We start from the raw sequence: 56,831 nt of genomic DNA, 5'->3' as shown, positions 1-56,831 counted from the left end.
AGGCCCTGCCCGTCCACCTCACCGCGCCGACCAGCCGGGTCGCGTTCGCCGCCGCCCACGTAGTAGCCGATCCCTACGGCGACAACGCCCCCGGCGACCCGGCCGCCGTCGACTGGGACGCCACGCTCGCCTTCCGCCACCACCTGTGGGAGCTGGGTCTCGGCGTCGCCGATGCCATGGACACCGCCCAACGCGGCATGGGCCTGGACTGGTCCGCCACCCGCGAACTGATCAGCCGCTCCGGCGTCGAGGCCCGCGCCGTCGGCGGCCGGCTCGCCTGCGGAGTCGGCACCGACCAACTCCACACTCCTGCCGCGACGTTGCCGGACATCCTGGCGGCGTACGAGGAACAGCTCACCGTCGTCGAAGAGGCGGGTGCCCAGCCGATCCTCATGGCCAGCCGCGCGCTCGCCGCCACCGCGGAAGGGCCCGGGGACTACCTCCACGTCTACGGCAGGCTCGTCAGCCAGTCCCGGCGGCCGGTGATCCTGCACTGGCTGGGCCAGATGTTCGACCCGGCGCTGGCCGGCTACTGGGGCTCCGCCGACCTGGACCGGGCGACCGACACAGTGCTCGTCCTGATCAAGGAGCACGCCGACCGGATCGACGGCATCAAGGTCTCCCTGCTGGACGCCGACCGGGAGATCGCCCTCCGGCGCGCGCTGCCCGAAGGTGTCCGCCTCTACACCGGCGACGACTTCAACTACCCGCAGCTGATCCGCGGGGACGAGGTCGGCCACAGCGACGCCCTGCTCGGCGTCTTCGACCCGATCGCCGTCAAAGCCGCAGCCGCCCTGCACGCCCTGGACGCCGGCGACCTCGACCGGTACGACGCGCTGCTTGCGCCCACCCTGCCACTGGCCCGGCACCTGTTCGCCGCACCGACGTACCACTACAAGACCGGCATCGTCTTCCTCGCCTGGCTGGCCGGCCACCAGAACCATTTCACCATGGTTGCCGGCGCCCAGAGCGGGCGCTCCGTCCCGCACCTCGTCGAGCTCTTCCGCCTCGCCGACGCCGCAGGGGTCCTGCCCGACCCGGAGCGGGCAGCCCACCGGATGCGCCAGTTCCTCGCCGTCGCGGGGGTGGACGCACCATGAGCGAGCGCAGCGAGCGACGCACGAGCCCGGCCGGGCTGTCGCTCAACCAGATCACCACCAGGAACTGGAGCCTTCCCGAGGCCGTCCAGGGCTGCGTGGACGCCGGTATCCAGGCGATCGGACTGTGGCGGGACAAGGTTGCCGAGACCGGCATCGACCGGGCGGCGAAGGTGGTCCGCGAGGCCGGCCTGACCGTCAGCAGTCTGTGCCGGGGCGGTTTCCTCACCGCCTCCGTCCCCGAAGCCCGCCGTGCCGCGCTCGCCGACAACCTGCGCGCCATCGAGGAGGCGGCCGCCCTCGGCACCGACACGCTGGTGATGGTTGTCGGCGGCCTGCCCGAGGGCAGTCACGACCTGAACGGGGCTCGGACTCGAGTCGCCGAGATGCTCGCCGAACTCGCCCCGCGTGCGGGAGACTTCGGGGTGAGGCTGGCGATCGAACCACTGCACCCGATGTTCTGCGCCGACCGAGCCGTGGTCTCCACCCTGGGACAGGCGCTCGACCTCGCCGAGCAGTTCCCGGCCGAGCAGGTCGGCGTCGTGGTGGACAGCTACCACGTCTGGTGGGATCCGCAGCTGGCCGGTCAGATCGCCCGTGCGGGAAACCGGATCGCCGCGTACCAGGTCTGTGACTGGACCCTGCCACTGCCCTCCGACGCCCTGCTCGGCCGAGGCCATGTCGGCGACGGTCACATCGACTTCCGGACGATGACCGATCTGGTCACGGCCGCCGGATACACCGGCTGGATCGAGGTCGAGATCTTCAACCAGCAGATCTGGGACACTCCGGGCGAACAGACCCTGGCCACCATGATCGAACGTCACCTCTCCCATGTGATCGGCTCATGAAGGTCGTCATCGCCCCGGATTCCTTCAAGGGAACGGTCACGGCCCCCGACGCCGCCAGGTCACTGGCCGAGGGATGGCGGTCGGTCAGACCGTGGGACGAGCTCGTCCTGCGTCCGATGGCCGACGGCGGCGAGGGCACCCTCGCCGCCGTGGTGGCCGCGCACCGAAGCGCCACCGTGCACGACGTCCCCGGTTGCACGGGCCCGGACCGCCGCCCGGTCACCGGCCGGTTCGCGCTTCTGCCGGACGGAGCGACCCTGGTCGAACTCGCGGTCGCCAGCGGTCTGCCCTTGATGGCCGAACCCGCCGCACGCACCGCGACGACGCGCGGCACCGGCGAGACCATCGCCGCCGCCCTCAGCCAGGGCTGCAAGCGACTGATCGTCACCCTCGGCGGTTCCGCATCCACCGACGGCGGCACCGGCCTGCTCGGCGCACTCGGACTGCACCTGTTCGACGGCAACGGTCACCGGCTCGCCGACGGCGGCGCTGCGCTCTCCCACGCCGTATGCGCCGACCTCAGCGCGCTCCGGCCCCCGCCGCCCGGCGGCGTCGTGCTGCTCACCGACGTCACGAACCCGTTGCTCGGCCCGAACGGTGCCGCCGTCGTCTACGGACCTCAGAAGGGCGCGTCCGCCGAGGATGTCCTGCTCCTCGAACGCGGCCTGACCCGGCTCGCCACCCTGCTCGGCGGGGACCCGGCCGCCACGGGCGCCGGGGCGGCCGGTGGCACCGCGTACGGCCTGATGGCCGCCTGGGGCGCCACGGTGACCCCGGGCGCAGCCGCCGTCGCCGACCTGCTAGGACTCGACGAGGCCCTCGCCGGGGCCGACCTGGCCATCACCGGCGAGGGCCGCTTCGACGCCACCAGTCTGCTCGGCAAAGCGGTCGGTGAGGTACTCTCCCGCGCCGCCTCGGCAGGTGTTCCGGCCAAGGTTGTCGCCGGCGAGTCCGCCCAACCGCAGGCCCTGGCACTCGCCGACCTCTCGGGAAGCCCCTGCGCAGCCCGCGCGGACGCCGCGGGCTGGCTCCGCCACGCGGGCGCCCACCTCGCCCGTTCGGCTGGTCAGCTCCCGTATGCGGGGAGCGAGTAGGACGGAACGGTCAGCCCCGAGCAGGCATCGGTGGCGGGACTGCCCGGTGTGGCGTTCAGGATGATGCCGGCCGGCGCGCTGATCGGGACGGTCTGACCGGTGTCGCTGAAGGTGTTGGAGGTGTAGACGGTGAACGCGTCTGCCTCGCTCTGGCGCAGCGTGGCCGGGGACAGCTGTCCGAGGGTGACTCCGGTCGAGTGGGTCGAGTCGATGAAGGTGTTGCCGTAGTAGTTGATGTTGCTGATGCCGTTCGGGGTGACGTTCTCGTAGTAGGCGATGCCCTCGTGGGCGAGGTCGGTATAGGTGGTGACGTTCAGCGTGTTGGAACAGGCGTCGATGTTCTGCAGATCCTGGGGGTAGGTGGGGTCGCTGTAGACGTACAGCAGGACCGGGGTTTCGTTGAGGTAGTTCGCGCCGACGGTCACCGGTCCGTCGGTGTTGCGGAGCTTGATCCCGCCGTACGCCGAGTCCGGCCAGCCCTGCACCCAGTTCTGGGTGTACCGTCCGCTGACGCCCTTGAGATAGGCCGCGTGGTCGCGCAGCGAGGGGGTGCCGGGGTCCGCGTAGATCACGTTGGAATCGACCGTCAGGTTCGCGTCGAAGCCGGTGTACAGGCCGCTGCGGTACTGGCCCTGGGAGTTGTCCAGGACCAGCTCGGTCTGCAGGGTGCCGAGCTTGGTGGCGAGGGCGACGGAGGCCGGGCTGGGGTTCATGGCCGCGTTGGTGGACTGGTTGGTCCAGTCCGGATTGCCGGGCCACTGGTCCAGCCAGGACAGCTTGGGCAGGTACAGGCCGATGATGTTCTGCTGGAGGGTGAGGTTGCTGGTCCGGTAGAGGCTGATCGGGACTGCGTCGGTGCTCTGGCTGCCGTGCAGGAAGACGGCGTCCTTCACCGTGTTGGTGCCGACGATGTGGTTGAGGATCAGCTGCTCGGTCGCCGGGCTGTTGAGCTGGCTGATGTAGCCGTGCGAGTCGCTGAAGACGTCGCGCTGAAGGACGGCACTGCTCCGGGTGCCGTTGACGCCGACCTGGATGCTGTCGAAGAACAGGTCCTGGATGGTGATCGTGCCCGTGCGGGTGGTGTTGGTGCCGGCCGGGGTCTCACCGAACACCAACTCCGGCGCGGTCGCCTCGATGACGGTCGGCGTGGCGCTGTCCGACTCGCCCGCCACCGTCAGCGCGTTCGGCAGCGAGATGGACGCGGCGATCTCGTATCTGCCGGTCGGAAACCACACGTTGCTGCCGCTGCTGACGGCGCACTGCACGGCCGCGGTGTCGTCCGCCCTGCCATTCCCGGCCGCGCCGTAGGCTTTGACGCTGACGAAGCCGGCCGGTGCCCAGTAGCCGGAGTGCTGAACGCAGCTGCTGGCGGCAGCCACGCTCTGTCCGGGCAGTGCGAGCCCCAGCAGGGCTGCTCCCGCGAGAAGTGCCGTGAACGGGCGTAGTGCTCTGCGTTCTCTTCGCATGACTTCCTCCTCGGACCATCGCTGTCATCCGGACAGTGGCGGTTGGCCGAGCAAGCTAGGGCTGCCGGGAGAGAGCATTCAAGGCGTAATCACCGGCCCTCGGATCCAGGGATTCCGCTTCTGGGCCTTACCGGTTGAGGTTGTAGACGCGGGCCGCGTTCCGTCGAAAGACGGCGTCCTTCTCACTGGGACTCAGCGCATCCGTGAGCTGCTCGGTGAGACGGACGATGCCGCCGTAGTCGGTCTCCAACGTCGACACGGGCCAGTCGGATCCGAAGAGCAGGCGCTGAGGGCCGAAGGCGTCCAGGACGGTGTCGGCGTACGGCTGGAGATCCTTGACACTCCAGGCACCGGGTCTGGCCTCGGTGACCATGCCGGAGAGCTTGCACACGGTGTTGGGCAGGGCGGCCAACTGCCGTATACGGTCCGACCATGGGGTGAGTTCCTGCGTGGCGATGGGCGGCTTGCCCAGGTGGTCGAGGACGAAGACGAGGCCGGGAAGCCCGGATGCGGCGGCGATGGCGGCGGGCAGCTGGTGCGGCGTGATGACCAGGTCGTAGGCCAGCCCGGCCTCGGCCACTGCGTTCAGGCCGCGCCGGACGTCCGGGCGCAGCAGCCAGTTGGGGTCGGGCTCCTCCTGTACCTGATGCCGGATGCCGACCAGGCCGGCCCCGCCCGGGCCGTCCCTGAGACCGGCGAGCGTGTCGGCGATGTCGGGCGCGGTGAGATCGGCCCAGCCGACCACTCCGGCGACCAGTCCCCCGCAGGCGGAAAGGGCCAGCAGTTCCGGGGTCTCCTTCGGTCCGCAGACGGTTTGCACCACCACGCCGGCGGTCACCCCGGCTGCTCGCGCCTCGGGTTCCAGGTCGCTGACGGAGAAGGAACGGTTCAGTGGGCCGAGCCGCTCCCCGGTGATCCAGCTCTGCGGCCGAACTTTCAGGTCCCAGACGTGGTGGTGGGCGTCGATGATCTGATGGCTGGTCACGATTGCTCCGGATTGACGATGATGACGTCCAGAGTGCGCGGGCCGTGGACGCCTTCGACTCGGTCGAGTTCGATGTCGCTGGTGGCGGAGGGGCCGGAGATGAAGGTCAGTGGGCGTGCCGGATCGAGGTGCGCGAGTGCGTCGGGGACGTCGTCGTGGATCTGCTCGGCGCGGATGACACACACGTGGTAGTCGGGGACCAGGGTGAGGGCGCGCCGTCCCTGGCCGGGGCCGGTGTCGAGCACGATCGTGCCGGTGACGGCGATGCCGGCGGCGGCGAGGGTGAGGGCGCCGTCGAGCAGGTCCAGGGCCGGGACGTCCAGCGGCGGATCGTCGTACTGCCACTGCCATGGCCCCTCGGGCAGTGCGTCGGCGCGAAAGCCGGGCGGCAGTCCGATGCGGCGGATACCGCGGGTGGTCAGCACCTCGGCGATGGCGCGAGGCAGCCCGGCCGGAGTCGTGCAGGTGACGGCCGCCCGGTAGTCGGTGAGGCGATCGGCGAACAGAGCCCCGATCTCCTGTCCTGGATCGACATGGCTGGACCGGTAGGTGCGGCGGAGCTCGACGTCGTCAGCAGTCTCCTCTGCAGGGACGTCGACGAGCGCGGCGCGGATGCGCTGCAGAATGGTCTCACGGCTGCTCACTGGTCGGCTCCGTCCCGGTTTCTGCGCCACCAGGCGCGAAATGACTCGTTCGGGGGTGCGGGGGTGTCCCGGGTGTCGGACCAGCCGTGCAGCGGGCCGGGTAGCCGTCCGATGCTGCCGTCCCGGGCGAGCGCACGGCCGCCGAGCGCAGCGGCCTTCTGGGCGGCGGCGAGCAGGAGCGGGGAGTCGAGGACGGTGGCGGCAGCCTTCATCGCCAGCGCCTCGGCGGTCGGCAGGCGTCTCGAACGCCGCTCGGACTCGACGGCCCTGGCCCTCAGGTGGGTCAGCAGCTGGGGGATGTCGATCTTCACGGGGCAGGCGTCGTAGCAGGCTCCGCACAGGGTGGAGGCGAACGGCAGGGAGGCAGCCTGCTCGACCCCGACCAGTTGCGGGGTCAGGACGGCTCCGATCGGCCCGGGATAGACGGAGCCGTAGGCGTGGCCGCCGGTGCGCTCGAAGACCGGGCAGACGTTCAGGCAGGCGGAGCAGCGGATGCAGGCGAGGGCCTGACGGCCGACGGGGTCGGCGAGGGTGTCGGTGCGGCCGTTGTCGAGCAGCACCAGGTGGAACTCCGACGGGCCGTCCCCGTCGGTGGTGCCGGTCCAGGTGGAGGTGTAGGGGTTCATCCGCTCGCCGGTGGCGGAGCGGGGCAGCAACTGCAGGAACGCTTCCAGGTCCTGCCAGGTGGGGATCACCTTCTCGATGCCCATGACGGTGATCAGGGTCTGCGGCAGGGTGAGGCACATCCGGCCGTTGCCCTCGGACTCCACCACGACGATCGTGCCGGTGTCGGCGACGGCGAAGTTGGCGCCGGAGACCGCGACCTTGGCGGTGAGGAACTTGCGCCGCAGGTGACGGCGGGCCGCCTCGGCGAGTTCGACGGGTTCGTCGCCGAGGCCCTCGGGGGCGGGCTGACCCCAGTGGTGCATCTGGCTGGTGAACAGGTCGCGGATCTCGGTGCGGCCCAGGTGGATGGCCGGAACCAGGATGTGGGAGGGGCGGTCGTCGGCGAGCTGGACGATGAGTTCGGCCAGGTCGGTCTCGTAGGCGGTGATCCCGGCTGCGGCAAGGGCCTCGTTGAGGCCGATCTCCTGGGTCGCCATGGACTTGACCTTCACGACCTCCCGCTCGCCGGTGGCCCGCACCAGTCCGGTGACGATGCGGTTGGCCTCGGCCGCGTCGGAGGCCCAGTGCACGGTGCCGCCCGCCGCGGTGACCGACTGCTCCAACTGCTCAAGGTACTGGTCGAGATGGCGTGCCGTACTTTTCTTGATCGCGGCGGCGGATTCCCGCAGCGCCTCCCAGTCGTCCAGTTCGGAGGCGACGGCGAGCCGCTTGTCGCGGATCGTGGTGGTGGCCCGCTTCAGGTTGGCGCGCAGCCGGGTGTTCTTCAGCGCGCTGCGGGCGGCGTCGGGGAAGGACGGGGAGCCGAGCCAGACGACGCCGCGATCACCGGGGTTGCTCATCGCGCTGCTCCTTCGGTGGCGGCGAGGATCTCCGCCAGGTGCATGGTCCGCACCGTACTGTCCTGCCGGGTCAGGCCGCCGCCGATATGCAGGAGGCAGGAGTTGTCGGCGGCGCACAGCACGTCGGCACCGGTGGCCAGGACTCCGGCGGCCTTGTCTGCGAGCATCACGCCGGAGGTCTCGGCGTTCTTGACCGCGAAGGTGCCACCGAAGCCGCAGCAGGAGTCGGCGGCGGGCAGGTCCACCAGGTCGATGTCCCTGACCGCGCGCAGCAGTCGCAGCGGCCGGTCCCCGAGGCGCAGTCCGCGCAGCGAGTGGCAGGTGGGGTGGTAGGTGACGCGATACGGGAAAGAGGCGCCGACGTCCGTGACACCGAGGATGTCGGTGAGGAACTCGGTGAACTCGTGGACGCGTGGCACCAGTTCCGCCACCTGTTCCTGGAGCGGGGCCTGCCCGTACTCTCCGGCGAGCACCGGGTGGTTCTCCCGGATCATGCCGGCGCAGGAGGCGGACGGCGTGACCACGGCGTCGTAGTCGGCAAAGGTCCGTGCGAAGCGGGCCACCAGCGGGACGGAGTCAGCTCGGTAGCCGGTGTTGAAGTGCAGCTGACCGCAGCATGTCTGCTCCTGCGGGAACTCGACGGTGTGGCCGAGCCGTTCGAGCACGGTCACCACCGCTCGGCCGGTGCCGGGAAACAGGGTGTCATTGAAGCAGGTGATGAACAGGGCTACACGCATGGTGGCCGGCTCCGGTGCGGGAGGGGGAGGTGGTCGGGCAGCAGGTGTTCGGCCAGGAGGTCCTCCCAGAGCGCGTCCGGGATGTCCAGGTCGAGCAGCCGCGCCGCGTCGGTGACCTCCTCGGCCGAACGGGCTCCGATCAGCACGCCTGCCACGGGCTGCGGAGCGAGGGCGAAGCGGACCGCGGCGGCGCGGAGCGGTACGCCGTGACGCTCGCAGACGCTCTGCATCCGCAGGGCGCGGTCGACCAGCTCCGTCGGCGCCGTGGCGTAGTCGAAGGTGGCTCCGGGCTTGGGGGCGGCCAGCACACCGGAGTTGAAGACGCCGCCCACGATGACCGACACGCCGCGCCGGGCCGCCTCGGGCAGCAGCTCCGTCATCGCGCCCTGGTCGAGCAGGGTGTACCGCCCGGCCAGCAGCACCACGTCGATGTCGGTGTCGCGGACGAAGCGAGTCAGCATCTCGCACTGGTTCATACCGACGCCGATCGCGCCCACCATGCCTTCGGCGCGCAGCTGCGCCAGGGCCGGGTAGGCCTGGCCGATGGCCTCGGCGAAGTGGTCGTCGGGATCGTGCAAGTGGACGATGTCCACCCGGTCCAGTCCCAGCCGTTCCAGGCTGGCCTCCAGGCTGCGCCGGACGCCGTCGGCACTGAAGTCCCAGACCCGGCGGTGGGTCGCCGGTACGGCGAAGCCGTGGGCGAGGTCGTCGCCGTCCGCGCCGGGAACGGGTTCGAGCAGTCTGCCGACCTTGGTGGCGACGGTGTACTTTGCCCGGGGGCGCCCGCGCAGGGCCGCGCCCAGGCGGCGCTCGGAGAGGCCGAGCCCGTAGTGGGGTGCGGTGTCGAAGGAGCGGATGCCGGCCGCCCAGGCCGCCTCGACCGCCTCGGCGGCGGCCTCGTCCGTGACCGGTGTGAACAGGTTGCCGATCCCGGCGGCGCCGAAGGACAGCCGGGTGACAGTGGTGGAGCTGCGGCCGAGCTTGGTCTGTTGCATCGCGGTGGTCCTCATCGGGCGGCCGGGCGCAGTCGCAGGCCGGCCATGCCACCGTCCACCGCGAGCGCGGTGCCGGTGACCGAGGCGGCGGCGGGCGAGGCCAGGTAGGCGATGGCGGCGGCCACCTCTTCGACGTCGACCAGACGGCCTTGGGGCTGGCGTGCGGCCAGTGCGGCGCGTTCGGCCTCCGGGTCCTCGGCAGCGTCGAGCAGGCGTCCGACCCACGGGGTGTCCACCGTGCCTGGATTGACGCAGTTGACCCGGATGCCCTCACGGACATGGTCGGCGGCCATGGCCAGGGTCAGCGACAGCACGGCGCCCTTGCTCGCCGAGTACAGCGCGCGCTGCGGCAGGCCGGCGGTGGCAGCGATCGAGCAGGTGTTCACCACCGAGGCCCGGGCGGAACGGCGCAGGTACGGCAGGGCGGCCCGGGTGGTACGGACGACGCCCAGGACGTTCACGTCGAGGACCTGGTGCCACTGCTCGTCCCGGTTGTCCTCCACCGTCCCGGCAGCGCCGATGCCCGCGTTGTTGACCAGGATGTCCAGCCCGCCAAGGGCTTCGGCGGCGGACTCGACCGCCGCCCGTACGGAACGGTCGTCGCTGACGTCGGCGGCGAAGCCCAGGAGCGGATCGCTCAACTTGTCCGGTGCGAGGTCGAGGACGGCGACCCGCGCGCCCCGCCGGGAGAGCAGGTCGGCGGTGGCGAGGCCGATGCCGGAGGCGCCGCCGGTGACGAGCGCGGTGAGCCCGTCGAGTTCCCTGGTCACGCCGCGGTCTCCGATTCCTGGTCGTGTGCCCGATCAGCTGCCCAGAAGGCCCCGTGCGGGTAGGTGTAGGTGTCGATCGAGCTCTGGTGCATCTCCGCGGAGAATCCGGGCACCGTGGGAGCCCGGTAGTGACCGTCGGTGATCACTACCGGGTCCAGGAAGTGCTCATGGAGATGGTCGACGAACTCGATGACGCGGTCCTCCGTGCTGCCGGAGAGCGCGACGTAGTCGAACATCGAGAGGTGCTGGACGAGTTCGCACAGGCCCACGCCGCCCGCGTGCGGGCAGACCGGCACTGCGAACTTCGCCGCGAGCAGCAGGATGGCGAGGTTCTCGTTGACCCCGCCGACCCGGGCCGAATCGAGCTGCAGGACGTCGATCGCACCGGCCTGGAGGAGCTGTTTGAAGACGATGCGGTTCTGCACGTGCTCGCCGGTGGCGACCTTGACCGGGCTGACCTCGCGCCGGATCGCTGCGTGCCCCAGCACGTCGTCGGGACTGGTGGGCTCCTCGATCCAGTACGGGTTGAACTCCGAGAGCGCCTTGGTCCATTCGACGGCCTCGGGCACGCTCCAGCGCTGGTTGGCATCGATCGCCATCCGGATGCCCGGCCCGACGGCAGCGCGGGCGGCCCGGCAACGGCGGATGTCGTCCTCCAGATCGGCACCGACCTTCAGCTTGATCTGGGTGAAACCGTCCGCCACGGCCTCGAGGGCGAGGCGGGTGAGTTTCTCGTCGGAGTAGCCGAGCCAGCCGGGCGAGGTGGTGTAGGCGGGGTAGCCGCGCCGCAGCAGCTCGGCCGCACGCTTGCCGGCACCCTCCTTGCCGCGCCGCAGCAACGCCAGAGCCTCCTCGGGCGTGAGGGCGTCGCTGATGTAGCGGAAGTCGATCTGGGCCACCAGCCACTCGGGATCCGCCTCGGCGAGCAGCTGCCACAGCGGCTTGCCCTCGCGCTTGGCTGCCAGGTCCCACACGGCGTTGACCAGGGCGCCGACGGCCATGTGCATCACGCCCTTCTCGGGGCCGAGCCAGCGCAGTTGGCTGTCGCCGACCAGGTCGCGGTACAGCGAGCCGGGGTCCTCGCAGAGCTCGGCGACCGAGCGGCCCACGACATGGTCGCGCAGCGCCTCGATGGCGGCCACCTGGACGTCGTTGCCGCGCCCGATGGTGAAGGTGAAGCCATGACCGTCGTGCTCACCGGTCGAGGTGCGCAGCACCAGGTAGGCGGCGGAGTAGTCGGGGTCGGGGTTCATCGCGTCGGAGCCGTCCAGCTCCCGCGACGTGGGGAAGCGGATGTCGTAGGTGTCGACGGCGACGATCCGCGCGGTGTCTGCGGACAATGGTCTGCCTTTCATGCGTTGTTCTTTCAGGCGTCGATGAAGGCCTGGCGCTGGGCGCCGAGGCCGTCGATGGACAGTTCCACCACGTCTCCCGCGCGCAGGTACGGCGTTCCGGGCAGACCGAGGGCCACACCGGCCGGTGTTCCGGTGTTGATGACGTCGCCGGGGCTCAGCACCATGTACTGGCTCAGGTACCGGACGAGGTACGGGACGTCGAAGATCATGTTCTTGGTGTTGCCGTCCTGCCGTGTCTCCCCGTTGACGGCCAGCCACAGGCCGAGCGACTGCGGATCGCCGACTTCGTCCGGCGTGACGAGCCACGGGCCGAGCGGGTTGAAGGTCTCGCAGGACTTGCCGAGGTCCCACTGGGCGGAGTACTCGAGCTGGAACTCCCGCTCCGAGACGTCGTTGCTGATCGCGTAGCCGGCGATGCACTCCATCGCAGCGGCCCGGTCCGCCAGGTAACGGGCCGTGCGGCCGATGACGACGGCCAGCTCGACCTCCCAGTCGGTCTTCACCGAGCCTCGCGGGATCAGCACCTGGTCATGCGCCCCGACCACCGTGGACGGATCCTTCATGAAGACCACCGGGCGCTCGGGGACAGCCGCTCCCGTCTCCTCGGCGTGGTCGCGGTAGTTGAGGCCCACGCAGACCACCTTGCCGGGGCGGGCGATCGGCGGGCCCACCCGGAGCCCGTCCCCGTCGAACACCGGCAGAGTGCCGTCTGCGAGGGCCTCGCGGACCCGGTCGATTCCGCCGGAGGCGAGGAACGGCCCGTCGATGTCCCTGGTCAGGCCCGAGAGCGCGAATGTACGGCCGTCGTCGGACCGGACGGCCGGAACCTCCTCGCCGGGTGCGCCGACACGCAACAGCTTCATGTCCTACCTTCTGTGGTTCCCGGGGCCATGTGGAAGACCTCTTCCATCTGCGTCCACCACTCCCCCTTGCGAGCGGAGGACAGCCGTATCTGGCACGGATCGGTCAGGCTCCACCACTCCTGGGTGACCGGATCCTCGGCGATCGATGCCATGTCCGCGGCGAAGTCCTCGCCGTGGTACTCGAAATACCCGAACAGCAATCCGTCGCTGTGGAAGATCGAGTAGTTCGTGATGTGGTGTGATCGGAGTGCGGCCAGTACACCCGTCCATGGCTCGGCGTGCAGCCGTTTGTACTCCTCGAGCTTCTCCGGGCGTACGCCGATCACCATGCCGAACCTGCGCACGTGGGTCACCCTCTCCGCCGGTTGTCGATCGCGTCCCGGTTCCAGTCGATGCCCAGTCTCGGGGTGTCGGGCGCGACCGCGTGGCCGTCCTCGATCCGCAACTGGCTGTGTGTGACGGCGCGGAGCTGCGGGATGTGCTCGACGTAGCGCCCGTTGGGGATTGCGGCGACCAGGCTCACATGCAGTTCCATCAGGAAGTGCGGACAGACGTCGACGTTGAAGCTCTCGGCGAGGTGCGCGACCTTCAGCCAGGGTGTGATGCCGCCGATCCGCGCCACGTCGACCTGCACGATGGCCGCCGCTTGCTGCTCGAGGTAGGCGCGGAACTGCGCCATCGAGTAGAGGGACTCACCGACCGCGACGGGAATCACCGTCGACCGCGCCAGGGCGACGTGGCCGGCCACGTCGTCGGCCGGCAACGGCTCCTCGAACCAGGCGAGACCGAGCGGCTCGAACGCTGCTGCCCGCCGCCGCGCCTCGGCGTACGTCATCGACTGGTTGGCGTCGACCATGATGTCCATGCCCGGACCCACGGCGTCGCGGATTGCGTGCAGACGCTCGACGTCCTGCTCGATGCGGTCCTTGCCGATCTTGAGCTTCACGCCGGGCCAGCCTGCGGCCTGCGAGGCGACGGCTCCGCGTACCAGCTCGTCGGTCGACAGGTGCAGCCATCCACCCTCGGTGTCGTAGAGCGGCACGCGCCGGCGGAACCCTCCTGCCAGCCGCCACAGTGGTTCGCCGGCGCGCTTGCACCGCAGATCCCACAGGGCTGTGTCGACCGCAGCCAGCGCCAGCGACGTGATCGCGCCGACCGTGGTCGCCCTCGTCGACGCGAACAGATCGGCCCAGATGCGCTCGACGAGGGCGGCGTCGGCACCGACCAGCCGTGGCAGCAAGTGCTCGCGGAGCATGGCGAGTACGGACATCCCGCCGGTTCCGATGGTGTACGAGTAGCCGGTGCCGGTGTTGCCGTCGTCCGTCGTCACTTCGACGAAGACGGTCTCCTGCCTCAGGAACGACTGGACCGCGTCCGTGCGGAGTCGTTCCACTTCGATGTCGACCAGGTAGGCGGTCGCGTCGACGATTTTGGTCATGCCTTGATCCCTGGGTTGGCTGGTGGCGGGCGGTGCGGACGGCCCGCCCGCCACCAGTCGTCGTCACGTGCTGTTACCGGGCTCCCTTGAGGCGCACTCCGATGGTTCGCAGGAGCTGCTGTTCGGCCCAGGGAATGGTGCCGTCCGGCTTGGGACCCACGTTGAGCAGGAGGTTGCTGCCACTGGCCCAGGCCCGCTCGATGATCGCGAGCAGTTCCTCCGCGGTCCGGTAAGCATGGTCGGTGGGGACGTAACACCACGTCTTGTTCATGGTCAGGCAGGTCTCCTTGGGACCGTCCAGCACCGTGGTGGTGTTGAAGCCCGCCGTGTTCTCACCGGGGAGGTCGTTCTCGAAGCCCTGGACGTCCTCACCGGGCGGCAGCGGCACCGACTTGCGGTTGTTGAGGACCACCGCGTCGGGCTGCAGACGGTGGACCATGTCGTACAGCTCCGTGTAGCCGAATTCACCGCCGGGGGCGAACCAGTCCGCTTGGTCGCGGGCCCAGCGGGAACGCGGCCAGTCGCCGTCGAACCAGACCTGGGCGAGGTCGCCGTACTGGGTGCACAGCTCCTCGACCTGGCCGTGGAGGAAGCCGACGTAGTCGTCCCAGGCGAGCTTGGACTCGTGGCGGAAGCGGAAGGCCGGGTGGTGCCAGTCGACCAGCGAGACGTAGGCCCCGAGCTTCATGTCCCGCTTCGCGCAGGCCTCGGCGAGTTCGGCGATGGGGTCCCGGCCGAAGGGGGTGTTGGTGACCTTGTAGTCGGACAGCGCGGTGTCGTACATCGAGAACCCGTCGTGGTGGCGGGTGGTGACGGTGATGTAGCGCTGTCCGGCGGCCTGTGCCAGATCGGCCCAGGTGTCGGCGTCGAAGTGCGCGGCCTCGAAACGACCGACGAGCTGCTCGTAGTCCTCCACCGACGTTCTCGCTTCGAACATGTTCCATTCGCCCTGGCCGTGCAGGGCGTACAGCCCCCAGTGGACGAACATGCCGAACTTCGCGTCGCGGTACCAGGCCAGGCCCTCGGGTGAGACCTGTCGTGCTGTCATCATCCTTCTTCTTCCGTGTCGCTCGCGGAACGGCGCTGGAGTCAGGCCGTCTTCTGGTAGAGGCGGATCAGGTACGGGAGAACGCGGTCGGTGAGGGCGGTGGCCAGAGCCGGGTCGACCTGCTTGCCGGACAGCCCGGACACCTGGTCGCGCATCGACTCCAGGAGGGCCGTCGCGCCGGCGTAGTCGCCGTGCTGCACCCGGTCGACGACGACCTGGCTGGACTGAGGAAGCGCCTGCGCCGCCCCGTCGGTGATGGTTCCGTCCTTGGCGGCGGCGACGAGGGCCTTGTGCAGCATCGCGGCGTCCGTGGGGGCGTGGGTGGACCGGCTCAGGGTGATGGTCACCGGCCCCGGGACGGTGTCGCCGTGCATGGTGAGCTGGCCCCCGTTGCCACCACCGGCGAAGGAGTACCGGGCGCCCTCGGCGCTGACCGTGAAGGGGACCCAGTCGTGCACGTGGATCGTGCGGCCCTGGATGTGGTCGACGCGCATCGCCCAGCCGCGGCCGTCGCCCAGGGTGATGCGCAGCCAGGTCCCGTCGAGCGAGCCGTCCTGCGGCAGGTCGCCGTCGACGGTGATGGTGTCGGGCTGGTCGGTCACCGGGCCTGGAGCGCCGGTGCCGGCGCTGGTGGTGGCGACGGCGTGGACGGTCAGGTCGGCCGGCGCGTCGAGGATGTACCCGCGGGTCCGCACGCTGCCGTTGCCGTAGGCGTATCCCCACTGCACGGCCCCGGTGGCCTTGTCGATGCGGGCGACGGCGACGTGGCCGCTGAAGGTGACGCCCTGGACGGTGCGGGGCTTGTCGTCGTTGCTGAGGTAGACCAGGTCGGTGAAGCTGCCGCCGTCGACGACGGCGGTGGTGGTCTGCGGGTCGCCGTCGGGCGCGGGCAGCCACTGGACGCCGTTCACCAGCGGCTGCTGGTTCTTGCGCCAGGTCTCGTACACCGCGCCGTAGAGCGTGGTCTGGTCGGGGTCGACCTGCCGCAGGCGCTGGAAGTGCCAGTTGGGGAAGTCGTCCTTCCTGGCCGCGTCCTGAAGGGTGCGCCGGTTGGTCGGGATCTTGGAGAAGATGAGCTGGTCGCCGGACTGGCCGTTGATGTAGGCGCGCACCGAGCTGCCGGTGTCCTTGCCGGTCCAGGTGAAGTTCATGTCCCGCTCGCCGTCGGCGGTCTGGGGGTCGCGCATGAGGGTGCGGTAGTCGGGCAGGCCGACGTTCCGGCCGGTGGCGGTCAGGTAGTCCTGCACGGTACCGGTGTGCGGGGTCAGGTCCGTGGACGCGGTCAGGGTGTCGCTCTCCTGCTCGGAGGCGCGCAGGAAGTCCCGGTGGGCCTGTCCGCCCTTGAGGGTGCTGAGGTCGACGGCGTACGAGCGGTTGCCGGCGAGCTGGACGAGCATGACCAGGCGGCGCTTGGTGGTGGTGCCGTTCCCTGCCGGGCCGGGGTCGCTCGCCTCGACGAACTGGACCTTGCCTCCGCTCGCCGTGCCCGGGTCGTAGCCGAGGACGGCGGCACGGGTCGGCAGGCCGCCCTGCTGGGCATAGTCGGTGTTGTCCTTGGACCAGACGAAGGGCACGTTGTGGCCGACGGCGTCCATCTGGAAGTAGCGGTAGCCGGACGGGTTGTGCGCGTAGCCGACGTCGGGCACCGCCTCGACGCCCGCTCCCCAGAGCATCATGTCGAGGTCGCCCGCGTGCTGGTGGCCGGACGCGTAGGGCGGTCCCTGCTCGATCTGCGGGGCGTTGAGGTGGATCTGGGTGGCGTCGGTGGTGTCGCCTTGGGTGAGGGCGTAGTGGCCGTAGTCGTAGAGCTCGATGTTGTGCAGGTCGGCGGCCTGGATCGGGCTGTCCGCGGTGAAGGTGGAGAGGTTGTCGGGACCGACCCAGGTGTCGTTGAGCGGCACCAGCTGCCCGTTGGGCAGGTGCATCGCCGCGTCGACCTTGTCGGCCTGGGCGATCAGCGGGTAGCGCAGTGAACCGAGGTCGGAGTGGTCCAGCTTCAGCCCGTAGGTGGAATCGGTGTAGCCGGCCGGGTCGGTGAAGTTGTCCTTCAGCATCTGGAAGGCCTGCTTGGCGAGCCCGGTGACCTGGTCCTGGTAGGAGATGGTCGCCTCCTTCCACAGGCCCGTCGCGTAGAAGGACTCGCCGGTGTACACGTGGTCCATGGCCGGGACGAAGAGCCGGATCATGTCGGGGTCGTTGAGCACGCAGGCGGTGCCCATGACTTGCGCGATGCCGTAGGGATCGATGTTGTCCGAGTCGGAGTGGTAGAGGTTGTACTGGTTGATCACCGCCTGGCGGAACCAGTCCTCGACCTCGGAGCGGACGTCGACTCCTGTGTCAGCCGCGAGGGCTGCCCACTGTCCTGAGTGGTAGAGCAGGTCGTAGGCGTAGACCGCGTCGATGGGCACCGTTTTCTGCGGTCCGAAGCCAGCTGTCCCGGGATTCGCGAAGTACGGCACGGACGGGTAGCTCTCGGTGAACTGGCGGAGGATCAGGATGGCGGCGCGGGCGTAGTGTTCGTCGCCGTTCTCCTTGTAGAGGTCGGCCAGTCGACGCGCGTCCTGTTCGATGGCCGGGTGATCGGTGAGGCCCTTCCGGGAGGCTGCGGCGGTGCGGGCGGCTGCCGTCAGATCGCTGTCGGACATGGCGAGCAGCGGTGCGACGGCTTGCTGCTTGTCGGCGTCGGACTGGTCGGCGATGCTGGTCCACTGACCACCGCCGAACATGTTCCGCGGGTTCTTGACCGGGTGCTGCACGTCGGCACTGGAGTAGCGGCCGAGCCCGGCGGTGGTGAGGCCGGTCTCCACGGTGCCGGGGGTGAACCAGGCGGTGCCGGGGCCCGAGAAGTACAGCTCGACGCGAAGGGCGTCGGTACCGGCAGGGGTGCGCAGGAAGGCGGCGTCGCCGGTGAAGGTCGTCGCGGAACTCCGCCCGGATCCGGAGGTGGTGAGGTCTGCGCCGTTGCTCTGGAGGGGAGTACCGGCGTGCAGCGGCGTCACTTTGATCGTGGCGCTGGTGCCCGTGCCACCGCCGACGATCTTCACCGTGGTCCGTACGGCGTAGTCCGCGCCCGGACGCGCGGGGAAGTCCTTCCAGAGCGAGCCCTGGCTCCCGCTCGCGGCCTGGATGCGCAGAGTGGGCCGGCCGTCCTGGGTGACGGTGGTGTCCTGAGTGAAGTCGGGAGCCTGGGCGGTGTAGGCGCGCTCCTGCCAGCCGTCGATGCTCTGGCCCAGGTCCCGCGTGGCGTCCTGGACTCCGGCGAGGTCGTCCAGATACATGGTGCCGGTGGTGCCCGGCACACCGGTCTGGGTGACACGGACGCTGGTGGTCTGCGTCCAGCCCGAGCCCGTGGGGGCGATCGGCTGCTGGGCGGCGACCTGCTTGCCGTCGAGCCAGGCGTCAAAAGTGCCCGTGGTGTTGTTCACCACGGCCTTCACCGGGTACCAGCGGCCCGAGGTGTACGTCGTGGAGCCGGGGACGCCGCCGACGGTGAGAGTGCCGGACCTGGTGAAGGTGAGGAGGTTCTGGTACAGCGTGCCGTACGTGCCCTGGCCGCTCACCAGGAACACGCTGCGGTCGTGCGTGGTGTCATCGAAGTACACCCTGGCGGTCAGTGTCAGCGTGCCGGTCCAGCTGCCGTAGCGCTGGAAGGACTCGGTGGCGGTGGTGGCGGAGGTGAACCGCAGCGCCTTCCCGGAGCCGTCGGGGTCGGCGGCGATCGCAATGGCGTCCGGGCTGGTGGCCGTGGTGTTGAAACCGCCGAGGGTGCCGTCTTCGAACGTCACGTTGAACATGGAGGTCGCGGCATGGGCCGGTGTGGCAAGCATGGGTGCCGTGATGCCCAGGGTGACGGCCGTGGACAACGCGATGCCGGCGAGGGTTCTGCGCTTCATCGGTACCTTGATTTCCGCCGCTGTCCTGCCCAGCGGCCGGGATGAGGGGAAGTTTCGACGGGCAAGGGAAGGGCTCATCGGCCTTCGGGGGACAGGCGGGCCTGGACGGGGCGGCCGTCGACGGTGTCGAACTCGATGAGGGTCGAGTCGCCGTGCGGGTACGTGTGGCATGGCTGATCGCCGTCCGAGGCCCGCCAATGGCCGGCGACGGTGATGCGCAGCCGGTGCGGACGGCTGGGACGGTTCAGCCACGGCCGGGAGAAGGCGGTGTAGTGGCCGACGTAGGTGTCGCCCTGGTACTGCTCCTGGTCGATGCCTTCGTACAGCCGCAGGTCGGGGTCGCACACCGCGACGATCAGGTCCTCGTCATCGGCCCGGACCAGCAGCAGGGAGGGGGTGTCGACCTCGCGGACCGGGCCGGTAGTCAGGTCGCGGGTGGCCTCGAAGACCGCGTAGCCGGTGATGCCGGTGGCCCGGTCGGTCACGACGTGGGCGACGGTGTCGGCGCGTGCCACGGTGCAGGGGGCCGTGTCCGGGTCGGCCATGGCCCTGGTGAAGGCGGCCATCGAGTCGGCGGTGGCGTCCACCAGCATGGCGTACTGGTAGCCGGCGCCGTCGGGTGCGGTTCCGTGCCGGATCCAGGCGGTGGCGAAGTCGCCGGTGGTCGGCTGGTCGGTGCCCTGGTCGCGAGAGGACTGGGTCGAGCGGCACAGGCCGATCCGCTGACCGGCGGGCAGGTAGTAGCCGATGCCCTTGTCGTCGAGCAGCCACCGAGGTTCGGTGAGGCGGATGTCGGGCCGCTCGTAGGGGAAGGTGGTGACGGGCACGGCTCCGTCCACGTAGGTGGGTGCCGTCCGGTCGCTCAGGTGGGTCTGGAAGAGGGTGGTCTCGGTCTCGTTCACGTGGTCGGTGTTCTCGATGCCGCTGCCGACGGCGATGATCCGGTCGTCGAAACAGAACACCGACTTCAGGGCCCGGTGCGAACCGTCGTACTTAGGGTGTTCGTGCAGTCTCATCGCGAACATCCCGTGTCGGCCGTCGATGGTGTGGCCGCCGGCGAAGGGCGAGTCGGTGAGGAGCATCTCCTCTATGGCGCCGGTGAGATCGGCCTTCAACCGAGGCAGCGGCACGTTGATGGCGGTGGTGCCGGGCCAGCGCTTCCAGTCCCAGCCGTTCTGGCTGAAGCCGCTCGCCGCGTTGGTCACCGGGTTGCCGCGGCCCAGGACCTGGATCTGCCCGTAGGTGGAGTATCTGCCGTACCAGTTGGCTCCGTCGTAGGTCTCGGTGGACCACAGATACCGATTGTGTCCGCGCACGGTCAGCAGCCAGTCGTGGCGCCGGTGCAGCGACAGCGCGGCGTAGTTGAGCGTCCAGTTGCCGTTCGGGGCGCGCTCCGCGGTGAAACCGCTGGCCTGGAGCCGCTCCAGGAGCTGCTGCCGCACCGCGGTCGGCTGGGCGGACAGCAGCCGCAGGAACGCCGCCGCGAGCTCCGGATCGATGTCGGACGAGCGGTCCGGGGTTCCGGCCAGGGCGGCCCACAGGTAGGGCGTGACCGACAGACCGGTGTCTCCGGTGGGATGGCGTCCCGCGAGGGCGAGCGGCCAGTTGGTGGTGTCCGCGTACGTGCGCATGGTCAGCAGGGCGCGCTTGAGTGATTCGTGTGCCGGCTGGGAGATCCGGAAGACACCGCCGCTGAGGACGTACACGATCGGGGTCAGACCGGTGAAGCCGTCCCGGGCGTAGTCCGGGTAGAACCCGACGTGGTGGTAGGAGCTGCCGTCCGGCTTGATGCCGTCCTGGATTCCGGCGCTGGGCAGCAGCGCCTGGTTCAGCCAGTCGCGCAGGGCGTGCAGGTAGGCCACCTGCTCGGCCTCGGTGTCCAGGAGGAGAACCGCGGCGAGCATTCCGCGCACCGTGGTGTTGAAGATGTCCATGGTGCCGCCGTGGGCCTGGCGGTCGCCCGAGTCCCGGAAGATCCGGCCGAGCCCGCAGAACCAGGTCACATCGGCGCGCACGGCCGCCAGCAGGCCCGCTTCGCGGAGCACGTCACGCATGAGGTGGACGGAGTCGTAGAGGCCGCGTCCGTCGTAGCCGAAGTGGTGGATGGTGCCCTGGCAGCTGCCGTGCTGCCATCCCTGGTCCCGCAGGTGGACGATCATGCGCAGGTACAGCTCGGCCAGCGCCGGCCGGTCGGCGGCTGCGGCGGCGCTGTATGCCTGCGCCACCTGTTTCATCAGGTCGGTGTAGGAGCGCAGGGTCGCGGCGCCGACGAAAGCCTTGAGATCGGCCGCGATCGCCGCCGGGTAGACCGCCCCCTGGTACGACACGATCGGCCGGCCCCCGCCGGTGGACCCGCGGGCCGGCACGCCCAGGGCGTCGACCTTGGCCGCCAGCACCGTCGCTGACGGCTGTGGTGGCGCCGGCTGGTTCATCACGTTGATCGGTGCGGTCAGGTAGTCGTCGTGGTAGCGGGCAACGAGTGCGCGCAGGGACTCCAGCTCGGCCGGCGACGGTGCCGGTGTGCTGAGCGAATGATCGTCCAGCAGCTGGTCGAAGAGGTAGAGCGCCTGCCAGTGCGCGTTGTCCCAGTCGTCGTTCTCCAGCGCCACGAAGGGCACCTGGACGTCCCTGGTGGGCTGATCCGGTCGCAGGTCCGTGTTGAGCACCAGCTGGTCCACGTACAAGGTGCCGGCCCGGCGCGGCGCGATCAGGCGCACTGTGTCCATGCCGGGGTGTGGGTGGCCTTCGAGGTCGTAGCCGTAGCGCACCCACGCGGTGCGCCAGCCGGCGAAGTCGAGCCGGAAGTCGAACCAGGCGTCGGCACGTCCGCCCTCGCCGAACTCGAAGCGCACCACGTCGTCGACCGGCTCCTCGTTGTACAGCCACACCGAGAACGTGTCGACGACGCCCTGCCAGCACTGGTCCGCGCCCGGTAGGTGCCCGGGGCGGTACTCATCGGGAGTGAACCCGAGATCGGCCTGGATGGTGACCGCGGATCCCGGGGTGTGGTCCCACCGCAGTGAGTGAGTTCCGCAGATCGCGGCCCGGTCGCTGATGCTCAGAGTCGACCCGCTGCCGGCCTTTACTTGGTCGGGAACATGCGTCTCGAAGAGGAAGGCGGGGGGCTGGAGGGCGAGGGCACGCTGCTCCAGGTCGGCACCATCGGGGCTTGCCGACGCGAGCGTGGCGGCTGTCGCACGGTGTCCTGGCGCCAGGGCCAGCGTTCCCGCGGCCAGCAGAGCGCCTGACAGGGCGGCGCGACGACTGAGCCGATGGGAAGTTCCCGGCATGGTGTCCTCCTCGGGCTGCGTGCATGCGATGAGAGACCCCCGGAGCCGCCGGATGTCTCGAAGTGATCGCACTCAACGCAGTACAGAGAGAAGGAATCAAGGTGTAATTCACTGTCGCGGATTTCGACTCCTCCGTTATTCCGCCGAGACTCTCATGACATCGGACCGAGACATGGCGTACAGAGCAGGCGAGAACGAGTCGGGATTCACAGGAATCCTTCTTGAATCATTTCTTTGCAACCAAGTAGACCTTCGGTTCACCGCTCACCATTGGGAGGAAACCAGCCATGAAGAGATCTCGCACGCTCCGTCTCGTCACCGCCTGCACGCTCGGTGCCATCACCCTCACGACCGCGGGCTGCAGTGGCGGCTCGGGCGGCACGGGCGGCTCGGCAGGTGCCCGGGAGCTCACCTACTGGTCGATGTGGAAGGAGGGCGAGCCGGCACAGATCGCGCTGCAGGCATCGATCGACCAGTTCACCAAGAGGACAGGAATCAAGGTCAACGTGCAGTGGCAGGGGCGCGACGTCCTCACCAAGCTGCAGCCCACGCTGACCGGTCATCCCGCCGCCGACGTGTTCGACCGCAACCTCGCGCAGGTGAAGTCGATGATGGTTCCGACCGGTACGGCCAGCGACCTGAGCGGGCTGCTGGGCAGCAAGATTCCCGGCGAGCAGGCCACGATCGCGGACGTCGTACCGCCGGCCTACCGTACCCTCGGCCAGGCGAACGGGAAGCAGGTCATCCTGCCCTACAACGTCGTGGCGACAAGCATCTGGTACAACGCCGCACGCTTCCCCAAGCTGTCCTCTGCCGCTCCCACGACGTGGTCCGCCTTCCAGAAACTCCTGGACAAGCAGAAGGCTGCCGGAAAGGCCCCCCTCGCTCTCGACGCGGACATCCCGGACTACAACGCCTACTGGTACACGAGCCTGGTGGTCAGTCGTCTCGGTGCCGGCTCCTTCCACAAGGCGGCCGGTGACAAGACCGGTGCCACCTGGGACCAGCCCGGGTACCTCCAGACCGCGCAGCAGGTGGAGAAGCTCGCCAAGGGCGGCTACTTCGCCGAGGGTTACAAGGCCAGCAAGTTCCCCGCCATCCAGCAGAAGTGGGCGGCCAACAAGGCGGACTTCATCATCATGGGGTCGTGGCTGCCCAGCGAGGCCGCTTCTTACGCAGCGAACGGTTTCAAGTACGCCAGCTTCCCCATTCCGGGCACCGGCTCGGCGCCTTCCCCGGTGCCTGCCACCTGCTACGGCTGGGTCGTGCCCAGCAAGGCGCAGCACAAGAGCGAAGCCGAGAAGTTCATCAGCTTCATGTACGGCAAGCAGCAGATGCAGGCCCTCGCCGACAAGACCAGCACCATCTCCGCCCGGCAGGACGTCGAGCCGGTGCCCGCTGTCGCCGGCGCCGCCGCCTCGCTCAAGGCCAACGGCACCTACGAGACCGCTGACGCCGTCAATGAAGACTACGCGGAGTGGTGGACGAAGGTCTTCGAGCCGCTGGACGACAAGCTGATCACCGGCGGTATCAACGCCTCGTCGTTCATCTCCCAGCTCAAGTCGCAGTCGGTCGACTACTGGAAGCGGGCGCAGTGATGGCCCTCGTCGCCTCCAAGTCCACGGCGGACCCGGTCGACACCGGTGTCCGCCGGGCCGCCGCCCCCACGGCGAACCACAGCGCGAACCCGTTCCGCAGGCAGCAGCGGCGCCTCTACCTCCCCTTCACCCTGCCCGCGCTCGCCCTGTACCTGGCCTTCCTGATCGCGCCGGTGATCGGCACGTTCTGGATCAGCCTGCACAAGTGGCCCGGCGCCGGCCCCATGGAGTGGAGGGGGCTGCGGAACTACCGGTATCTCTTCGAAGACCCGGTGTTCATGCAATCCTTCCGCAACACCCTGGTGCTGTTGTTCGGCGCGGGCGCGGTGACGTTCGCCGTGAGCTTCGGGCTCACCATGCTGTTGCGCGACATCGCCGGCAAGCGCGCGGCCCGCTCGGTGATCTTCTTCCCCAACATCGTGCCGGCACTGGTGCTGTCCATCCTGTGGGGTTTCCTCTTCCAGTCCGACGGGCTGGTGAACAAGGTGCTCGGCCTGGTCGGCGTGCACCATCCGCCGGCCTGGCTGGCCCAGAACCACCTCTACTCGATGATCCTCCTCGGTCTGGTGTGGACCAGCACCGGCTTCTACACCACGATCATCATGGCGGCAGTGGACCGCATCCCGCCCTATCTGTACGAGGACAGCACACTCGCCGGCGCGAACGCCTGGCAGCGCTTCCGTCACATCACGCTCCCGCTGTCCTGGGACGTCATAGGAATCTGCGCCGTGCTGTGGACCATCAACTCGATCAAGACCTTCGAGTTCATCCTGGCGATGGCAGGCTCCGTCGGTAGCCTGCCCCCGACCCAGACCTGGACCGTCTCCTTGTACGCGTACGCCAGCGCGTTCCACGCCAATGGCGTGCCCAACTACGGCGTCGCCGCTGCCGACTCCATCGTCACTCTGGCCCTCGTGGCCGTCCTCGTCGTCCTGATCCGTCGCCTCATGCGCCGCGACGTCATCGAGTTCTGAGGGACCCCGAACCGTGAGCACCATGACTGCCCTCCGCAAGCTGCGCCGCGGCCCAGCCACCACCGGCCCGTTCCAGCGCTTCCTCGCATCACCACTGGTCTGGCTACTCGTCGCCTTCAACGTGGGCGTCCTCGTCTGGATTCTGCTGTCCTCGACGAAGACGACCCGCGAGCTGATCGCCGCACCGTGGGCGCTGCCCCACACAATCCACTGGGACAACTACGCCCGGGCCTGGTCGGCCGGGAACTTCGGCCCGGCGGCGATAAACTCGGTGGTTCTGGTCACAGCCACGGCGGCTGCCACCATCGCGCTCGCCGCACCGGCGGGCTACGCCCTCAGCCGTCTCGGTGCCCGCAGCGCAAGTCCGATGACCTCCTTCTTCGCCATCGGACTGGGCGTTCCGGCCCAGGCGATCTTCCTGCCGCTCTACGCGGTGATGTCCCAACTCGGCCTGGTCGACAGCCTGTGGGGGCTGTGGCTGCTCTACACAGCGACGTCCATGCCGTTCGCGGTCTTCTTCCTCACCGGCTTCTTCCGGTCCCTGCCGGCAGAACTGGAGGAGGCCGCGGCCCTCGACGGCGCGACCTCCTGGTACACCTTCTGGCGGATCATGCTGCCCCTCGCCCGCTCGGGAATCATCACCCTCGTCCTGCTCAACGTCATCGGGCACTGGGGAGAGACCTTCTTCGCCCTGGTCTTCATCCAGACCCAGAGTCTCCAGACACTGCCGTTGGCCATGCTCGGGTTCATCCAGCAGATGCAGTACAGCGGCGCCGACTGGGGCGGGATGTTCGCGGGCATCGCCATCGTCGTCCTGCCGCTGGTCGCGCTCTACGTCTGGCTCGGCCGCCGGATCATCGAAGGCATGACGCTGGGCTCGGGCAAGTAACCGGAGGTACACAAGGCGCCCGCCGGGGCTGTCCGCCTCCTCCACACGTCCGTACGCGGCTGTCCCGGCGGGCCGTGAGCCGCCGTACCGAAAGGTTTCGTCTCCCTGTGTCTCCCCGTCTGACGGCGCTCCTCGCCATGAATTCTTCCGTGGCAGCGCTGGTCCTTCCTCCCGACCTCCTGGAGCGGCTGCGTGCCACAGCGGAGGTCGACGACGTCATCGTGCATGATTTCGCTGATCCAGAGGCACGACGGGCCCTCGCCCGAACCGACGTCCTGATCTCAGGCTGGGGGTGCCCGAAGGTGGACGCGACGGTGCTGGCCGACGCCCCGAGACTCAAGGCGGTGATCCATGCGGCCGGTTCGGTCAAGGGCCATCTGGCGCCCGAGGTCTGGGATCGAGGCGTCATGGTCTCCTCGGCAGCCGAGGCGAACGCCGCTCCCGTAGCACAGTACGCGCTGAGCGCCATCCATCTTGCCGGCAAGCGCGCGTTCCGCCTCGCCAGTGCCTACCGCGGCGGCGACCACCAGGACCCGACGACCGCGCCCGACATCGGAAACCACGGGCGCACCATCGGGATCGTCGGCGCCTCCCGGACCGGCCGCCTGGTCCTGCGGGGACTTGCCGGGACCGGTCGCCGACTGCTGGTCAGCGACCCCTTCATCACTGCCGACGCCGCCACGCAACTCGGCGCCGAGCCGGTCGACTTGGACACCCTGCTCCGTGAGAGCGACATCGTCTCGCTGCACGCGCCTCTGCTGCGGGAGACCCGCAGCCTTCTGAACGACCGCAGACTGTCGCTCCTCCGTGACGGTGCCGTGCTCATCAACACGGCACGCGGGGCTCTCATAGACACCGAGGCGCTGACCCGTCACTGCGCCGACGGCCGTATTGACGCGGTGCTCGACGTCACCGAGCCGGAACCGCTGCCGGCCGGTCATCCCCTGCTCAGCATGGGCAACGTGCTCGTCACTCCGCACCTTGCAGGAGCCATGGGCACCGAGATCCGGCTGCTCGGAGAATTCGCGGTCGCAGAAGTCGAGCGCCTCGCGCGCCAGGTGCCGCTCGCCGGCCATGTCGGCGCCACGGATCTGCACCGGATCGCCTGAGACTGCTTAACCCCCTGCCGCCTGGCGGTGATCTCGTACTTCACGACGTGCGAAGATCACCGCCAGACCCATGTGCAGGGTCACTCAGCCCTGCACATGGCTCACGGCTCGGACGTCTGCTCCGCCGCACGAGCGCCGGACGATCAGGCGTGGACGCAGATGCAGCTGATGGACGGGCAGCGCGTCACCGCATTCCATGCGCTGCAGGAGCGCCTGTGCGGCGAGCTGCCCCAACCGGAACTTCGGCGGGGACACCGCCGTGAGTGGCACTTCGGCGACATCGGCGAACTCGTTGTCATAGGAGATGATCGCCAGGTCGTCCGGCACCCGCACTCCTGCGCGCCTGGCCGCACCCAGCAGCAAGGACGCTTCCCGGTCTCCGAAACAGAGGACAGCTGTGACGCCGTCCTTTCTGAACGCAGACAGGGCAGTGTCCGCCTGATCCGCGTCCCAGGCCCTCATCCGGTACTCCTGGCGCATGACAGGCGGAAGCCCGAAGTCCGCAAGAGCCCGCTCATATCCGGACGCGATCGGTGCCGCCGTAGGACCGTCCGTGCGAAGCCCGAGTCCGATCCGTCGATGGCCGAGATCACGCAGATGCCGTACGGCATCCCAGGCGCCACCTTCGTGATCGGTGCACACGTGCTCGGTGTCGTCGCCAGGACCTACCTGGGCGAGCCGACGTTCGACCAGGACCACCGGTACCGGGAGCGCCTGGAGCTGAGCGGTCCGGGCCCGCGGGTCGTCCAACTCGTGCAGGGAGGGAACCAGCAGCAGGCCGTGCACGCCCGCTTGGAGCAAATGCCCGATCGCTGCGTCTTCGGCCTGCGGGTCGTAATGCGAGGAGGCCAGTACCAGCCGGGCATGCGACTCGGAAAGTGCCTGTTCAATGCCCTTCAGAACCCGCGGGTAATAGAGCGCCGTATCCGGCACGAGGACGCCGACCACCCGCTGATCCGGTCCATGGGCCGCGACCTCCTTGGTCACGAAGGTCCCGGCACCCTGGCGACGGACGACCAGGCCCTCCTCTGCCAGTTCCTCGTACGCCCGCCGCACTGTCGTCAGGGACAAGGCCATCTCGGCGGCCAGCGCCTGTTCGGTCGGCAGCTTGGCTCCTGGCGGCCAGGTGCCGTCGATGATGGACCGCCGCAGTTCCGCCGCCAGATGGCGAAATTTGAGCTCACGGGAGTTCTGGGGCCGTCGCATCGCACTCTGTGTGCCGCCCCCTGTCGCCTGCCCGTCTGGCTGTATTCCTTCCATCGGTCTCCCTCAAGTGATCCGCCCATCATCACTTCTCAAGGGAGAGGAATAAAGGATGACTACGATTACGTCTTGGCTACCATCCCCTGGCGCCGTTGCTTCGTATGGTCGGGAGCGGAGCAGGGATGACCACGATGGGTATGCGGTCGAAGACCAGGAACCTGCCGGCCCGACATCGGGGCCTCCCCCCATGATGGTGGACACGCTTCATGGTCGTGTCCCGCGTCGTGGTGTGCGCTTGGCGTCTCACCAACGCCCCTATAACAGGGGGACGCTGGACACCGTCCTGACCAGGTTGAAGACCTCTCGGGCCGCATTGGCGTGCCGGTCGCCGCCATGGTTGAGCCGACGCGAACTCCGACGGCCGGAGGAGTACTCGATGGGGCTGACTCCGCACAGGGCGGCAAAGGACGCCTCGGTATTCAGCCGCTCGGGGTTGTCTCCCATGGTGATCAGGAGAATGACGGCGCTGTCCGAGCCGATGCCCACCGGTATGAGCAGCTGCGGGGCGCGGGCTTCGACGAGCCGGGTCAGGCGCCGGTTCAGCTCATCGATCTGCCCGGTCAGCTGCTCGATACGCTGGGCCAGCAGGCTCAGGGTGATGTGGGTGGCCTGGGCCACGGCGTCCTCGTCGCCGCCTCCGTCGTGGAGGCTGAGGCGCGCGCGGGTGCGGAACAGTTCGCGGTTGCCCAGGCTGGACGGTCGTTCCCGCAGGGCCGGGTCGGCTATGACCAGGACAGCTTTGAGCTGGTTGATCGCCTGGGTGCGAGCCTTGACCGCGGAGTCTTTGGCGAGTTTGAACATCCGGGCGCTGTGCACCAGGCCATCGCTGGTTTTTACCCGAGCCCGGGTGCGACCACTGAGCAGGGCCCGCGCGGCTGCCTGCGCATCGAGCGGGTCCGACTTCCCCAGCAGACGGCGCGCTGTGCGGTCGGGCCGGTTCACTTCGTACACCTGGACACGCTGAGCCAGCAGGTAGCGGGACAGGCCCGCACCGAAGGTGCCGGTGCCCTCCACACCGGCCCGGCGCACCGTCCCCAGCTAGCGGGCCCAGACGAGCAGCCGACGGTAGCCGGACGCCGCTCCGCATCGGCCGTAGCACACGGGTCGTCACCACGTCCCTGCTTGGGGTACTCGACAGCGGCGAGGTCAAGTACAACGGAGGCCGCACAGGATGCTGCGCTGCAGGCCCTCTTGGCCACCCACACGAAGAGGCCCCGCCGGACAACCGGCGGGGCCTCTTCGTGTCACAGGCGAGTCACCAACCCCATAGACGCCCTCCCACCCAACGGTCCCAAACTGGACATAGGTGTCCGCATTGGACTGGCTGGACGCCCTAAGACGGCTTTGCCTACCTGTGCCATGTGGTACCCAGTGAGGGACCCAAGATCAGGACGGGAGCCTCTTCTGGCCCGTCAAAGCGGTCTTGCAGGGTGTTCGACGGTGTCTCACTCACGCCTCAGACCCTCTCACGTATCACGGACGCCCCTATAACGGGGACGCTGGATACCGTCCTGACCAGGTTGAAGACCTCTCGGGCGGCATATCGCTTGAGGCATCGGATGATCTCACGTCGGGTCTTGCCCTCCTGAGTGCGGCGTTCGTAGTACGCCTGAGCACTGGGGTCGAAGCGCAGGCGGGTGAACACGATGCGGTGAAGAGCGGCGTTGGCCTGCCGGTCGCCGCCATGGTTGAGCCGACGCGAGCTCCGACGGCCCGAGGAGTACTCGATGGGACTGACTCCGCACAGCGCGGCGAAGGACGCCTCGGTGCTCAGCCGCCCGGGGTTGTCTCCCATGGTGATCAGGAGAATGACGGCGCTGTCCGGGCCGATGCCCACCGGTATGAGCAGCTGCGGGGCGTGGCGTTCGACGAGCCGGGTCAGGCGCTGATTCAGCTCATCGATCTGCCCGGTGTGCTGCTCGATGCGCTGGGCCAGCAGGCTCAGGGTGATGCGGGTGGCCTGGGCCACGGCGTCCTCATCGCCCCCGCCGTCTTCGCCGCCGAGCGGGCTGAGACGCGCGCAGGTGCGGAACAGCTCGCGGTTGCCCAGGCGGGACAGTCGTTCCCGCAGAGCGGGGTCGGCGATGACCAGGACAGCCTTGAGCTGGTTGATCGCCTGGGTGCGAGTCTTGACCGCGGAGTCCTTGGCGAGTTTGAACATCCGGGCGCTGTGCACCGGACCGTCGCCGGTTTTTGCCCGGGCCCGGGCGCGACCACTGAGCACGGCCCGCGCAGCAGCCTGCGCATCGAGCGGGTCCGACTTCCCGAGCAGACGGCGGGCCGAGCGGTCGGGCCGGTTCACTTCGTACACCTGGACGTGCTGAGCCAGCAGGTAGCGGGACAGGCCCGCTCCGAAGGTGCGGTGCCCTCCACACCGGCCCGGCGCACCGTCCCCAGCTTGCGGGCCCAGACGAGCAGCCGACGGTAGCCGGCCGCCCTGGCCGGAAAGGACTCGGAGCCCAGGACCTTCCCCAGCGGGGAGACCACGGAGGCAAGGTGCTGCGCTGTCTGGTCGTCATGGTGGTTCCCCTCCCGCGTGGTGACGTGCTGGGCGGTTGGCACCGGCCGCCTGCTCGGGCGGTCTGAACCGTGATGGCGCCTGACCGTCGGCAAGGCCCCTATTGGGACACGCCCTGTGGCTCGGTACCAGCAGGCGCCATCCCGCAACGACAGTCGACAAGCCCGTGACTGGACACTTCGGTCATAGATCTCATGAGTCAAGACCCCCGTCCGGGACGGCACTGCGCCACCGTCCCATTGATCCGGGCACAACGGCATGACTCGATCACTGCCGGATGGCTTCGAACGAACCGGCGCTCAACCTGGTCTGGACGGGCTGACACTGCGTTGACTCTTCGTCCACTCGCGACCGGCAATGACGGACAGCCTTGTGGTCCGCCTTACCGGCTGTCCTTCGTCGACCACGGCACGAACGGCCTCGGACGCGGCTGGGCCACGCCTTTTCCGGGTCGCGTCGGTGCATCCTCACTGAGCCCCAGGCGGGCAAGCCGCCCGGTTCTGGTCGAAGTGACTGTCTCTGCCGCCTTGCCGCACCAGCCGGCCCATCCGGGCGGCTTCGGCTACGGGCATGAGAGTCCACCTACCGTCGCTGCGGCGCAAAGCGGCGGAGTGCCAGGGGGTCGTCCAGGCGTCGGGGGCGTCGAGGAGGCGGATGCCGAATTTCGGGGCGCCGATGGGCTGGGGATGGATGGAGAGGCGTACGGCGTGCGGGTGGTGTTCGGCGATCAGGGTGCCCCAGGCGCGGCTGCGTTGGATGACGCCGTAGGCCCGTTGGCGACATACGCGTTGGAGGGCGGAGCGGGTGCCGGTCCAGCCGGCGGTGTCCTCGACGAGGAAGCGGGTGATGCCCCGGTAGAGGGCGAGGCCTTGGTCGTCGGCGCGGGCCTCGGCGCGGAGGGCCTCCAGGGTGGGGGCGTAGCGCTCGTGGATGTGGGTGCGTTTCGTGTCGTGCGGGAGGTCGCCGAGGACATCGCGGAGATCGAAGACGGACAGTCTGTGGAGGCCCATCCGGCCCATCTGTATGCGTAGGTCGTCGGCGTAGGCGTCGATGTGGTCGTCGGGGACGCCGATGAGGTCGCCGAAGACGTGGCCGTCGGAGCAGATGATCACGCGGGCGCCGGGCGGGTAGATCTGCTCGATCTTGGTGCACAGGGTGTTCAGGAAGGTCAGGGAGAGGCGTTCGCCCTGGTCGGGGAGGTGGCCGAGGACCTTGGCCGGGTTGGGGGACTTGCAAGGGAAGCCGGGCAGCGTGAAGACAATGGGGGCGCCGTCGCGTACGAAGGCGGCGATGCGGCGCAGCTGATGCGGGAACGCTTCCGGGGGAGCGGGGGCGGGGTCGGTCGTGCGGTGGTGGGGCAGAAGCAGGTTCAGGATCTCGGTGGCGATGCTCGTGGGGAGGGCGTCCGGCGCGGTCGTCAGGGGCATGTCGTTCCTCCTGGGGTACGAGGGCGTGCGAGGGCACGTCGACATGGCGCCGTGGCGGAAGGGGAAGCCAGGCGCCTGGGGTCAGTGGGCGTGGGTCAGCTGGGGCCGGGTCGGCTGGTGTGGCCGGACCCGGTCAGCGGTACGCCGGTGTCAGAGGCGGCGTTCGTAGCCGACGGGGAGGTGGTTGGTGCCGCGGCCGAGGACGGCCGGGATCCACTCGATGTCCTCGTCTCTGATGGCCAGATGGAGGCCGGGCAGGCGGGCGAGGAGGGTGCCGAGGGCGATCTGGAGTTCGGCGCGGGCGAGGGCGGCGCCGGGGCAGAAGTGGATGCCGTGGCCGAAGGCGAGGTGGGGGTTGGGTGAGCGGTCGAGGTTCAGGGTGTCCGGGTCGGGGAAGCGGCCCGGGTCCCGGTTGGCCGCGCAAAGGGAGACGATCACGGAGTCGCCGGCCGGGACCTCGGTGCCGTGCAGGTCGCTGTCCTTGTCAAAGAAGCGCCAGGTGCTGAGCTCGAAGGCGCTGTCGTAGCGGAGGAGTTCCTCGACGGCGAGGGGCAGCAGGTCCGGGTTGTCGCGTAGGCGGGCGAGCTGGTCCGGGTTGCGGAACAGGGCGATCACGGCAGTGGTGATCTGGTTGGTGACCGGCTCCTGGCCCGCGACGAGGAGCTGGAAGATCATCGAGTCCAGCTCCTCCTGCGACAGTTCGCGGCGGTCACGGGCCACGACGAGGCGGCTGAGCAGGTCGTCGTCCCAGTGCTCTCGCTTGTGGGACACGACATCGGCGATGTAGCTCTGCAGGCCGTGCAGGCGGGTCTCGTAGAGTAGGCGTCCGGGGTCGGTGGGGCCGACCGGCTGGACGACCTTGCCCCAGTCGCGGTCGAAGCGGGCCGCGAGTTCCTGCGAGAGGCCGATGACTTCAGCGAGGACCTGGAAGGGGAAGTGGGCGGCGAATCCGGTGACCAGGTCCGCGGGGCCGTGCTCCGGCAGTGCGTCGACGAGGGCGTCGGCCAGTTCCTGGAAGCGCGGGCGCAGCTGCTCGATGCGGCGCGGGGTGAAGGCGTCCGTCACGAAGCGGCGCATCCAGGTGTGCTTGGGCGGGTCCTGGTGGAGGAGATGGACCTGGAGCTGGGAGTGCTGGGGCTCGGGCATGATCGAGGCGCGAGCGCGCCAGCGGTCGTTGCCCCGGTCGTGGTTCTTGCCGAGGCGGTTGTCGTTCAGCGCGGCGTGGGCGGCGTCGTAACCGGTGACGAGCCAGGCTTGGACGCCGCTGGGGAAGAGGACCCGGTGGACGGGCCCGGCCTCGCGCATCTGCTCATACAGGGGGTAGGGGTTGCTCTTGTACGGGCAGCCCATCAGCGGCACCGGGGCGGGGAAGGCGTCCGGGTCTGCGGCCGGCTGCTGTTCCTGGAGGGTCATAGGTAGGCTCCTCAAAGGGCGAGTTCGGGCCGGTAGTGGTCCAGCCAGAGGGAGAGGTCGACGACGCGTTCAAGGCGCAGGCGGTGGCCCCACTCCAGGCGCTCGGGCGGGGCGTCGAGGCAGGGCTTGATGCGGGTCTCGTCGGCGAGGGCACGGACCTGTTCGGTGGCGAGCGCGTCGCGGGCCAGCTGCTGCAGGCCGCGGTTGTAGTCAGGGTGGTGGGTGGCCGGGTAGTGGTTCTTGGGGCGGTACAGGACCGAGTCCGGAGCAAGGCCGGCGCCCATCGCGCGCAGCAGGCTCTTCTCCCGTCCGTCGAAGCTCTTCAGCGCCCAGGGGGTGGTGAAGGCGTACTCGACGAGCCGGTGGTCGCAGTACGGGACGCGGACCTCCAGGCCCTGGGCCATGCTGAGGCGGTCCTTGCGATGCAGGAGCTGGCGCAGCCAGCGGGTCAGGGACAGGTGCTGCATCTCGCGCTGCCGGTGCTCGGCGGGCGTCTCGCCGTCCGTGTGCGGTACGGCGGCCAGCGCGGTGCGGTAGGTGTCGTCGCGGAATTCGGCTATGCGCAGGTCGAGTTCGGGGTTCAGCGGCATGGCGGCCTCGTCACCCGTCACCAGCAGCCACGGGAAGGTTTCCGCTGCCAGGGCTTTCGGGTTGTGGAACCAGGGGTAGCCGCCGAAGACCTCGTCGGCCGCCTCGCCAGAGAGGGCCACGGTGGAGTGTTCGCGGATCTTGCCGAACAGCAGGTACAACGACGTGTCCATGTCGCCGACACCGATGGGTGAGTCGCGGGCCACGACGACGGCCTTGCGGTGCTCCGGATCGAGCAGGGCGTGCGGGTCGAGGACGACGGTGCTGTGGTCGGTGCCGATGAAGGCGCCGGCTTCGGTGGCGTAGGGCGTGTCATGGCCGGTGCGTAGGACGTCGCCGGTGAACTGTTCCGCCTGGTCGCTGTAGTCGACGGCGTAGGAGCGGATCCGGGCGTCCGGGCCTTCGTGCAGGCGGAGTTCGTCGGCGAGCAGGGCGGTCAGGACGGTGGAGTCGATGCCGCCGGAGAGCAGGCTGCACAGAGGGACATCCGCTTCGAGCTGGCTGCGGGCCGCGGCACCGACCAGGGCGCCGATCCGCTCGATGGCCGTGTCCTGGTCGTCGGTGTGGTCGGCGGCCTCCAGCTGCCAGTAGTGGAGTTCGCGGATGCCGGCCCGGTCCAGGACGAGCACGCCGCCCGGCTCGACTTCCCGGATCCCGGACCACACCGTCGGACCGGTGTTGAACAGCAGGCTGTACGCCTCCCGCAGCCCGTCCGCGTCCACCCTCGGCCGGATCTCCGGGTGGGCGAACAGCGCCTTCGGTTCGGAGGCGAAGGCGAGGCCGCCGTCGACAGTGGCCCAGAACAGGGGCTTCACCCCGAGCCGATCGCGGACCAGCAGCAGCCGCTGGGCGCGCTCGTCCCAGACGGCGAAGGCGAACATGCCCTCCAGGTGTTCGGCCACCTCCTCGCCCCACTCGGCGTACGCGCGCAGCACCACCTCGGTGTCGCTGCGCGTGTGGAAAACATGGCCCCGGCCGCGCAGTTCGGTGCGCAGTTCGTGGTGGTTGTAGACCTCGCCGCTGTAGGTGAGCACGATGGCCGACCGGTCGGGCCGGTCGGTCATCGGCTGTACGCCACCTTCGAGGTCGATGACGGCCAGTCGGCGGTGGCCGACCGCGGCCCGCTCGCCGAGCCAGACGCCTCCGGAGTCGGGGCCGCGCGGGGTGAGGGTGGCGGTCATGGCCTCGATGACTGGGGCCTGGGTGCGGGCGTCGCTGTGGAAGGACGCCCAGCCGGTGATTCCGCACATGGGGAGGACTCCTCGGTCAGGGGTGGTGGGCGGCGGGAGCCGCGTCGGTGGACATCTCTTGCACGAGCGCCGGCCTCCGTCCTCGCAGTGCGAGCAGGGGTACGGCGATACAGGCGGCGGCTGCCGCCAGGGTCAGCCCGGCCGTCACACCGTCATCGCCGCCGGCCAGGCCCCAGGCGGCGCTGGCCAGGGCCGGGCCGAGGGTGAAGCCGAGGCTGCGGGCGAGCTGTACGGATGAGCCCACGGTCGCCGTGCGTTCAGGTGGGGCGGCTCCCATGACGAGGGCCTGGGTCGGGCCGCCGTTCAGGCCCATACCGATGCCGGCCAGCGCCAGCCGCCAGGCCACGGCCGGTAGCGACCAATCGCCGCCCAGCGGAACGAGGAGGAGCAGACCGGCGGTGGTGAGGGCGGCGCCGGTGACCGCGACCGGCCGGGCACCGTACCGGTCGGCGAGACGTCCGCCGACCGGCCCGGCCAGCCCCATGCCGAGCGGGAAGGCGAGCACGGTCAGACCGGTCGTGGTGGCGCTGACGCCGTCGTCACGCTGGAGGTGCAGGGCGACGACGTAGTGCATCGCCGCGAAACCGGCCGCCAACGCCAGCACCGCCGTATGCGCCCGGAACAGACCCGGCGCCCGCAGCGCCCCGGCCACCGGACGGCCGCCCGGTCCCCGCAACCACCACCACAACGACGGTACGGCGGCAAACGCGAGCACCAGCCACCCCGGGCTTCCCGACGCCAGGGTCAGCGCCAGCAGCAGGGCAGCCACGCCCAAACCCACCAGCACGGCATCCGCTGCCGACCGGCGGTCGGGCATGCGCAGGCCCCCGTCCCTTGGCATCGCCCTCCATGCCACGACCAGGGCGAGCAGACAGAAAGGGATCTTGACCAGGAACACGGCGCGCCAGCCCAGGTGGTCCAGCAGCAGGCCGCCCACCGCCGGACCGGTCACCGCGCCCAGCGGGCCCAGCGTCGCCGGCACACTCATGGCCCGCCCGCGCAGTCCCGGCCGTACCGAACGCAGGGCGAGAACCGGCATCAGGACGAACAGCGCGGCCGCGAACGCGCCCTGCGCGAGGCGGGCGGCGATCAGCCAGGACGCCCAGGGTGCGGCGGCCGCCAGCGCGCTGCACAGACCGAAGCCCGCGGTCGCGACCAGCAGGGCGGAGCGCATCCCGACCCCGTCCAGCCACCGGCCGACAGGCAACAGCAGTGCCACCACGGGTAGTTGATAACCCAGCACCGCCCACTGAGCGGTCGCAGCGGAGACGTGCAGACCGTCGGCGATGTCCGCCAGAGCCACGTTGACGATGTTCATGTCGAGCATCGCCACGAACGACAGCAGGCCGGCCACCACAACGAGCAGCCAGCGGTCCTCGCCGCCGACGGGTATGTGGCCGGGCTGTTGGGAACCGGGACTGTGGCCTGTCACCGTTGCCGCCCCTCACGGTCGTGGGTGGGCTGCCGGACGGCAGCCTCGTCCCACAAGTCGGGAGGGATCGCACACGAGTTCCCGGGCGCGTCCAAAAATCATGGCGGGCAGGCTGAAACTGCCCGCGCCGGTCAGTCGCGGCGGCCGCCGCGTGCCGGCCTGCCCGACACGGCCGACTCCACCAGCGGGTACAGCAGCGCGCAGAGGATCAGCCCGGCGCCAGAGCCGACAGCCGCGCCGAACCCTCCGTCGACGACGGATCCCAGCCAGCCGTACCCGGCTACGAGAACGGCCACGGTGACCGCGTGCAACGGCCAGGCTCTCCCGTTGATCCGCGCCCAGCCGCGCCGGATCGTCCTGGGCTCAGGATCCCAGGGCCATGTCGCGTGGGAACCGCTGTGCACGTCGTGCCGGAGCCGCGCCATCCGACTGCCCTCCCCGACAGTGCTGAACACGCCCGCTGCCCGGTGCGTGCCGCGTAGGGTTCCTTCTCTGCCGCCGGACATCGAATCGGCATGCCTACGGCGGAACTCCGTGCTCCGCTCAGCCGACCACTGAGGCGACGGCGTCGGCCTGAACGTCCGCGTTCGGGCATCCGTACGCCACGCCAAAGTCTCCTCCGCATGCAGGAGTTGCGCTATGGACCAGAAGCAGTACAACGTCACGGGAATGAGCTGCGAGCACTGCGCGGCGAGCATCAGGGAAGAGGTCTCCGAGGTACCCGGGGTGAGCGAGGTCGTGGTCGACCTCGCCGCCAACGCCGTCACCGTGCACGGCACGGACCTTGACGACGAGCGGCTGCGCGCGGCGATCGTCGAGGCCGGGTACGGCATCGGCGACTCGATCGCCGCCTGACCCCGGCAGCCGGCCGAGCGGCCAGGACGCGACCTCGCCCTGCCCGAGCCCGTTCATCAGCCCGTTCATCCCCGGGCGCGTGTCTCCAGCGGCACGGCCGTCGGCGCCTCGTCCGCCGGCGTCTGGTGGTCGAAGGCGATGAGCGGGTCACCGGTCAGGGGATGGTCGACAACCGCAGCTCGCACCCCGAACACCTCCGCCATCAGCGCGGGCGTGAGGACTTCCCGCGGCGGGCCGGAGGCGACGACCAAGCCCTCGTGCAGGACGTGGAGGTGGTCACAGACGGAGGCCGCGGCGTTCAGGTCATGCAGCGACACCAGGGTCGTACGGCGCTGGGCCCGCAGGAGGGCGAGCAGGTCGACCTGGTGGCGGATGTCGAGGTGGTTGGTCGGTTCGTCCAGCACCAGGATGTCCGGGTTCTGTGCGAACGCCCGTGCCAGCAGGACACGTTGGCGCTCTCCGCCGGACAGGGCCGTGAAGCGGCGCCCGGCCTGTTTGGCCATGCCGACGTCGGTGAGCGCCTGCGCGACGATGTCCCGGTCGGCGGCGTCCTCCCCGGCCAAGGCCCGCTTGTAGGGCGTACGGCCCATCGCGACGACCTCGCGCACGGTCAGCTCGAAGTCGCTCCCGCGCTCCTGCGGCAGGGCGGCCACATGCCGCGCCGACTGGAGCGGGGTCATCTCGCGCAGGTCGGTGCCGGCGAGCAGCACCCGCCCGACGGTGGGCTTCAGGTGCCGGTAGACGGTGCGCAGGAGCGTGGACTTGCCGCTGCCGTTCGGGCCGACCAAGCCGGTGATCTCGCCCGCGGCGGCGACGAGACGGGCGCCCTCGACCACCGTACGGCCCGCATAGGCGACGTGCAGGTCCTCGATGTCGATCCTCAACTGCCGCTCCCCAGACGCCGGTCCAGTAGGTACAACAGGGCCGGAGCCCCGAGCATAGAGGTGACCACGCCCACCGGCAGCTCCTGCGTGTCCATCGCCGTACGGCACACGATGTCGACCACGACCAGCAGCAGAGCGCCGAACAACGCGGAGATCGGCAGGAGGCGTCGGTGGTCACCCCCCACGACCAGACGGCAGACATGCGGCACCATCAACGCGACGAACGCGATCGCGCCGGAGACCGCCACCAGGACGCCGGTCAGCACGCTAGTCACGGTGAACAGCTCACGGCGCAGCCGGGTGACGTCGATGCCGAGTCCGGCGGCCGTCTCGTCGCCCATCAGCAGGGCGTTCAGGCCCCGGGCGCGTGCCTGGAGCCACAGCAGGGCGGTGGGTACGGCGACGGCGGGCACCACGAGCAGCTGCCAGGTCGCGCCACTGAGGCTGCCCATGAGCCAGAACAGGACACTGTGGGTCTGCTGCTCGTCCCCGGCCTGCAACACCAGGTAGCTGGTGAACCCTGAGAGGAACTGGCCGATCGCGACGCCCGCCAGCACCAGCCGCAGCGGCGCGAACCCTCCACCGCGCCGGGCCACCGCCCACACCAGCGCGAACGTCGCCAGCGCGCCGGCAAAAGCCGCACCGGACAGGCCCAGGCCCAGTGCCCCGCCGGCGCCGAGGCCGAGGACGATCGCGGTGACCGCACCGAGGGAGGCGCCGTTGGAGATGCCCAGCAGGTACGGGTCGGCCAGCGGGTTGCGCACCAGCGCCTGGACGGCCGTACCGACGACACCGAGGCCGGCGCCGACGAGAGCAGCGAGCAAGGCACGAGGCAATCGCAGCTGCCAGACGATGAGGTCGTCCGTGCCGGGGCGCGGAGACTCACGGGACAGCCGGCGCCACACCACACCCCACACCTCGTCGGGCGGGATCGATGTCGAGCCCCAGGCCACAGCCGCCGTCAGCGCGGCCAGCAGTGCCACGGCCAGAACCGCCGTCAGCGGACCGGCGGGCAGGCTGCCGCGCTCCTCCGCAGCCGCGGCTTTCCGGCGCACCAGTGTGAAGGCCACGGTCAGGCGACCTTGCCCGGGTAGAGGGTCTTGGCGATGGCCTCGACCGTGTCGGCATTCTCGACTCCCGCGATGGTGGTCTGCTCGGAGCCGATGCGCAGGAAGTGGCCCTCCTTGACTGCCTTCAGGCCCTTGGTGGCCGGGTTGGACCGCAGCCACTGCTCGGCCTCGTCGAACGCCTTATTGTTCGCCGCCTCACTGCCGCGGTTGCGGACGCCGAGCTGGATCCAGTCGGGGTTCTTGGCGATGACGTCCTCCCAGCCGACCTGCTTGTAGTCGCCGTCGCAGTCCGCGAAGACGTTGCGGGCTCCGGCCAGAGTGATCACCGCGTTGGCGACCTGGCGGTTGCAGGGGACGGAGGGCTGCTTGGTACCGGCGTCGTAGTCGAAGAAGAAGTACGTGGGCCGGCTGTTCTCCGCCGTACCGCCGACCGCCTTCTGGACGGCGGCCACCTTCTCCTTCATCCCGGCGACGAGTTTCTGCGCCTGCGCACTGGTGCCGGTGACCGCGCCGAGGGAGGTGATGTCGGCCTCGACAGCGGACAGATCGGTCACTGGGCTCTTGCTCTGGGCAGCACAGGCGGTGGACTTCAGGTAGATGTGCTTGATCCCGGCGGCCTTGAACTCCTCCGCCGTCGGCGCGTCCCCCATGCCTCCGCCCCCCATGCTTCCCGTGGAGGCGAAGGTGTCGATGTAGAGGTCGGCTCCGGAGCCGAGCAGCTTCTCCTTCGGGATCACGGTCTGGCTGAGCACCTTGGCCTTCTGCGCTTGCGCGTCGAGGGTGCCGGGCAACGTGCCCTTGCCGGGCGGGAAGCCGGTGCCGATCACCTTGTCGTCGGCGCCGAGGCGGAGCAGCAGTTCCAGGCTGGAGGCGTTGCTGGTGACGATTCTCCTCGGGGCGCTGGAGAAGGTGGTCTTCGCGCCCGTGCAGTCGGTGACAGAGACCGGGTAGGCGCCGGAAGTCGCCTTCCCGGCCTGCCCCGCGTTCCCGTCCGCCGTGTCCTTCCCCCCGCCACCGCAGCCCGCCAGCAGCAGGCCGCCAAGCACGACGGCCGCGGTACCGCCCCACACACGAGAACGCATCGAACAACTCCCGGATCCACTCGGTACACGGGCGAGCCTTCGCCACCCGCTCCAGTAGTCGGAGCGAAGGTGCCCCGAGTTCCCGGCCAGTTGGCAATCCGGCTCAGGTGAACCGCTCCCGGTACTCCGGCGACGAGGGTGCCGGTGCCCTTCTTCAAGCCGGCACCGGCACCCTCCCGGAGCGTCAGGCCGCCAGCGCGGCAGGCCGGTCCGCCTCGTCCAGCAGGCCCATCAGCGTTGCGCGGGCGCGGGCCACGCGGGAGCGGACCGTGCCGATCGGGCAGTCGCTCACCTCGGCGGCCTCCGCATACGGCAGGCCGAGCAGCTGCGTGAGGGTGAACGCTTCCCGACGGTCGTCGGGCAGCGACGCCAGCAGATCGAGCAGGGCAATGCCGTCGTCGAAGCCGGGCAGGTCGCACGGCTGAGCCAGTTCGGCGGCCAGCTGCCAGTCCGGTACGTCCGACAGACGGGGGCGGGCGGCGGCGTACCGGTAGCTGTCGATCACCGCTCGGCGGGCGATGGACAGCAGCCAGGCCCGCGCCGAGGAACGCCCCTCGAAACGGTGCAGGCTGCCGAGCGCCCGCAGGAACGTGTCCTGCGCCAGATCGTCCACCGCCTGGGGATCGCCGCACAGATGGGCGACATAGCGCTGGACGTCCCGGTGCAGGGCGCCCACGAATTGCTCGACCGCGTCCGCGTCACCGCCGCGGGCGGCCAGCGCCCATGCGGTGATCGATTCGTCGAGCGCTGCCGGAGTGTTGTTCCGGGTGCGCGAGGTGGGCAGGGCAGAAGTAATCACCTGGTGTCCTTCTCGGGTCAACCGTGATCCGGACCAGGGCACGCCACAGCGCACGGTCCGGTGAAAGTGGGAGAGACGGCCCTACGGCGTCGCTGCGGCGCTACAGCGCCTGTGCAGTCGTACGGCCGTGGCCCGAGGCGCACACGGCAGCCGGGCAGCCTCGGAAAACCAGCTGTCTTCAGGCGACAGCGGTTCCCACGGGCGGACCCCGAGAAGTGATCGCGTGGACGAGAAGGAGGAGACGCGGCGCCCGGTCCGAGCGGCGACGCCGCAGGTGGACGCGCGGGCGGTCCGGGGTGGCGGGCAGGGCGAGCAGCAACCGCAGCGGTGCCGCCAGCCAACCGGCCGTCACCCGCAGGATCCGGAAGGTGGCCTTCTCGCCGTACGCCAGCCACAGGCCGCACAGCACCGCGGCGAGCAGGTGGGCAGCCAGCATGCCGAACGACGACCAACCACCGTTCATGGAGTGACCCATGTGATCCATGGGGCTCATGCCTGTGTGGTGCATAGGCATGGCGCCCATGTCCATGGAGCCCATCGGCATCGAGCCGTCCATGGAGCCCATGCCGCTCATGTCCACGGAGGCGGAGCCGTCGGACGTGCCGGACATCGACTGGGCGTAGGAGAACGCCTCGTGCAGCACCGTCTGGCCGGCGACCATGACCGTCACGATCAACGGCAGCCCGCGTTCACGCCCCGCCAGACACCAGCCCACGCCACCGGTCACGGCCCCGCCGGCCGCCAGCACCCACACGGGCACGTTGCTGCCCGACATCAGGACGTGGCCCAGGGCAGCGAGCAGCACGCACATGGCCGCGAACACCGCGGCCCGTATCGCGCGAGCACACCACCCTGCTGTCATGGCGCCTCATCCTCGCATCCGGGCTTCGGTCGTCATGCGTGGGTACGGACATCCACGGGGGACCGTACTCAATCCGCAAGGTGTGATCCAGACCACGACAACCGGCTGGAACTCGACGACACTCTGCCCCGACGTCTAGGAGAGGACTTCTCCTCTCTCAGGGCGGGCGATCATGGACCGCTGTCGCTCGGCCGGATCACGACCGCGGTCGTCACGACCGGTGCGCTGCGCTCGAAGTGCAGCGTGAACGGCACGAGGTCACCCGCTTGCCAGCCGGCCCCGGCCCGCAGCGTCGCGTCCACACCTCGCGGCGACATGGACAGCACGCCGCCCGCAGGGACGGCTGCCGAGGTCACGTCCGCCTTGTAGGCGGCCCGGACGCCCAGCGTGCGGTGCCCGCTGAGGGTGATCCGGCCGTGCGTGGCGGTGGACGTCACGTTCACCAGCCGGTCGTCCGCGCCACCGACGTTGGCGATGTCGAAGAGCGCCGCGGTGTCCGTGCTGTCCCCGTACGGCAGGAGGACCCGCCCGTTCGAGACGGTGATCCGAGCCGGGCTGCCCGCCTTCCCGGCCCCAGCCCAGGTCGTGAGCCCGCCCAGGGCGAGGCTGCACGCGGCCACGGGCGCGAGCGCGGCGAGCAGGGTGTCGGTCAGCCGACGGCCTGTGGGTCGCCAGGGACGCTGCTCGGTCATCGGGTACGCCTCCGGGCGGGAGCGGGCGAGGGCTGCCAGGCGCGCAGCCGCAGGCTGTTGCCCACGACCAGGAGGGAACTCACCGACATCGCCGCCGCTGCGAGCATCGGATTGAGCAGGCCGACCATGGCGAGCGGCACGGTCACGACGTTGTAGCCGAAGGCCCAGACGAGGTTGGCCCGGATCGTGCCCAGCGTGCGCCGGGCCAGCCGGACGGCGTCCGCCAACGCCTCGATGTCCCCGCGTACCAACGTCACGTCGGCGGCCCCGATGGCCACGTCCGTGCCACTGCCCATGGCGATGCCCAGGTCGGCTCCGGCCAGGGCGGCGGCGTCGTTCACTCCGTCGCCGATGACGGCAACGCGGTAGCCCTGCTCCTGCAGGTCCCGTACGAGGTCGGCCTTGGCCTCGGGAGTGCAGCGGGCGTGCACCTCGTCGATGCCCAGAGCCGCGGCCACGGCCTGCGCGGGTGCCTCACGGTCACCGGTGGCGAGCACCGGCCGCACGCTGAGTCGCCGCAGCCGGTCCACGGCCCGGTAGCTGCCAGGCCGCACCACGTCCCCGACCTCGATCATGGCCTCGGCCACACCGTCCACCCGGACCAGGACGGGCGTGCGGGCGGCGGCCTCGGCCACCGACAGCGCGTCTGCCAGGGCGGTAGGCAATTCCCCGTCCGGGGCGAGGACTTCCACCAGCCGGCCCTCGACCAGGCCGCGCACGCCCCGCCCCGGCACTGCGGCGAACTCACTCACGTCCGGCAGCGGCCCCTCGGGGAGTTCCCGCCGGGCGTACGCGGCGATCGCGCGGCCCAGGGGATGCTCCGAGCCGTGCTCGACGGCACCGGCCAGTCGCAGCACCACCTCCCTGCCGAGCCCGGCCGGTACTGAGGTGACCCGGGCGACGGTCATGTGGCCGGAGGTGAGCGTGCCGGTCTTGTCCAGGACGACCGTGTCGATGTGCTGGAGCCCCTCCAACGCCTGGGGTCCGCTGACCAGCACGCCCAGTTGGGCACCGCGGCCGGTCGCGGCCATCAGCGCGGTCGGCGTGGCCAGCCCAAGCGCGCACGGGCAGGCCACGACGAGCACGGCCACGCACGCGGTGACGGCGGCCTGCGGGTCAGCCCCGGCACCGAGCCAGAAGCCGAGACAGGTGACGGCCAGCGTCAGCACGAAGGGTACGAAGACGCCTGCCACCGTGTCGGCCAGCCGCTGCGCCCGCGCCTTACCGGCCTGGGCCTCGGTCACCAGCCGGGTGATCCGGGCGAGCTGGGTGTCGGCGCCGACGGCCGTGGCCTTCACCAGGAGCAGCCCGCCGGCGTTGGCAGCGCCGCCGACCACCGCCGAACCCGGCCCGACCTCGACGGGCTCGCTCTCCCCGGTGACCAGGGACAGATCCAATGCGGAACTGCCCTCCACCACCTGCCCGTCGGTGGCCACGCGCTCCCCAGGCCGCACGACGAAGACCTGCCCCGGCGTCAACCACTCGATGGGAACAAGCCGTTCGTCGTCGCCTTCGCGGACCGTCACCTCTTTGGCGGCAAGTTGGGCCAGCGACCTGAGCGCGGCCCCGGTCCCGCGCCTGGCCCGTGCCTCCAAGAACCGCCCCGCCAGGACGAACAGCGGTACACCCACAGCCGCTTCGAGATAGAGGTGCGCCGCGCCGTCCGAAACCGAGGGCACCAGAGTGAGCGGCATCCTCATGCCGGGCTCCCCGGCACCACCGAGGAAGAGCGCGTAGACGGACCAGGAGAAGGACGCCACCACGCCCAGCGACACCAGGGTGTCCATGGTCGCCGCCGCATGCCGAAGCCCCCGCGCCGCACGCACGTGGAAAGGCGACGCGCCCCACACCGCGACCGGCGCGGCCAGCGCGAAGCACAGCCACTGCCAGTTCCGGAACTGGAGCGCGGGCACCATCGACAGCACGAGCACGGGCACCGCGAGCAGCGCGGTGATCAGCAGCCGAACCCGCTCCTGGCGGGCTTCATCGGAGCCGCCCGTGTCCCTGCCCTCGCGCGTCTCAGGCGGCTTGGGCGGTTCGGGCAGGGCAGCCGTGTAACCGGCCTGCTCGACGGCGGCGGCGAGTTCCTCGGGGCTGATCCGCGGCGGGTGGCTCACACGCGCCCGTCCGGTTGCCAGATTGACGGTCGCCGTGACCCCGTCCAGCTTGCCGAGCTTCTTCTCGACGCGCCGCACACAGGCTGCGCAGGTCATGCCGCCGACGGTCAGGTCGGTCGTCACCAGATCGGCGGCCACCGGTTCCACGCCCATCAGTGGCCACCCCCGTGCATGTCCCCCATGTCGTCCGTGCCACCGCCCCCGCCGGGGTCGCCGTCCCCCTGGCTCGTGCCGGTGTCGTGCATGCCGGGTGCGACGGGCCCGGCGGCGGCACCGACGGCGTACGACACCGTGAACATCAGCACCAGCAGAAGAAGGAACCCACACAGGGCGGGCGGAGGCACCAGCTTCCGCAGCACCGCACCCGCGCCGGAGGAGGTTTGCCGGGACTCGTCCATCAACCGCGTCTCCAGATCACGTCGTACGGCGTCGGTCGGATCGCGCCGTACCGCATCAGAAGTCGGGGCCGCCGGGGGCCGAGTTCCGGAGCAACGTTGTGGTCCGCGTCACGCGAGGGACAACTGTGCCCGGGGGGGCCGCGACGACGGAACGCTGCCCTGCCGACGGCTGTCGTCGGCAGGGCAGGTGCGCTACTCCGTCCGGGATCCGGCGGAGCGGCCGCGCAGGACGGCAAAGCCCGCCGCTGCCAGGCCCAGCACCCCGACGAGCAGCCCGGCGATGCCGAGACCGCGGGCCGTTGAGTCGTCGGCGGAGGCGGTCGGTTTGGCGCTCTCGGAACCCTTCGAACTCGTCGGCGAGGCGGTCGAAGTGCCGGCGTCCTCAGCACCCTTGGCGGTGAGCTTGAGCACGGGTGCCGGGTTCTCCGGCTCCTGGCCGCCCTGGGCCTCCTCGATCCAGCGGACGATCTTGCCGTCGGAGTAGGTCTGCAGGGTCTTGAAGGTCAGCTGGTCGGTGTCGTCGGGCAGCTGGCCGAAGGCGACGTCGAAGTCCTCGTACTGCCCGGGTGCGATCTTGCCGCCGCTGAAGGTGATCTCGGAGACGGCGTCGGTGATGGTGCCGTCGTCGGTCTTGACGGGCGTCTTCAGCTTGGTGTTGGTGACCTGGGCGGTCCAGCCGTCCTGCGGGTGGACCAGCACGCCGAGGACGGGGTGGTCGGTGGGCAGGAAGACCTGGACCTTGGTGGTGGCGGCGTTGTCCTCCTCGTTCGGCACGCGGAAGGTCAGCACACCGTCGGTGGCACCCTTGGCGTAGCTGTCGGGGTGGACGGTGACGTGCGCGGAGGCTACGCCCGCGGCAGCAAGAAGTCCGGCGGCGGTCAGGGTGGTGACGGCGCCGGCGCGGCGCAGGGTGGTGCGGGTCCTGGACATGAGGTGAAGGAGCTCCGTACGGAAGAAGGGATGTCGGGGTCAGATCGCGTACGACATTCCCGTCGGCGGCCCCCGCCGGTGAACGGCGTACCTCAGCCGTACCTGCCTGAGCGCCCATGACTCACCGCCGGCCCGACGCACAAGCCCTGGCCCGGCCGGCGCGCGCCACACCCCGCCGGCCACCTGCCGCCAGGCGGCAAGTCCCGGCACGAACGCGACCGCCCACCGCAGCAGCGACCACAGGGCCACCTCACCGCGCCGCAGCCACCAGGCCAGCAGCAGGGCCGCCCCGGCATGCGCGGCGGTGGCGTTCGGTGTCAGTGCATGAGGCGCTTGGACCATCCGCATGCCGTGCATGACCATCGCGGCGTGATGGGGCTCGACGGCGTGGAAGACAAGGTGCAGCCCGCCCTGGGCGGCCAGCGTCCCCGTGCCGATGGCGACCAGCGACCGTTCACGGCCACCCAGCAGACAGCCGACCGCGAAGACCGGCACGAACCCAGCGGCCTGCACCCACACCGGCGGCGCCATGCCCGTGGCCATGGCATGCCCTCCGGCAGCGAGCAGCACGCACAGCACGGCGAACACCGCCGCGCGCACGCTCCGCACCGCCAGGGACACACTCACGGCACCTGATGCTGCCACGCGCCCAAAGTGTCTCTCCCCCGGCCCATGCATACGCATCACCGCCCGCGGAGCTGTTACCTGGTCGACCTGCCTCCTCCTTACGAGTCGGACGCGGGTGCCGTTCAGTTCCCGGCCACCTCGGGGTCGGCGTGTGGGCGGCCGGCGGCCTGTTCTTCCTGTCGGCGACCGGCCTGACCTGGTCCACCTACGCCGGAGCCAACATCGGCGACCTCCGCGAAGCCCTCGGCCAGTCCACCCCCTCCGTCACCTCGACGGTGAACAGCGGGCACAAGGAACACGGCTCCATGGCGGGCATGGACATGAACGGCATGGACATGGGCTCGCACTCCGGCGCACGCTCCGACGTGGGTCTCGACGCCGTCCTGAAGACGGCCCGCGCCGAGGGCCTGTCCGACCCGGTCGAAATCGTGCCGCCCGCGGACTCCTCCGCCGCCTACGTCGTACGGCAGATCCAACGCAGCTGGCCGGAGAAGCAGGACTCGATCGCCGTCGACCCGGCCACCGGCAAGGTCACCGAAGTCCTGCGCTTCTCCGACTACCCGGTGCTGGCCAAACTGACCCGGTGGGGCATCGACGCCCACACCGGCACCCTGTTCGGCCTCGCCAACCAGATCGCGCTGGCCGGCCTCGCCCTGGCCCTGAGCCTCCTCATCCTCTGGGGCTACCGCATGTGGTGGCAGCGCGGCCGCGGCTCCGCCTTCGGCCGCCCGATTCCCCGCGGCGCCTGGCAGCGGGTGCCGGTGTACGTGCTGGTGCCCTGCATCACGGTGGTCGCCGTCGTCGGCTACTACGTCCCGCTGCTCGGGATCCCGCTCGCCGGCTTCCTCGCGGTGGACATCGTCCGCGGCTGGGTCACACGCCGTCGTACGGGGCACGCACACGCCTGAACCGAGCGGCCGCACCGACGCGGGAGCGTTGCGCGACGCTTGCCGCGATCGCGTGCGGCCGCGGATCTCGTCATGCTTCTCGGGACACGCAGTGTTCGAGCAGCGCGGCCATCGGGCCCTCGACGAGCCGGTAGCGCACGATTCGGCCGTCCTTCTCGCTGTGGACAATGCCTGCGGTCCGCAGCAGGCGCAGAGCCTGGGACACGGCGGTGTCCCTCATGCCGGTGGCGACGGCGAGGTCGGAGACAGCGATGGGGCCGGCCTCGTGAAGGGCGAGCAGCAGGGACAGGCGCCCAGGATCCGAGAGCAGAGAGAAGCGGTCGGCCCAGGCGCGTACACGCTCGGGTTCGCCGACGGCGGCGATGGCGTCGCAGACTCGATGGCCGTCGATGGTGCGCTGCCCGGCGCGTTCCGCGGGGACGAGATGCATGGGCCCATCATCGCAGTCCGCGAAATCCCGCCTCAATACCTGCTCAGTTATGCAGCCTTGCAGCCTCAACCTCCGGCCTTCTAGGGTGAGCGGGCCGTGGTGTTCGGGAAGACCGGTGACAGTCCCTCAGGGTCTCAGTCCGGAGCGGCCCTCGCCACTGTGATCGGGGAGTTCCCGCCCCATGCATCGCCACTGGCCTCGCGGCCGGGAAGGCAGGGGCGGGCGCGATGACCCGTCAGCCAGGAGACCGGCCACGGCAGCACGAAGCTGATCCACGAGGTGCTGGAGCGTGACCGTATGACCATGCCCGCAGGCGTGCCCGAAACCGCCGCCTCCCCTTCCTTCCGCTGGCGGCGCGAGGACACCGTCCGAACCGCGGGCCTCCTGGCCGTGATCGTCGCTTTGCACGTGGTCGCCTTCGGGATCCTGTTCCTGCTCGTGGTCCCGCGCCACTACGAGGTCGGCTCCAAGGCGTTCGGGGTGGGCCTGGGCATCACGGCCTACACCCTCGGCATGCGGCACGCGTTCGACGCCGACCACATCGCCGCGATCGACAACACCACCCGCAAGCTGATGGCCGACGGCAAGCGGCCGGTCTCGGTAGGCTTCTGGTTCGCGCTCGGCCACTCCAGCGTGGTGGTCGTCATGGCGGCGCTGGTCGCGGGCGGCGCAAAGCTCGCCGGCACCCTGATGAACGACGGCTCCCGCACCCACCAGGTACTCGGCACCGTCGGCACCACGGTCTCCGGCGGCTTCCTGTACCTCATCGCCGCCCTGAACCTCGTCGCCTTGGTCGGCATCGCCCGCGTCTTCAAAGCGATGCGGGCCGGGCACTACGACGAGACGGAGCTGGAGGCCCACCTCGACTCACGCGGCTTCATGAACCGCATCCTGGGCCGCCTCACCAAGTCCATCCGCCGCCCCGGCCAGATGTTCCCCCTCGGCTTCCTCTTCGGCATCGGCTTCGACACCACGACCGAGGTCCTGCTCCTCGCCCTGGCCGGCAACGGCGCCGCCGCCGGCCTGCCCTGGTACGCGATCCTGTGCCTGCCCCTTCTCTTCGCCGCCGGCATGAGCCTCTTCGACACCCTCGACGGCACCTTCATGAACTTCGCCTACCAGTGGGCCTTCTCCAACCCGGTGCGCAAGGTGTTCTACAACCTCACCATCACCGGCCTGTCCATCGCGGTGGCCTTCTTCGTCGGCACGATCGAGCTGGTCGGGGTCCTGCACGACAAACTGGGCCTGAGTGATGACGTCTCCGGCTGGATCGCGGGCCTGGACCTGGACAACGTCGGCTACGTCATCGTCGGCCTGTTCGTGATCGTCTGGGCCGCAGCCATCGCCTACTGGCGCCTGGCCAAGGTCGAGGAGCGCTGGAGCACCCGCACCGCAGACGCCGGCTGACGGCGCGCCGTACTGCCGGTAGCCATCATCGGGCCAGCCGCATCCTCGGCCGACCGCTGCGTCGCCTGGCGTACGGCGGCGCGCCAGCATTGAAGTCGGAGCAGCGTCGACAGCGAAACGCGGCAGACCCCGAACGTGCTCGCCGGAGCGGGCGGATGCTGCGAACAAGCGGCGAGCACGGATTCGCGGCAACGGACGGTCTCCCTATGACCGGCTCGACATCTTCGAACGTCTCACGGCTTCGCGCAGAAGCCCCGTCGGGATGGCTCCCGGAAGGGCTTCACCGTTGCGCCCTCTCTCACGGACGCCCCTATGACGGGGGGACGCTGGATACCGTCCTGACCAGGTTGAAGACCGCTCGGGCGACATATCGCAGGGCTGACCCCGCACAGCGCGGCGACAGACACCTCGCTGCCCAGGCGGTGACGCCGAGGAGACCGAGGGGCGTCCTGGGGTGCCCGAGGTAGATCATCTGGTTCGACATGGCGACGGCGATCCCCCGCCAGGGCAGAAACTACGGCACACACGGAGCGCGCGACCTACAGCGGCTCCTGCACGCCGGCCACCATGCAGGCGAAGCCGGTGCCCCGCCAACCGGCACACCGCGTCATCCCGAAACAATGCGAAACTCGAATTCGGGACGGTCCCATGGCACGGCGGGAGGGTTCGCGAACGCGGTCCCGGTCCGCACCGCACCGACGCGGTGGTAGAAGCCCTCGGCGGGAAGATGCGACACGACCTTGACACGGTCAAGCCCGGCGGCACGGGCCTCGGACTGCATGTGCGCAACGAGCAGCCGTCCAATACCACGTCCTTGCGTGTCGTCGGCGACGAACAGCAGGTCGAGCTCCGGTGGAGCGAGGACGAGCGAGTAGAACCCGATGACCCGGCCTCCATGCTCGTCGGCACCGACGGCCACAAAGGCGCGGTGGGCTTCGATGTAATCAGGACCGACCCGGTAGCCCGCCACTGCGGCTGCGTACTTACCCTCGTAGGCGCCTGAGCCACGCACGAGCCGCGTGAGCCGTTTGGCATCCCGCGCGACTGCCCTCCGTATCGTGATCGGCTGGCTGATCGGAGAAGTGCGTGAACTCATCGAAAGAGTATTTCGCACCGGAGAGTGCCTTCGTACGGCGGGTCGGCTGCCCGGGCAGGCGCTGCTGCACCGCTCCCGGGAACCGCTCGCCCAGGCCCCGATCGACCACGTCACTGCCGCCGAACGGGTCGCCCGCCAGCAGCAACCAGACGCCCGAACCGCCGCGGAGGAGCCGACACCACGCGAGACCCTGCACCACTTGGTTCGGCGGGGAGTTCCCGTGCCCGTGGTACGCATCGGTCGTACGACACGTGTCGTTACAGCGTCCTTGCTCCGTATGCTCGAAAGCGGAGAGCCGGAGTGCAGCGGTGTCCGCGCCGGACGCTGCATGCCGTCGTAGCCCGCCGCGCGAGGAGCTGCGCCGGAAGCACTGCCGGAGTACGGCCCTTCGCCGTGAGCGGGGCCGGATGAACTGGGCTCAGTCCTCGTCCTGGGCTCGTCGGTAGAGCTTGGCGATGTCGTCGTCGAAGTACGCGGCGTAGGACACATCGTCCTGGTCGCCGCCGCCCTGATGGCCGCCCAGGACGCCGATGACCGTGCCGGTGTGGCTCTTGGGGTCGTAGTCGGCGAGCCAGGGGCTGCCGCTGGTCCCGTCCTCGAGATCGGTGCACTGGATGCGCAGCTGGGTGTCGCTGAACTTCGTGGTGCGGTTCTGGCATGAGATCGGGGTGTCACGGCTGGTGGGATAGCCGGTGATCTTGACCTTGTTGTCGAAGCCGTGGTTTATGCCGAGGGTGTTGCCGCCCAGGATGTCCTGGATGTCCTTGCCGTCCTTCTGGTCGAGGACGAGGAAGGCGACGTCGAGGTCCTCGTCCTGCGACTTGGCCCAGCGGTCGTCGACGATCACCTTGCTGACCTTCCACAGGCCGGTGGGTTCGTCGCCGTTGCGGTAGCCGGGGGCGAAGACCAGGTCGTTCAGCGGCTGTCCGGAGTCGGCGTCGAAGGCGCAGTGGGCCGCGGTGATCAGCATGTTCCGGCCCGGACTCTGCACCACGCTCGCCGTGCAGAAGTGGGCGCCCTGGTCGTCCTTCTCGAAGACCGCGCCGATCCGGGCGTTCTCCTCGGTCCTGCGGGGGGTGTACGCGTTGCCGTCCTTGGCCGGGGCCATCGCGGAGAGGGCCTGGTCCTGGTCCTGCGGGGACTGGCCCCGCTCGCCAGACTTGCCGAAACCGCTGCTCCCGCTGCTTCTGGCCGTATGGGTTTCCCCCGCGGCGTCGCCCACCACTGCGGCTGCCCCGACGATGACCAGCGTCAGGGGCAAGACGGATTTCCTGGCTAGCGAGCGCACAAGGTCATTATCGACGCGGGCCGGGGATTCGGGAGGTGCTTCACCGGGAGGCTCCCGTCACAGTCCACCGTCCCAAAGGCACCGGCCTGACAGCCCACACCCCCAAGGACCTGGACACCGTCACCGCCGAGCTCAATAGCCGCCCGCGCAAGGCGCTGAAGTGAGAACCATGGATCACTTCGTACAGGAGCTGGTGCGGATGATGCGCGACGCCGAGGAGAACACGCTTTCCGCTCGACCAAGCCGTCTTCTTCAACAGCCTCAGCCTCCCCGACGATTCGTCCAGGGCCGTCCGCCGTCTCGTGGCCAGGGCGAGGAACATGCGGACACACCAGCATCAACGGCGATTCACTCGCTCACCGCTGCAGCCTCACAAGACCTGCATCGGCATGGCCTTGACCAGCGTAAGAGGGCGGCCGCATGGTGAACCAACCGGCCCGCAGCTGACCTGACATTCCGTCTGTCGACGCTGTCTTTCGTCATGTGGCCCTTCCAAACCCCCTGAAACCGCACGGAGGCTTGATGCACCGACGCGAGATACCCTCCGGATCCCTGGTGATCCGCCGCCACCAACCGAGACGCCGGATGCGGAGGATGGCAGCCGGCCTCACGGCGACGCTCACACTCACCGTCACCGCCCTCACCCTCGGCCTGTCCACGGGTGCCCAGGCCGCTGCTCTCTCATCCGCCTCCGCGGGTAGGACGGACTTCGGCTGCGCCCATCCCTCGCAAGCGGGACAAGCCCGCTGTTTCGGCGACCTGAAGGCCCACCGCACCCCTTCGGGACGCATGTCACCGTTCACCACCGGATCCCCGACCACGATGGGGTACGTACCGTCCGATCTGCGCTCCGCCTACAAGCTGGGCGGCACCTCGGGATCCGGCCGGACGGTGGCCATCGTCGACGCCATGGACGACCCGAACGCCGAGTCCGACCTGGCCGCTTACCGCAGGGCCTACGGTCTGCCGTCATGCACCACCGCCAACGGCTGCTTCCGCAAGGTGAATCAGAGCGGCCACGCATCGCCGCTGCCCTCCGGTGACTACGGATGGGCCGAGGAGATCAGCCTCGACCTCGACATGGTCTCGGCCGTCTGCCCCGGCTGCCACATCCTCCTGGTCGAGGCGGACTCGGCGAACGTCCCGGACCTCATGCGGGCCGAGGACACCGCCGCCACCACACCGGGCGTCGTCTCGGTCTCCGACAGCTGGGGTGGGTCCGAGGACAACACCGTCACCTCCTACGACTCGCACTTCAACCACCCAGGCGTCGCGATCACGGCGAGCTCGGGTGACTCCGGGTACGGCGTCTCCTGGCCGGCCTCCTCCCCGTACGTCACCGCCGTGGGCGGCACCACGCTGAGCAAGGCGTCCAACTCCCGCGGCTGGACCGAGACCGCCTGGAGCGGCGCGGGCTCGGGCTGCTCGGCCTACGAGGCCAAGCCGTCCTGGCAGCACAATTCCGGATGCGCCAAGCGCACCGTCGCCGACGTGGCCGCGGTCGCCGACCCCAACACCGGGGTGGCGGTCTACGACACGTACAACAACTGCGGCGGCGGAATGTTGTGCGACACCGAGCTTCAACTCGGTCTCGCCCAGGGTGCCGACGGATGGGTCGAAGTCGGAGGCACCAGCGTCTCCTCGCCGATCATCGCGAGCGTCTACGCACTGGCCGGAAACACCTCTCAGGTCGTCAACGGCTCGTATCCGTACAGCCACACGTCGGCGCTCAACGACGTCACTTCAGGCAGCAACGGCTCCTGCGGCGGCAGTTACCTGTGCACCGCGGGTCCGGGATACGACGGGCCGACCGGCCTCGGCACGCCCAAGGGCACCGGCGCCTTTTGACGGCGGCGCCCTCTGGACGACAAGGGCTGGACTCGCACCGCACTGATGCGGCGCGAGCCCAGCCCTTGCCTCCCCTCAGCCCTCCAGCCAGCCATGGAACAGTCCGCCGTCTCGCGCCAACTGCGCCTGCTGCGCGCCCTCGGCCTGGTCACCGGCCGCCGCGACAGCAGGCGCATCGTCTACGGCCTCTACGACGACCACGTCGCCCAACTACTGGACCAGGCCGTCCACCACATCGAGCACCTGCACCTCGGCGTCCGCGACCTCGGCTGACGCACAGCATCCAGGAGCAGTGCGTCAGTTGAGGTGTGCCACCTGCTGCGGCGCCGGGGCCGCGCGCAGCCGGTCGGGCAGCGTGCCGTCGTCGGGCGTTCCGGCCCGAAGCCAGGCCCCCACCGCCTCGGCGTCGGCTTCCGTCGCCTGCGGACCGAGGCGTACGACGACACCACTCGGCCTGCGGTCGGCCCCGCACGGCTGTACGGCGGCGTGCAGCCCGCGGCGCCTGCGGCAGTGCAGCACCCTCGCGAGGCAACCGGTGGAGACCATCACCCCTTGCGGGCACTCCCGGACCGCACGGCGCAGGGCGTCCATCACCCGCTCCCTCGCGGCGGCACGGCATGAGCCGCAGACCACGAGGGTGAAAGGGTGGCTCTGACGGCCGCCTGCGGTATCGCTCATCTCTGAGTCTCCTCCGTATGAGTGAAAGGGATCCCCTGTTTGCCGCCGCGTGGTCCCCAACCTGCTGTGGGAATCGGCCAGTTGCGGCTCTGGTGATTTGACAGCACCCGACCGCACCACCAGCCTATGCTCATGACATCCATTTTCAATACGGGGAGTGGTTAGCCATGCGCGTTGCCTTCGTCGGCAAGGGCGGCAGCGGCAAGACGACCCTGTCGGCCCTCTTCTCCCGTCACCTGGCGCACTCGGGAGCGCCGGTCGTCGCGATCGACGGCGACGTCAACCAGCACCTGGCCCACGCCCTCGGCCTCGACGAGGACGAGGTCTTCGCCGCGCCACCGCTCAGCGCACGCACCGGTGAGATCAAGGAATACCTGCGCGGCACGAATCCGCGGATCCCTTCCATCGAAGCCATGGTGAAGACGACCCCGCCCGGACGCGGCTCCCGGCTGCTGCGACTGCTCGGCGACGACGAGATCCACAGCCACCACGTCCAGGAGGTCAGCGGCGTACCGCTCATGGTCACCGGCGCCTTCGCGGAGAGCGACCTGGGAGTGGCCTGCTACCACTCCAAGCTGGGCGCGGTCGAGCTGTACCTCAACCACCTCGTGGACGGACCCGGCGAGTACGTCGTCGTCGACATGACCGCCGGCGCCGACGCCTTCGCCTCCGGCCTGTTCACCCGCTTCGACATGACGTTCCTGGTCGTCGAGCCGACCCGCAAGAGCGTCTCGGTGTACCGCCAGTACCGCGACCATGCGGCCGAGTTAGACGTCCCCGTCGCCGTCGTCGGCAACAAGGTGACAGGCGAGGACGACCTGCTCTTCCTCAAGGAGCACGTCGGCGACGATCTGCTCGCGCACTTCGCGCATTCCTCCTACGTACGCGCAAAGGAACAGGGCCGCGGCCACGGCGAGCTGGAGCCGCACAACACCCGCACCCTGGACCTGCTGCGCGCGGCCGTGGACGCCCGCCCCAAGGACTGGGCGGCCTTCCAGAAGCACGCCGTGGAGTTCCACCTGCGCAACGCCGCCGCCTGGGCCAACGAGGCCACCGGCCAGGACCTCGCCGCCCAGGTCGACCCGGACTTCCATCACGGCCCCGCAGCCCTGACCGTCTTCGCCTGACCCCACCCCTCCACCAAAAGAACCACAGAACAGGACAGCCCTTCATGTCACTCGACGTCTCCCCGCAGCTGCTCGCCGAAGCCGAGAAGGGCGAGGTACGGGAGCAGGACTTCATGGAAACGGTGCGCACCTCCCTGCCGTACGCCTACGACCTCATCGCGCGCCTCGCCGAGGAACTGCGGTCCGGCACGGCGGAGTTCGCCGACAACCAGACCCCGCCGCCCTCCGAGAAGGAGCGCGGCCAGCTCCTGCGCGCCCTGTCCAGCGACGCCATCCGCGGCAGCCTGGAATGCCACTTCGGCATCGCCCTCGCCTTCCAGAACTGCCACCGCGTCGCCGCCTTCCACTCCGAGGCACGCGGCGGCGAGACCCACATCCGCTTCACCTCGTTCCGGGCGCAGATCCTCAACCAGTCACCGGAGTTCCGCGACTGCTGAACCACTGGCGGTCGCGAGCGCCGACTGCCGGAACCGGCGTTCGGCAGTCAGGCCGCCCACTTCGTCCCCTCGGCGGCCGTCGCCCACCAGGACACCCGGTCCTCGTGAGCGACGGCCGCCAACACTTGTCCCGGCGGCATCCGCCGCACCCCCTACCTGCGCAGCCCCCGAGCAGTCGTACGCATGGTCAAGAGATGGCAACGGTTTTCATCTGACATTGATCTGAAAATCATTTCCATCTAGCGTCGAAGGTGTCGCCACACGGTCGGCGCGTGTCTGCCGCGCGCCCGGCATCGCCAGAAGGAGCTCCCGCATGTCCACCGCCCCCGCCTCCCGTTCCATCCGGCCGACCGCGAGGATCGCACTGGTCACCGCGACGGCCGCCCTGACGGCCGTGACGGCGACCGCCTGCTCGACCTCGTCCTCGCACACCACCGACACCGCCGCGACCGGCAGCGACAGCGGCTCGGGCAAGACGATCCAGGTGACGGCGGCCGAGAACTTCTGGGGCAGCATCGCCTCCCAGCTCGGCGGCAGCCACGTGAAGGTGACCAGCATCATCGCCAACCCGGCCACCGACCCGCACGACTACGAGCCGACCGCCGCCGACGCCCGCACCGTGGCCGCAGCCCAGTACACGATCGTCAACGGCATCGGCTACGACGCCTGGGCCGACAAGCTGCTCGCCGCCAACCCCGGCAGCGACCGCACCCAGCTCAAGGTCGGCGACCTGGTCGGCATCAAACCAGGCGGCAACCCGCACCGCTGGTACTCCCCGGACAACGTCCACCAGGTCATCGAGAAGATCACCGCCGACTACAAGAAGATCGACCCGGCCGACGC

The 56,831-nt window shown here is 69.7% G+C and carries 49 protein-coding genes, 3 pseudogenes and 1 riboswitch (1 of these 53 running past the window's edge); of the genes and pseudogenes, 15 read left to right on the top strand and 37 right to left on the bottom strand.

All coding sequences use genetic code 11. The features are described from left to right. The 3 genes in view from AB0M27_RS30045 to AB0M27_RS30035 are tightly spaced (each overlapping or abutting the next) and all read left to right on the top strand, a layout consistent with a single transcriptional unit that may run on beyond the window. On the top strand, window positions 1–1,100 hold the 3' portion of the coding sequence (locus tag AB0M27_RS30045; protein WP_365726131.1) for a dihydrodipicolinate synthase family protein. Its footprint begins 13 nt before the window's first position; only the last 1,100 of its 1,113 coding nucleotides appear in the window; the start codon falls outside the window, past its left edge; the stop codon is at window positions 1,098–1,100. Continuing rightward, window positions 1,097–1,948: a sugar phosphate isomerase/epimerase family protein gene (locus tag AB0M27_RS30040; protein ID WP_365726112.1), complete on the top strand. Its 852-nt coding sequence runs from the start codon at window positions 1,097–1,099 to the stop codon at window positions 1,946–1,948. The genes AB0M27_RS30045 and AB0M27_RS30040 overlap by 4 nt, the downstream gene beginning before the upstream one ends. Then, window positions 1,945–3,042 (top strand): glycerate kinase, encoded by a 1,098-nt coding sequence (locus AB0M27_RS30035; RefSeq protein ID WP_365726110.1) that lies wholly within the window; start codon window positions 1,945–1,947, stop codon window positions 3,040–3,042. The genes AB0M27_RS30040 and AB0M27_RS30035 overlap by 4 nt, the downstream gene beginning before the upstream one ends. Here the strand turns inward: AB0M27_RS30035 and AB0M27_RS30030 are convergent. The 14 genes from AB0M27_RS30030 to AB0M27_RS29965 all read right to left on the bottom strand — a co-directional run bounded on the left by AB0M27_RS30030 (window position 3,015) and on the right by AB0M27_RS29965 (window position 21,992). Further along, entirely contained in the window at window positions 3,015–4,508 is a 1,494-nt protein-coding gene (locus tag AB0M27_RS30030) for a glycosyl hydrolase family 28-related protein (protein WP_365726108.1), read from the bottom strand. The two genes, AB0M27_RS30035 and AB0M27_RS30030, sit on opposite strands and share 28 nt — an antisense overlap. 127 nt (window positions 4,509–4,635) lie before the next feature. Continuing rightward, window positions 4,636–5,493, bottom strand: coding sequence for an amidohydrolase family protein (locus AB0M27_RS30025; RefSeq protein WP_365726106.1), 858 nt, complete (start codon window positions 5,491–5,493; stop codon window positions 4,636–4,638). Then, the gene (locus AB0M27_RS30020) at window positions 5,490–6,137 is read right to left on the bottom strand and encodes a lactate utilization protein C (protein WP_365726104.1); all 648 of its coding nucleotides are present in this window, start codon (window positions 6,135–6,137) and stop codon (window positions 5,490–5,492) included. Before AB0M27_RS30020 ends, AB0M27_RS30025 begins: the two co-directional genes overlap by 4 nt. After that, entirely contained in the window at window positions 6,134–7,603 is a 1,470-nt protein-coding gene (locus tag AB0M27_RS30015) for a LutB/LldF family L-lactate oxidation iron-sulfur protein (protein ID WP_365726103.1), read from the bottom strand. Before AB0M27_RS30015 ends, AB0M27_RS30020 begins: the two co-directional genes overlap by 4 nt. Next, window positions 7,600–8,340 (bottom strand): (Fe-S)-binding protein, encoded by a 741-nt coding sequence (locus AB0M27_RS30010; RefSeq protein WP_365726101.1) that lies wholly within the window; start codon window positions 8,338–8,340, stop codon window positions 7,600–7,602. The genes AB0M27_RS30015 and AB0M27_RS30010 overlap by 4 nt, the downstream gene beginning before the upstream one ends. Next, complete coding sequence (locus AB0M27_RS30005; RefSeq protein WP_365726100.1) at window positions 8,331–9,335, bottom strand: aldo/keto reductase; 1,005 nt, start codon at window positions 9,333–9,335, stop codon at window positions 8,331–8,333. Before AB0M27_RS30005 ends, AB0M27_RS30010 begins: the two co-directional genes overlap by 10 nt. Window positions 9,336–9,346: 11 nt before the next feature. Further along, window positions 9,347–10,105, bottom strand: a complete 759-nt coding sequence (locus tag AB0M27_RS30000) for an SDR family oxidoreductase (RefSeq protein ID WP_365726099.1) — start codon at window positions 10,103–10,105, stop codon at window positions 9,347–9,349. Continuing rightward, window positions 10,102–11,445 (bottom strand): L-fuconate dehydratase, encoded by a 1,344-nt coding sequence (locus AB0M27_RS29995; RefSeq protein ID WP_365726097.1) that lies wholly within the window; start codon window positions 11,443–11,445, stop codon window positions 10,102–10,104. Before AB0M27_RS29995 ends, AB0M27_RS30000 begins: the two co-directional genes overlap by 4 nt. 26 nt (window positions 11,446–11,471) lie before the next feature. Beyond that, window positions 11,472–12,323, bottom strand: coding sequence for a fumarylacetoacetate hydrolase family protein (locus tag AB0M27_RS29990; RefSeq protein WP_365726095.1), 852 nt, complete (start codon window positions 12,321–12,323; stop codon window positions 11,472–11,474). Then, window positions 12,320–12,667, bottom strand: a complete 348-nt coding sequence (locus AB0M27_RS29985; RefSeq protein ID WP_365726094.1) for an L-rhamnose mutarotase — start codon at window positions 12,665–12,667, stop codon at window positions 12,320–12,322. The genes AB0M27_RS29990 and AB0M27_RS29985 overlap by 4 nt, the downstream gene beginning before the upstream one ends. Window positions 12,668–12,672: 5 nt before the next feature. After that, entirely contained in the window at window positions 12,673–13,761 is a 1,089-nt protein-coding gene (locus AB0M27_RS29980; RefSeq protein WP_365726092.1) for a mandelate racemase/muconate lactonizing enzyme family protein, read from the bottom strand. Window positions 13,762–13,834: 73 nt separating this feature from the next. After that, the gene (locus AB0M27_RS29975; protein ID WP_365726091.1) at window positions 13,835–14,812 is read right to left on the bottom strand and encodes an alpha-L-fucosidase; all 978 of its coding nucleotides are present in this window, start codon (window positions 14,810–14,812) and stop codon (window positions 13,835–13,837) included. 38 nt (window positions 14,813–14,850) lie between these two features. After that, window positions 14,851–18,702, bottom strand: coding sequence for an alginate lyase family protein (locus tag AB0M27_RS29970; RefSeq protein WP_365726088.1), 3,852 nt, complete (start codon window positions 18,700–18,702; stop codon window positions 14,851–14,853). Between the two features lie 74 nt (window positions 18,703–18,776). After that, on the bottom strand, window positions 18,777–21,992 hold the full coding sequence (locus AB0M27_RS29965) for a chondroitinase family polysaccharide lyase (RefSeq protein ID WP_365726086.1): 3,216 nt from the start codon (window positions 21,990–21,992) through the stop codon (window positions 18,777–18,779). 287 nt (window positions 21,993–22,279) lie between these two features. Between AB0M27_RS29965 and AB0M27_RS29960 the strand changes: the two genes are divergently transcribed. The 4 genes from AB0M27_RS29960 to AB0M27_RS29945 all read left to right on the top strand — a co-directional run bounded on the left by AB0M27_RS29960 (window position 22,280) and on the right by AB0M27_RS29945 (window position 26,562). Further along, window positions 22,280–23,590: an extracellular solute-binding protein gene (locus AB0M27_RS29960; RefSeq protein ID WP_365726084.1), complete on the top strand. Its 1,311-nt coding sequence runs from the start codon at window positions 22,280–22,282 to the stop codon at window positions 23,588–23,590. Continuing rightward, window positions 23,590–24,564: a sugar ABC transporter permease gene (locus tag AB0M27_RS29955; RefSeq protein WP_365726082.1), complete on the top strand. Its 975-nt coding sequence runs from the start codon at window positions 23,590–23,592 to the stop codon at window positions 24,562–24,564. Before AB0M27_RS29960 ends, AB0M27_RS29955 begins: the two co-directional genes overlap by 1 nt. Window positions 24,565–24,586: 22 nt before the next feature. Continuing rightward, entirely contained in the window at window positions 24,587–25,453 is an 867-nt protein-coding gene (locus tag AB0M27_RS29950; protein WP_365726129.1) for a carbohydrate ABC transporter permease, read from the top strand. Window positions 25,454–25,560: 107 nt separating this feature from the next. Next, a complete protein-coding gene (locus AB0M27_RS29945) occupies window positions 25,561–26,562 on the top strand; it encodes a hydroxyacid dehydrogenase (protein ID WP_365726080.1) in 1,002 nt (333 codons plus the stop codon). 84 nt (window positions 26,563–26,646) lie between these two features. Here the strand turns inward: AB0M27_RS29945 and AB0M27_RS29940 are convergent, their stop codons facing one another. The 9 genes and pseudogenes from AB0M27_RS29940 to AB0M27_RS29900 form a co-directional block, all read right to left on the bottom strand. Continuing rightward, the gene (locus AB0M27_RS29940) at window positions 26,647–27,768 is read right to left on the bottom strand and encodes a substrate-binding domain-containing protein (protein WP_365726079.1); all 1,122 of its coding nucleotides are present in this window, start codon (window positions 27,766–27,768) and stop codon (window positions 26,647–26,649) included. A gap of 312 nt (window positions 27,769–28,080) precedes the next feature. Further along, a complete protein-coding gene (locus AB0M27_RS29935) occupies window positions 28,081–28,854 on the bottom strand; it encodes a transposase (protein ID WP_365726077.1) in 774 nt (257 codons plus the stop codon). 325 nt (window positions 28,855–29,179) lie between these two features. After that, window positions 29,180–29,278, bottom strand: a pseudogene (locus AB0M27_RS29930) (3-oxoadipate enol-lactone hydrolase); the annotation flags it as partial. Between the two features lie 3 nt (window positions 29,279–29,281). After that, a complete protein-coding gene (locus tag AB0M27_RS29925) occupies window positions 29,282–30,127 on the bottom strand; it encodes a transposase (protein WP_365726075.1) in 846 nt (281 codons plus the stop codon). Window positions 30,128–30,810: 683 nt separating this feature from the next. Then, window positions 30,811–31,770, bottom strand: coding sequence for an isocyanide synthase family protein (locus AB0M27_RS29920; RefSeq protein WP_365726073.1), 960 nt, complete (start codon window positions 31,768–31,770; stop codon window positions 30,811–30,813). 150 nt (window positions 31,771–31,920) lie between these two features. After that, window positions 31,921–33,183 (bottom strand): cytochrome P450, encoded by a 1,263-nt coding sequence (locus AB0M27_RS29915; protein WP_365726071.1) that lies wholly within the window; start codon window positions 33,181–33,183, stop codon window positions 31,921–31,923. Window positions 33,184–33,194: 11 nt separating this feature from the next. Beyond that, the gene (asnB, locus tag AB0M27_RS29910; RefSeq protein ID WP_365726069.1) at window positions 33,195–35,021 is read right to left on the bottom strand and encodes an asparagine synthase (glutamine-hydrolyzing); all 1,827 of its coding nucleotides are present in this window, start codon (window positions 35,019–35,021) and stop codon (window positions 33,195–33,197) included. A gap of 16 nt (window positions 35,022–35,037) precedes the next feature. Further along, window positions 35,038–36,453, bottom strand: a complete 1,416-nt coding sequence (locus AB0M27_RS29905; RefSeq protein ID WP_365726067.1) for an MFS transporter — start codon at window positions 36,451–36,453, stop codon at window positions 35,038–35,040. A gap of 131 nt (window positions 36,454–36,584) precedes the next feature. After that, the gene (locus tag AB0M27_RS29900) at window positions 36,585–36,749 is read right to left on the bottom strand and encodes a hypothetical protein (protein WP_365726065.1); all 165 of its coding nucleotides are present in this window, start codon (window positions 36,747–36,749) and stop codon (window positions 36,585–36,587) included. A 343-nt stretch (window positions 36,750–37,092) separates the two neighbouring features. Here AB0M27_RS29900 and AB0M27_RS29895 point away from each other — a divergent pair, with 343 nt between their 5' ends. Beyond that, window positions 37,093–37,308 carry a heavy-metal-associated domain-containing protein gene (locus AB0M27_RS29895; RefSeq protein ID WP_365726062.1) on the top strand — a complete coding sequence of 72 codons (216 nt, stop codon included), beginning with the start codon at window positions 37,093–37,095 and terminating at the stop codon, window positions 37,306–37,308. A gap of 65 nt (window positions 37,309–37,373) precedes the next feature. Here the strand turns inward: AB0M27_RS29895 and AB0M27_RS29890 are convergent, their stop codons facing one another. From AB0M27_RS29890 to AB0M27_RS29845, 10 genes are all read right to left on the bottom strand, one after another. Continuing rightward, on the bottom strand, window positions 37,374–38,192 hold the full coding sequence (locus AB0M27_RS29890) for an ABC transporter ATP-binding protein (protein ID WP_365726060.1): 819 nt from the start codon (window positions 38,190–38,192) through the stop codon (window positions 37,374–37,376). Next, window positions 38,189–39,262, bottom strand: coding sequence for an iron ABC transporter permease (locus tag AB0M27_RS29885; protein WP_365726059.1), 1,074 nt, complete (start codon window positions 39,260–39,262; stop codon window positions 38,189–38,191). The genes AB0M27_RS29890 and AB0M27_RS29885 overlap by 4 nt, the downstream gene beginning before the upstream one ends. Before the next feature lie 2 nt (window positions 39,263–39,264). Then, window positions 39,265–40,344, bottom strand: coding sequence for an ABC transporter substrate-binding protein (locus AB0M27_RS29880; RefSeq protein WP_365726055.1), 1,080 nt, complete (start codon window positions 40,342–40,344; stop codon window positions 39,265–39,267). Window positions 40,345–40,528: 184 nt separating this feature from the next. Then, window positions 40,529–41,143, bottom strand: a complete 615-nt coding sequence (locus AB0M27_RS29875; protein ID WP_365726053.1) for a sigma-70 family RNA polymerase sigma factor — start codon at window positions 41,141–41,143, stop codon at window positions 40,529–40,531. A gap of 178 nt (window positions 41,144–41,321) precedes the next feature. Next, window positions 41,322–42,005, bottom strand: coding sequence for a hypothetical protein (locus AB0M27_RS29870; protein WP_365726051.1), 684 nt, complete (start codon window positions 42,003–42,005; stop codon window positions 41,322–41,324). A 170-nt stretch (window positions 42,006–42,175) separates the two neighbouring features. Next, window positions 42,176–42,697 carry a copper chaperone PCu(A)C gene (locus tag AB0M27_RS29865; protein ID WP_365726049.1) on the bottom strand — a complete coding sequence of 174 codons (522 nt, stop codon included), beginning with the start codon at window positions 42,695–42,697 and terminating at the stop codon, window positions 42,176–42,178. After that, a complete protein-coding gene (locus AB0M27_RS29860) occupies window positions 42,694–44,967 on the bottom strand; it encodes a heavy metal translocating P-type ATPase (RefSeq protein WP_365726047.1) in 2,274 nt (757 codons plus the stop codon). The genes AB0M27_RS29865 and AB0M27_RS29860 overlap by 4 nt, the downstream gene beginning before the upstream one ends. Then, the gene (locus tag AB0M27_RS29855) at window positions 44,967–45,212 is read right to left on the bottom strand and encodes a hypothetical protein (protein WP_365726045.1); all 246 of its coding nucleotides are present in this window, start codon (window positions 45,210–45,212) and stop codon (window positions 44,967–44,969) included. Before AB0M27_RS29855 ends, AB0M27_RS29860 begins: the two co-directional genes overlap by 1 nt. A 192-nt stretch (window positions 45,213–45,404) precedes the next feature. Next, complete coding sequence (locus tag AB0M27_RS29850; RefSeq protein WP_365726043.1) at window positions 45,405–46,142, bottom strand: YcnI family protein; 738 nt, start codon at window positions 46,140–46,142, stop codon at window positions 45,405–45,407. A gap of 39 nt (window positions 46,143–46,181) precedes the next feature. Further along, entirely contained in the window at window positions 46,182–46,769 is a 588-nt protein-coding gene (locus AB0M27_RS29845; protein WP_365726041.1) for a hypothetical protein, read from the bottom strand. A gap of 119 nt (window positions 46,770–46,888) precedes the next feature. Between AB0M27_RS29845 and AB0M27_RS29840 the strand changes: the two are divergent. Continuing rightward, window positions 46,889–47,677: pseudogene (locus AB0M27_RS29840) on the top strand (PepSY domain-containing protein); the annotation flags it as partial. A gap of 70 nt (window positions 47,678–47,747) precedes the next feature. Here the strand turns inward: AB0M27_RS29840 and AB0M27_RS29835 are convergent. Further along, window positions 47,748–48,107 carry a metalloregulator ArsR/SmtB family transcription factor gene (locus AB0M27_RS29835; RefSeq protein WP_365726039.1) on the bottom strand — a complete coding sequence of 120 codons (360 nt, stop codon included), beginning with the start codon at window positions 48,105–48,107 and terminating at the stop codon, window positions 47,748–47,750. A gap of 80 nt (window positions 48,108–48,187) precedes the next feature. Then, window positions 48,188–48,378, top strand: a riboswitch (cobalamin riboswitch). Window positions 48,379–48,404: 26 nt separating this feature from the next. Here AB0M27_RS29835 and AB0M27_RS29830 point away from each other — a divergent pair. After that, complete coding sequence (locus AB0M27_RS29830; RefSeq protein ID WP_365726037.1) at window positions 48,405–49,514, top strand: HoxN/HupN/NixA family nickel/cobalt transporter; 1,110 nt, start codon at window positions 48,405–48,407, stop codon at window positions 49,512–49,514. A gap of 607 nt (window positions 49,515–50,121) precedes the next feature. Here AB0M27_RS29830 and AB0M27_RS29825 read toward each other — a convergent pair. Beyond that, window positions 50,122–50,610 (bottom strand): GNAT family N-acetyltransferase, encoded by a 489-nt coding sequence (locus tag AB0M27_RS29825; protein WP_365726035.1) that lies wholly within the window; start codon window positions 50,608–50,610, stop codon window positions 50,122–50,124. A gap of 418 nt (window positions 50,611–51,028) precedes the next feature. Then, window positions 51,029–51,871: a trypsin-like serine protease gene (locus AB0M27_RS29820; protein ID WP_365726031.1), complete on the bottom strand. Its 843-nt coding sequence runs from the start codon at window positions 51,869–51,871 to the stop codon at window positions 51,029–51,031. Window positions 51,872–52,492: 621 nt separating this feature from the next. On the opposite strand from AB0M27_RS29820, the gene AB0M27_RS29815 reads away from it, so the two are divergent. Both AB0M27_RS29815 and AB0M27_RS29810 read left to right on the top strand, forming a co-directional pair. Further along, the gene (locus tag AB0M27_RS29815; protein WP_365726029.1) at window positions 52,493–53,746 is read left to right on the top strand and encodes a S53 family peptidase; all 1,254 of its coding nucleotides are present in this window, start codon (window positions 52,493–52,495) and stop codon (window positions 53,744–53,746) included. Window positions 53,747–53,839: 93 nt separating this feature from the next. Further along, window positions 53,840–54,019 (top strand): annotated as a pseudogene (locus AB0M27_RS29810) (ArsR family transcriptional regulator); the annotation flags it as partial. Between the two features lie 24 nt (window positions 54,020–54,043). Here the strand turns inward: AB0M27_RS29810 and AB0M27_RS29805 are convergent. Next, a complete protein-coding gene (locus AB0M27_RS29805) occupies window positions 54,044–54,424 on the bottom strand; it encodes a hypothetical protein (RefSeq protein WP_365726027.1) in 381 nt (126 codons plus the stop codon). A 167-nt stretch (window positions 54,425–54,591) separates the two neighbouring features. On the opposite strand from AB0M27_RS29805, the gene AB0M27_RS29800 reads away from it, so the two are divergent. The 3 genes from AB0M27_RS29800 to AB0M27_RS29790 form a co-directional block, all read left to right on the top strand. After that, window positions 54,592–55,551 (top strand): adenylyl-sulfate kinase, encoded by a 960-nt coding sequence (locus tag AB0M27_RS29800; RefSeq protein WP_365726025.1) that lies wholly within the window; start codon window positions 54,592–54,594, stop codon window positions 55,549–55,551. Window positions 55,552–55,595: 44 nt separating this feature from the next. Continuing rightward, entirely contained in the window at window positions 55,596–55,988 is a 393-nt protein-coding gene (locus tag AB0M27_RS29795) for an SCO5389 family protein (RefSeq protein ID WP_365726023.1), read from the top strand. A 313-nt stretch (window positions 55,989–56,301) separates the two neighbouring features. Next, the coding region (locus AB0M27_RS29790; RefSeq protein ID WP_365726021.1) for a zinc ABC transporter substrate-binding protein at window positions 56,302–56,831 on the top strand (530 nt) is incomplete at its 3' end.

Source organism: Streptomyces sp. NPDC052107 (assembly GCF_040680215.1).
GTDB lineage: Bacteria > Actinomycetota > Actinomycetes > Streptomycetales > Streptomycetaceae > Streptomyces.
Note: the sequence above shows the minus strand (reverse complement) of the source record. Positions and strands in the feature narration are given on the sequence as shown.

Bases quoted from the DNA above. Each gene is read 5' to 3' on its own strand.
- AB0M27_RS30040 (WP_365726112.1), top strand. From the start codon at position 1,097: ATGAGCGAGCGCAGCGAGCGACGCACGAGCCCGGCCGGGCTGTCGCTC.
- AB0M27_RS30035 (WP_365726110.1), top strand. From the start codon at position 1,945: ATGAAGGTCGTCATCGCCCCGGATTCCTTCAAGGGAACGGTCACGGCC.
- AB0M27_RS30030 (WP_365726108.1), bottom strand. From the start codon at position 4,508: ATGCGAAGAGAACGCAGAGCACTACGCCCGTTCACGGCACTTCTCGCG.
- AB0M27_RS30015 (WP_365726103.1), bottom strand. From the start codon at position 7,603: ATGAGCAACCCCGGTGATCGCGGCGTCGTCTGGCTCGGCTCCCCGTCC.
- AB0M27_RS30010 (WP_365726101.1), bottom strand. From the start codon at position 8,340: ATGCGTGTAGCCCTGTTCATCACCTGCTTCAATGACACCCTGTTTCCC.
- AB0M27_RS30005 (WP_365726100.1), bottom strand. From the start codon at position 9,335: ATGCAACAGACCAAGCTCGGCCGCAGCTCCACCACTGTCACCCGGCTG.
- AB0M27_RS29990 (WP_365726095.1), bottom strand. From the start codon at position 12,323: ATGAAGCTGTTGCGTGTCGGCGCACCCGGCGAGGAGGTTCCGGCCGTC.
- AB0M27_RS29980 (WP_365726092.1), bottom strand. From the start codon at position 13,761: ATGACCAAAATCGTCGACGCGACCGCCTACCTGGTCGACATCGAAGTG.
- AB0M27_RS29975 (WP_365726091.1), bottom strand. From the start codon at position 14,812: ATGATGACAGCACGACAGGTCTCACCCGAGGGCCTGGCCTGGTACCGC.
- AB0M27_RS29970 (WP_365726088.1), bottom strand. From the start codon at position 18,702: ATGAAGCGCAGAACCCTCGCCGGCATCGCGTTGTCCACGGCCGTCACC.
- AB0M27_RS29965 (WP_365726086.1), bottom strand. From the start codon at position 21,992: ATGCCGGGAACTTCCCATCGGCTCAGTCGTCGCGCCGCCCTGTCAGGC.
- AB0M27_RS29960 (WP_365726084.1), top strand. From the start codon at position 22,280: ATGAAGAGATCTCGCACGCTCCGTCTCGTCACCGCCTGCACGCTCGGT.
- AB0M27_RS29955 (WP_365726082.1), top strand. From the start codon at position 23,590: ATGGCCCTCGTCGCCTCCAAGTCCACGGCGGACCCGGTCGACACCGGT.
- AB0M27_RS29950 (WP_365726129.1), top strand. From the start codon at position 24,587: ATGACTGCCCTCCGCAAGCTGCGCCGCGGCCCAGCCACCACCGGCCCG.
- AB0M27_RS29940 (WP_365726079.1), bottom strand. From the start codon at position 27,768: ATGCGACGGCCCCAGAACTCCCGTGAGCTCAAATTTCGCCATCTGGCG.
- AB0M27_RS29920 (WP_365726073.1), bottom strand. From the start codon at position 31,770: ATGCCCCTGACGACCGCGCCGGACGCCCTCCCCACGAGCATCGCCACC.
- AB0M27_RS29915 (WP_365726071.1), bottom strand. From the start codon at position 33,183: ATGACCCTCCAGGAACAGCAGCCGGCCGCAGACCCGGACGCCTTCCCC.
- asnB (WP_365726069.1), bottom strand. From the start codon at position 35,021: ATGTGCGGAATCACCGGCTGGGCGTCCTTCCACAGCGACGCCCGCACC.
- AB0M27_RS29895 (WP_365726062.1), top strand. From the start codon at position 37,093: ATGGACCAGAAGCAGTACAACGTCACGGGAATGAGCTGCGAGCACTGC.
- AB0M27_RS29880 (WP_365726055.1), bottom strand. From the start codon at position 40,344: ATGCGTTCTCGTGTGTGGGGCGGTACCGCGGCCGTCGTGCTTGGCGGC.
- AB0M27_RS29870 (WP_365726051.1), bottom strand. From the start codon at position 42,005: ATGACAGCAGGGTGGTGTGCTCGCGCGATACGGGCCGCGGTGTTCGCG.
- AB0M27_RS29865 (WP_365726049.1), bottom strand. From the start codon at position 42,697: ATGACCGAGCAGCGTCCCTGGCGACCCACAGGCCGTCGGCTGACCGAC.
- AB0M27_RS29860 (WP_365726047.1), bottom strand. From the start codon at position 44,967: ATGGGCGTGGAACCGGTGGCCGCCGATCTGGTGACGACCGACCTGACC.
- AB0M27_RS29855 (WP_365726045.1), bottom strand. From the start codon at position 45,212: ATGGACGAGTCCCGGCAAACCTCCTCCGGCGCGGGTGCGGTGCTGCGG.
- AB0M27_RS29850 (WP_365726043.1), bottom strand. From the start codon at position 46,142: ATGTCCAGGACCCGCACCACCCTGCGCCGCGCCGGCGCCGTCACCACC.
- AB0M27_RS29835 (WP_365726039.1), bottom strand. From the start codon at position 48,107: ATGCATCTCGTCCCCGCGGAACGCGCCGGGCAGCGCACCATCGACGGC.
- AB0M27_RS29830 (WP_365726037.1), top strand. From the start codon at position 48,405: ATGACCATGCCCGCAGGCGTGCCCGAAACCGCCGCCTCCCCTTCCTTC.
- AB0M27_RS29825 (WP_365726035.1), bottom strand. From the start codon at position 50,610: ATGAGTTCACGCACTTCTCCGATCAGCCAGCCGATCACGATACGGAGG.
- AB0M27_RS29815 (WP_365726029.1), top strand. From the start codon at position 52,493: ATGGCAGCCGGCCTCACGGCGACGCTCACACTCACCGTCACCGCCCTC.
- AB0M27_RS29805 (WP_365726027.1), bottom strand. From the start codon at position 54,424: ATGAGCGATACCGCAGGCGGCCGTCAGAGCCACCCTTTCACCCTCGTG.
- AB0M27_RS29800 (WP_365726025.1), top strand. From the start codon at position 54,592: ATGCGCGTTGCCTTCGTCGGCAAGGGCGGCAGCGGCAAGACGACCCTG.
- AB0M27_RS29795 (WP_365726023.1), top strand. From the start codon at position 55,596: ATGTCACTCGACGTCTCCCCGCAGCTGCTCGCCGAAGCCGAGAAGGGC.